The organism is Bacillus sp. FSL E2-8868, assembly GCF_038005505.1.
Taxonomy (GTDB): domain Bacteria; phylum Bacillota; class Bacilli; order Bacillales; family Bacillaceae_G; genus Bacillus_A; species Bacillus_A mycoides.
Genome location: NZ_JBBOTI010000002.1, coordinates 1,556,393 through 1,614,063 on the forward strand (window position 1 = coordinate 1,556,393; position 57,671 = coordinate 1,614,063).

The following is a 57,671-nucleotide window of genomic DNA, read 5'->3' on the forward strand; positions in this document are numbered from 1 at the left end:
TCAAACAAGATTATATCAGGTTCGATTGAACATATTATTTTTAGTATACCTCTATTTTTCACATTTCAACTTCCAACACTCTGTTACGCATACCCAGCAATAATTACTTATTCTTCAAATATGAATCAATAATCTTAGCAACAACTTCACTTAAAACACAACTCATATTTAAAAAACCCCAATTATTCCAGCTGTATTCGTAATAATCAAAATTATATTCAATCATAAATTGTTCTATATACTTTTAACCTTCTTCTCTAAACTTTCATAATCTGTATGCGCTATATAGTTCCTTATTTGTATTAGTAATCTAACTAAATCCATTTCTTTACCCTCAAATTCTTTTGGCACATATCTAATTAAGTTTTTTTAATATTCCCGAAACTTTTTTTGAATAAAACTATAATTTTACATGCATATGGCCATATGCACCTCTCATCTCTTATAAGACTCATATATAGATTCTGCATCTCGACAAATATCAAACTAATATAATATCGTAACGAGCATTCTATGGTATCTGAAGGATCTGAGCAGGGCCTCTTAACGACATCAGACAATAGTATAGGGGGTTGGAGAACCTTTTCTTTTATTACACAAGTATATACGGACAGCCTTATGCCAGACTATTCCCCCCCTCTGATAAAATATTGATAATTTACTAGTCAACTTTTTTAATAGATTACGTTTCATGCGCCACATATAATAAAAACTAGTTCTAGATAGTTATTTATGACGTTCAAAAGTTAATCTATTAAGATCTGTAAAAAGCATTTTCTCAATTGATTTATCTTTTTAAATATAGATAAAAACAGCTATTAGCTAGAATGAAGAAGAATTTGGATCCTTTGACTACAATTATACGAAACGACATGCTGAAACTTAAGCCAATAAAACACATTATAAAAACATACTAAATAAGACTTTGCCTAAACAACAAAGTCTTTTTAGTATGTTTAAAATTAGAATATGGAACTTCTCTACTAAATTAATATATGTACAATAACATTTCAAAAATACCTTTTGTACGATTAAAAAAACAAAAATATTAACTAAACACCTATACTCTAATTGCTATTGGGTAACATGCTCTTCAATCCTATATTGTCTGTAAAACCCCTCCGCTTTCTCCATAAATTTTTTAACATCTCTATTTAATTTTTTGACATTATTCGGTATCACATAGTGAACTGATGAATTATCATAAAATACTAACTCGTCAATATCGGTTCTGCACTCTTTAATCCTTGATGATAGCGAATCATGAATTACATACGCTTGAACAATTTCATCTTTTATCGTTTGTGTATCACCTGTTTTTTCTTGATAAAGACTAATTGCATCACTCAATGTACGAATTGCTTCACTTAGATACGCGTTAGAAGAAACCTGAACTTGAAGTACTTTTGCTATATCACTGATCGTGTCAACTTCTTTCATTGCATCGTTCAGTTCCTTTGAATCTAATATTTGTTTTATTTTTTCTTGTTCTATTTTTAACTGTTGTAAATTCCCTTCTGATATTACATGCACGTGCTGTGCCTGCTCAATTTTCTTTTCTGCTTCTTCTAATTTTTGAGTGGCCTCTTTCATCTTCTCTTTTACTTTTTTATTGGCAGATTGAACATAAACGATTGCAATGGCACTAATAATACTAAGTAAGGTAAAAATCCCTCCAAAAATGCCAACAATCCATGAGATAACATTATATAATGCTGTAACCTCATTATCTCTATCCAAAATTTTATTTATATTACTTTGTATCCCAGATACTGTTTGTTGCAACTGATTCAAATCGACGTTTGCCATCTAAATCCCCCCTAATTTAATTACTAGGGTATTTTAGCATAATTCCCCTTAATAACAATACCATTCATAAATGGATCGAATAATATTTGATTTATTAGCAATAAAAGATACTCCTTTAGGAATACCTTTTATTGTTTGCATATTATTAACTATTGTAAAAAAATCTAGAATAAGTTGAATAAACCCCACCTTTTTCTAAGTAGGCTCACCATTATTCTCACTTATATTGCTTCTATATCTACTCTTTCCTCATCTATTGACCACATAAATTTTTTAACCTCTTCAAAAGAAACTTTATGTATTTCCACTGATGGCAATAATAAATCAAACTCAACATTCGTAATTCCATCTGCTTTCGTTAAACGAGGAAAACCATCCGTTACATGGTAAAACCACTCATTCTTTATTTCAAAATAAATAGGATTCTCAAATCCACCAAGCGGATAACCGTATGCTAATAATTTATCATGAAACCTTCCAAGAATTTCAGGTTCAGTTTTCAACTTTGCTTCTATCCGTTCAATCATGTCAATTACACTCTCACCGCTCACCTCTGAAGACTTAACTGTGACCACATGCAAAAAAAGATTTTTGTTAGTTGGCGGAGTTAATTGTTCCAATCCATTAATTCTAATAGTAACTGGATCTTTTCTCGTTGTTACTTTGGAATCCATATGACAGGAAGGAAAATGAAAATCTTGGGATTCTTTGAAGGGCCCTTGCCACCCTACAATAATCTCGTCTAAAGAGAGCTTCTCTTGAGCTAATTCAATGGCTCTTAGTTCTCCATAAAGACCCTTTTGTTTTTCAGGAGAAAGTGCTTTATCCCCATGATTTTTAAAAAATTCTTGCCATAAGTTAATCCGATTTATAGCATAAACTATCATCTTCTGCTCATCATTTATATGTTGCAAATAATGAAGCAAATCATCAGCTACTCGCAAAAATAAATCATCATTTTTTACACAGACACACGATAAAACAAGTGATAGTTTTGATCCTTCTGTAAAAGGGATCGTTCCCCAATCCAAACTAAACCCTTTACAGTTCGGTAGATTTCCCTTTAAATTATTCGCATTTTGCAGTTCTACAGCGAAATAAATTTCTTTTTTTAATCGATGATAATATAAGTAAAAATGATGGTACTTCGACTGTAATTTTCTTGAAATAATAGTTTCTGTTGGAGGTAATTTACTCTCGACATCTAACATTTTTTTTAACAAGCGTTCCATATAACCACTCCTTTTAGATTTAAATTGCATACATTTACAGCAATCAGCAGAATACAACTACTGTCATACTACATTCCCACCTAGTACTTGATTAAGATAATAAATTTCATTAACAAGGGATTCTCGCTCCCCATATTCCTGACAATACGGTAGGTTAAAGTGAAACCCAATCGGTGATTCAGTAATATACTTACCGTATTTATTTAACTGTTTATTGATAGGCTCAATACAGAAAGAATAAAGTATTAATTGTCCTCTGTTTCCTCTAAATTCTCTAACCTCTTCATCCGTATGTATCTCATTACCTAATATCGGATACTTTTTTTCTAATTTTGTTTTCTCAATATCTGTCAAACCTAATTTTAAATGCCGTCCTGTAAGTGCACGTCCCTGTGAAAGAATATAGTGAAGTTCTTCTCCCGTTTGAATAACTTCACACGAACGTTTAGCTGTTTTGGTTGGATACCCACCAATATTCCCATCTTCTCCTCCCCTAGATAATTTAGGAATTGCTACATCAAACTTCAGTGTACTTCCATATTCATTCATTATTTCTAGAAGATACTTTTGAAGAAGAGTTGGCTCACAAAAACGAGCATGGTGACTATACTTATATTTCATTAAAAAATCTATGACTAATTGTGTATCAATAGCATGCCAACTCGTTTGCTCAACATTAGTAGGTTCTCCTAGGAGTTCAATAAATTGATTTGTTACTTTTCGATTCTGCTCAGTAATTTCATCATCTGCCAAAAAAGCGGCAACATCCTTTGATTTTCCTGAATAATTAGAATTAACAGTGTATGCAGCTTTTTGACGATTTTTAGCAGTGGGTTTGTATAATTTTTTCTTACATGTATCTATATATAACCCAAACTGTTCAGGTGTACTTTTCTCCTTAGCCATAGCTTCTAATTGATTAGATAATGAAAAAAGAGCTTTTGCTGATTCTTGCAAGTCATTATCAATTTCTTGTGTTGTATATACTCTCACTAGATCTCGATATCCTTTTCGATAACCGTAAAAACGTCCACACTGGAGCATAGTGTCGTAATGTAATGAATTTCTTGCAAAGTAGGAACAACTCAACCCCTCAATAGTATACCCTCTACCTAAGATAGCTCCTCCCACACAGATAATTTTCAAAGCGTTCTCCGCCCTATGGAAATCTAGTTTATCATCACTTTCCCCATTAATTTTTCGTACTTCTTGCAACTCAGCAATGAATTGTTTGACTGCTGCCATAATATCAGAAAAAGTAAAATTCATATCATATTTGACCTTGGTTTTAAAAAGAGCCGTATCCAAGTTTTCCATCTTTTCAGATGTTACTACATAATCATCGTTCCACAATTCCTCAATAATTTTCCAAAACTGCGGAGTTTGTGATTCTTTTATTTTATGAATGTAATTTTGAATAGCCTGTGTTACTACACCGTGCGAACTGACTCTTGTGCTGATATGCACCATCATTGAATGGTGCTTTTCACCCTGTCCTCTCAAAATTCTTATAGCACCAGACAAAATAAAAGAATTAATTGCCTCCACTAAAGAAGGGTTTACACCATTCACTTTATAGTCCCAATTGTAAAGAGTATCCCCTTCTACAAATTGAGAAGAATCTAGTTTTTTTGTATGACGAACCAGCGGCATTCTCGGTACACTCTCACCTTTATAATTGACACCAAAAAACTCAAAAGGTCCCATGTAAGTTGGCGGTGATTTTAATAAATACATAAAATCACTAGGGAATAAATCATCTTTTTGCTTTGAATCTGAATATATATCTGCAAATGGTGTAGCTGTATATCCACATACCACTCGTTTATTGAATAGACCTAAAATGTCACGTACTAGCCCATTAATAGAGCTTCTTTCTCCTTTATTTTTATGACTATTAATAGTAGCATTATCTGACTCATCATTTAGAAGCAATAGTGAAAGTTTTTCGAGTTTTCCAGTTTCTTGATTAATTAGCGGTAGGGTTTCTAACCATCTTTTAATAGCACTTAATACATGACTATGTTTTTTTGATACAATTACTATTTGTTTGTTCCCTCGATAAACCGGCAAATGGGATACCCGTATTAAATTAAAATCTCCCCCTACTTCTCGAAATTTATTTTCTAATGCATTATCATTATCAAATTCCCATTGCTCTTTGATAATGTCTTGTTTTGTGTACATTTCGATATTACTCGGCTTAGAAAAGCAATTACCAATACCAATAGTATGACCCGTTAAACTATCAACCCCTACTACGTCCATCTCCATTCTTCTTTGTGTTTGATTACGTAAACTAGCAGGAACTCCTGATAAAACAATTATTATGTCATATCCAATATCAATTACTTTATTTATAACTCCTGAGTAATTTAACGTTTTTCCTGATTGTACATTTCCTACTACCAACCCCTTAATAAAAAACTCTTTTTCTTCTTTTGGGACTGGTATATTCATTACAATATTGTCTGTTTCTCTATCTATATCTTCAACTACTTCCATCGTCATATCTTCCTTAGTTTTTAGAAGATGTTCTTTATATGCATCCCAGTTATTCCATTTTAAATTAGCTTTCAACTCACTCATTTTTTTTCTTTTTGTTTGAATTGTTTTTTCATCATCTTTTGTAAGAAGTTCTCCCTCTTGTTGAATAGTTAAAAATGTATTTTGATGTACATTCTCTAATAACTCTCGCTCTATAAACGGAAATTCCTGGATAAAAATAGATTTTTTTTTGCCAATCAGCATACAATACGCTTCTATTACATCTCCTACAATCTCAATGACATTTTGTTGTGGAGTCCAGTCATCTATCATTGATAATCGCAAATTAAGAGTAGAGCGTAAATAGTTTATATGTTGTATTTCTATCTTGTCTTGATTCATACAATCTTCTCCTTTGTTGTGAAAAAGATAATTTTCTAAAAACATATGGCCGAATATGCTTAGAACATTACCTTTCAACTCTATTTGATTTCGACCTTTATAATTGTAATGTTTGCTATTCACCACCAAAATATACCAGCATTTTAAAATTAATAAAAAATTTATGGATAAAGCTAAACTTTTTATTAAAGGAACAGCGATTATGAACAAGTATTCATCTAACAAACCCTCTAATAAAAAATGTCCAATGCATGTTTAACTTTCTTATACATTGGACGAATAATAATGAATCAAAATACTTTTTACTTTACCATTACAAAACAGTTAAGGACATAATTTTGTGGTCACAAATGGTCACATTTCCTACAAAATCTCTTTTATTTTATCAACTGCATCTTCTTGCATTATTAGTAATGCATGCAAATAAGTGTCTAGTGTTATTTTGATGTTACTGTTCCCTAATCCTTCAAAAATCACCTTCTTACTGCTACCTAACTTTTTTAATGTCTTTACAAAGGGGACAGATTAATATAACATTAACTTTTTTATTTTTGTGATATTAATCTGTCCAAGCCGTTGCTTAAGCAATCTAAGCCATGCTAAGTATCAAGTGCGCTAAATACCCCATGTAAGATATGACACTTAGGGGGAGCTAGGAGCTTAAGAATGATAAAAGGAAGAAAGAGATAAAAAGGAAGAAAGAGATAAAAAGGAAGAAAGAGATAAAAAGGAAGGCACAAAAGTAAAGATTGAGCGTTATGGTACTTGTACCTCACAAAATAGATTTTGTGATAGAGGTGGATTCAACGACGGAGCCTTTGATGCATTAAAAGTCGGAATGAATCCAGAAGAAGTAACACTAAAATTAAACAGAAATGCAAAGGGTGCGAGCATAGAATATATTAAAGATAGATCAGGTAATTATGTAGAAGTAATCCAATACCATTTTGAAAGTGCTTGGTATTTCGTAGATGCCTCTTTTAAAGATGGGAAGCTATACTATGCTGAGAGAAATGAGATAAAAGCAAGCAACGACAAAAAAGAGGAACACCGTATACTAGATGGAAGAGAATAAAAATAAGTTATAAAAAAGTGCGCATAATGGAAATTAATAGAGTATTTAGTAGTGTCGATTCTTCCATTAATGCCTAATGCCTGTGTAATAGTAAAAAACTATATTATTTTAAAGTGAGCCCCGAAAACGGGACACCTATCAAAATACTTAAACCACCTGTTCCCTAAATTCTTTAAGGGATAGGTGGTTTAATTTTTCTTAAATTCGCACATAACCCTATTTTTCGAAGAGTAGCGGTTACTCTTCGATTAGAAAGACTCGACCTGAGAAGCCACCTCTTTCTTCTGTTTTCTTTTTACGGATTCTATTAATTTATTCCAGCGTTGCACCTTCGTGTTCTGCTAGGGGGTTGATTAGTTCTAGTAAATCGGATAATTCTTCGAGTTTGTGTTTTTTGTTTTTACTTCGAGGTATTCTGTTAGTCCTTCTTGGGTTTTCTCGCAGAGTTCCTCTATGTATTCATCTTCGTTTAGGATTCTTGTTGTGGGGGTTTTTTATTATTTGTGAGATTTTATTTCCGATTAGTTTGTTGTAGGTTGGCATGTAGGTTCCTTCCGTTTTGTTTCTCTTTTTTGAAAGATCATTTGCTTTGAAAATCGATAAACCAATCAAATACCACTTAATACCTACTCCAGATAATCATGATAAAATATTCAAATCATAAATTACACATCTATTTTCATTTCCACGTTAACATTAATCATAAAAGCTGCATCCCCAATAATTAGAGATGCAGCTCATAAAATTTTCTATTATTAGAGACTCGATTGCAACTCATGCACCTTAATATTTTGATTTACTAAATCATAAATTAGATCAGCAATTTTAGATGAGCGATCTTTAATCGCATCTTTATCAAAATGTCCTTTTTTATTCGGAGTATACTTCGTTTCCTTTTCATTTACTAGAGTAACAAACTTTGTATTTCTCCCACCCTTTGTTGTTGAAAGCAAATCCTTAGCAATGCTTTGAGTGACTATAAAATCTTGATCTGAATATAATTTAATCTTATCCTCAAATTTTTTATTTCCCGCACTCGCGTTTTCATTATTAAACAATAGCGTTAAATTTCCGATAAGGTTTTTATGATTTTTAAAATCCTCTACTGAAAGAAAACCTGCATCAGAAATATCCTTATCAAAATTTACCTCTCTTGATAAAATATGCTCAACTGTAATTCTTTGTTTTTTTGGAGTCATAACTACCTTACTATTATTATGAAAATATAATTCAATAAACTTTAAAATTACAGACGCCTTGTTAGATAAAGCTCCATTTGCATTTTCAAGTTGTTTCAATGGTAATATTTGTTTAATATCTGTCGACTTACTTAAAATGATTTTTTTCGCTTCGACACCAAGGTCTTGATAAGCAATATCGATTTCCTTTCCTTGTTCAAGTCCTGAATAATACTTTTGTAAAATTGCTGGAAGAATACTTTCAATAAAATTCATTTGTGTAAATGTAAATAAAACAGAAGCTCCAAGCCTTACACCAAGGTCTAATACTTGTTCCTTCGTTTTTTGATCTGCTTGATAAAAAGGAATTAACAATGAATGTAATTGCTTGATATTAAAAAGTTTAAATATAATAAACATATTATAATCATTTAAAAAAGATTCGTACTTTCCTTCTTCTATTTCAGAATATATTTTAGAAACATATTTCAGATCCTTTACTAAATTAAATATTTCATTACTATTAAGATTTTTATTTTCAAAATAATCGTATACACGATCTTTTTTTATATTTTCTGCATACTTACCAATAATATAATGTTTCAAAAAAGTTGAGGAAGATATTTTCTTTTTAGGGCTTAATTGAAGATTAGAAATAAATTCATTCCAGTCATTATTAAACTCCTCTACGTCACCTTGTTTATTTGTACCTTTAGATATAATTTTAAGAAATAAATTTTTCACTAAATCTAGTGGCTCTAAACTTCTTCCTCTATCATTAAGAACCTCGAATAGTTGAAATGCTTTATTATAACTAGTTGATACCGTTACAATAAAATAGATGCGACTTTTAAAATAAGAAATAAAGTTTTTAAACTGTTCATCACTTAACTCTTCTAGATAGTCTTTAGCCGTGGTATAGACTTCCTCAATTTTGGAGTCTGACTCTAATCCTACTTCGTATGCTTTGTTATAAAGTATATTTTTATAGACTTTACCGAAGTTCAATGCCGGGTCATGTATTAATTTACAATCCTTAATTTCATCCTCGTTATCTAAAATCGCATAAGATTGGACAATATCATTTAATTTCATCTGCCATTTTGAAATTTCTTTCATATTTTGTGTTGTAGCCATTTGGGTAGCTATTTTATTCCCAATGATCTCTTCTAATGCTTTACAAATTAATGTTGTTGTTGTAAGACGTTGTTGTCCATCAACTACAAGATAACGGTCAGTGTCTCTTGGTTTTATTAAAACTATATTTCCCAATAAATATCCTTCTAAGTCATCTTCACTTAACATAAAACCATCGGTATCTTCTGAGAGATCTTCTAATAGTTGTTGCACTTCTTCTTTTCCCCATACAAAATCCCTTTGAAAATCAGGTATCAAAAACTTATACGAGTCATCCGATAAAAAAGATTTAATATTTAATAGTTCTGAACTAATACCATTTTTAATCATAATTATGTCCTCCAAATCGCTAGGGATTCCCCTAAAAAAGCTCATTAATGTATGTAACTGCTAATCTTAATTATATTCTATCTCTAGATTCAAGGAAGCCCCTTTTAGACCTAACCTCAACCATATTAATTTTAGGCTTTCCATTTTTATATTTCCTTATCAAAGAAAAAATAGTTGACTACTAACCACCTCACATATTCCTTTAAACATCATTTTATTAATATAAGTATCACTACAATACTATCAAACACTATTTGTTTAATAGAACTTTAAGTTCTTCAATGGTTAATACTTCATCTTTTTTTCTATGTACCATTCGATGACAGTTTGCACACAAAGGAACTAAATCTCTTTCTGGATCAATTAGAACTGCTTCTTCAAGCATGCTCAATGGTTTAATATGATGAATTTCTATAAAGCCTTCTCCTCGTTCTCCATATACTTCCTCAAAGTTGAAACCACAAGCACAGCAATTCAAGCCATGTATCTCAATGGCTTTCACTCTATTTTCACTGTTACGTTCATATTTATTCATGTGATATGGAACCTTTGTTCCTTCAAGCCTAGCTCCCTCTTCTACCTCTTGAGATTCAATATCAGATTTCACCTTCTCATATAATTCCCTTAAGTTTTCACTGTCTTTCATTTCATTTGAATAATGATTATACTCTCTAACTCTATTACTTGAATCCAATGGAGGTAAAACATAAGTATCTTCATTATTTCCCTCGTTATCTATAAATGATTGAGAAAAACTTAATTCAATCTGTTCGCGTTCTGATTCCAAAATATTTACCGCAAAGTCTTTTCTCGTCCTACCATTTAACTTTTGATGTACAAATTGTTTCAATAATTCATTATTAGTTGTAACAAAACCTAGCTTTCTTAACTCTTTTTCGGTGACTCTTCCATCAAGTCCAGCTATAGCAGGCTTATCAACATAAATATGCCCTTTCATCTCTTGATAGCCAATAAATTTACTCGGTGCTAAAAGCCCTTCGTTATGTAAATAGTACCACTGTTGAAATGACTTTAATTCTTTCTCTAGTTCTTCCATCTCAGTGAGATCTTTTTCGAATTGCTTCATATTCCCTTTAACTTGCTCTAACGATTCAATAAGAGGAAACCTTGTTGATATATCATCATTATTAACAGGGTATCTGTTATACCACATTTGCTTTAAATAACTCTTATGTTTTTCTTCCACAAGATAATTAGTATTTTGTTTTAATCGCAATATCTTTAAATCGTTTAACTTAGTATGGTTTATTAACTCCATTCTATTTATACCTTTTTTCACATCCACTTCTAGTACTTTAAGCTTAACAGCTTGTTTTAATTTATCACCCAGTTCTTCATACAAATGAGCGGCGGGTTCTCCATCATTTTTATAAATTTCCGGCAGCGTAATTACTACCGCTCGTGCTATAATACCCCCAGTTCCCTTACTTCCCCCATCTGAACGCCAAATAAATACCTCATCGTTTATTTGAACATGCTTAACTAAACTCTCTTGCCTAATAGACCACCAAATTATTTCATTTCCTAATACATAATCATCTACATTAAAACGTTTCGGATTACCTTGGAATATCCAGGTGTTCATATACTATCTCTCTCCTTATAATAAATCCTAACCAAAGAATTCTTCTTCATTTACTAAACTAAACAATAGAAAAAACAATCCTATATCCTTCAAATTCTAGACTCATAGCAATTTTATTTGTAAAATATTTATATTAATAACATTATATATTATAAATTTCAATTTAAGATATCTGTAACCCATATATTTTCGATTTATCATTTCGAAAATGTATAATTACATTATTTGTTCCTATCTACTTAAAAGTAATTCTAGAGCACTCACATAACCAAAAGGATGTGTACAATGAAAAAGAAGCCAATCCCAAAAACTATCGGAGACAACCACGTAAAATCAGTACAACAAGCTTTATTAGACTCATTAAACTCCTTATCTATCAATAATTATTCTCAGACAACAAAGGAAACAGTTACTTTTATTCAAGGTTTATATCCAAACATTGATTCAGTCACTTCAAAGTTCGATGATCCACATCCGGATCGTACCAATGATCTTACGCTATATTTAAAAGATGGATCGATCACCTATATAAATTTATTCTACATAAAAAAGGGTGGGAAAATTCAGCCTAAAAACCCTGGAGCAAAGAGCTTTTTAACAAAATACTTTTTATCCGAAGACATGCAAATTATTTTTAATAACAAATTTGAAAAATACTACTTAGAATTCTTAAAAGAATTAGTTGAACACAATGAGGGTACACATTACATTACGGATAAAAAGGAATTAAAAAAACTGGTTCAAGACTATTTTCCAAAATTCACAAACGACATTAATGAATACAGAGGACGCTTTCTCTTTAATTTACGGGAAACATGTTTCTCTCTACTTCAAAAGTTTCACAGTCAAGCAAATATAGGTTTTTCCCATGCATTTAACTTCTTCTTTATGGTTGATGCTGTCAATATTATTACGCGATATGGAAAAGAAGATGATGACGTTCAAGTTGAAGAATTCTGTCCACCACACCCTACTTTTAAAGATATTGAATTATATAAAATAGGAAAGGATTCAGTAGGTATTAAATTCGGTGAAGTAGCACTAACTTTACGTTTTAAATTCGAAAGCAAACCTAAATCATCTATAAAACTTGCGACTAGTTATCATGAGTTCCCAGAAAAACAAGATATAAGAGATACCAACAACGATACCATCAAAAAAATGGAAAAATTATTAAATAACCATGAGTATATCAAAACGTCAAATATTAGTAATGCAATAGGGAAATGTCACGAAGCTTGTTCATACTATTATTTTTTAAAGGCGTTTCCTGATATTATCCAAGTAGATTCAACTCAATGTACTGATTTAATGGATACATATTATTCTGCTATAGAACCAAAAACACTAAAAAAACTCTTTGATTCAACTTCAACAATAGTACAGGCTATTACAGAAAAGTTACGCCAAAAACATACCGATTACACTATAGAAAGCATCGAATTAATTCCAGATGCATATATCGGTGATAGACTTGATACCGGTGATCTTCAGTTAATTTTAAAAGTGAACAATGAAATTATTGTTGAAAATATTTCTCTAAAAGCTCTATCTAAAAAGAATAGCAAGATTACTACAAAAAACCCTGGGATCGGGACAATTTTAGGTCCTACATATTTTAACGTAGGAAGTATGGAATCTATTGTAAATGAGGTGAAATCTACCTTTAACACTGGAAGTTTAAATCATAGAGATAGTTTAGAAAAGCTTTCTTATGAACTAGGAAAGCAATTAGAAAAAGCCAATCAAGAACAACTCCGAACAGGTACTGGAAATTTATTAGGAAAAGCAATGATGGCTATTACAATTTACAACGAGGGAGTTAGTCTTTGCAAAGAACATTCAGAGATCAATAGTGCGATAAAAGTTAAAATCAACACGCCTACTACCATTCAAAACACCATATTATGGAGCAATGACCAAGAAACAATTAGCTTGCGCATGAAATTCAGTAAAGGACAACACTATGGATGGTCTTCTGTTAAATTAACTTCCGAATACCAATTAAACATTAAGTAGGTAAAAATTATTAAAACGCTAAATAAGTAAGACTTAAAAGTACACTTACATATCCAAGGCATTCTATGGTAAAAATATGATCATAATATTTTTACCATAGGATACACCTTTGAAATACAAACAAGTATTAAATATTCTTTATCAATTTCATAAAATCCATTCCTAAATTTCACAACATTGATAGAATATTACACCCTGCCCTACGGAAATATTACATAATAATCTGCATACTGGCCTTTTCCGGCTTAAAGTGTTAAAATAAACAAGTAATTATCGGAGGTGCTTGTATGAAAATCGAAGAACGAGGTAGGGCAAAATACCGTCCGTTAAAAGATTATGATATTGAACAAGTAAAAAATTTACTAATAGAGAAAATCCAAGAAGAGCAAGAAAATACGCATGGATTACCAGAAGAAGATACGGAAGCAAATATAAATTTCAACCCTAATAAGCTTAATCTTGTAAGTTTATTTTCAGGCTGTGGTGGTCTAGATCTCGGTGCTGAATTATCTGGCTTAGATGCGACGATAGGTAATATAAAAACAAATAACATATTATCCTCTCGTGAAGCTTTTGATAAAAACCGACATCAAAGTGTATTTCATACAATTTATTCTGTTGATATGTTTAAGGAAGCAAATCAAACATATAGATTAAATTTCCCACAAACAGTTATTCAGAATCAAAAAGATATTCGTAAAATTAAAACTTTCCCAAAATGCGATATCGTATTAGGTGGCTTTCCATGCCCAGGATTCAGTGAAGCTGGTCCAAGACTAATTGATGACGAAAGAAATTTTTTATATATCCATTTCATTCGATGTCTGCTACAAACAAAACCTGCTTTCTTTATTGCTGAGAATGTTAAAGGCATGTTAACCCTAGGAAAAGGTGAAGTCATTAAACAAATTATTCAAGACTTCGAATCCGCTGGCTACAATGTTAAGTTTCAGCTTGTCAATTCACGAGATTATGGTGTCCCACAACTTAGAGAACGAGTATTCATTGTCGGCGTAAGAAAAGGGCTTGATTTCGAATATAAATTCCCAGAGCCAACACATGGTATTGGAAAAGATAAAAAAACCTATATAACGTTAAAAGACGCTATCGGTGATTTAGAATCCAATCCTGGATCTTACTATGAAGGAAGCTTTTCATCGATATATCTGTCTCGAAATCGAAAAAAACAGTGGAACGAACAAAGTTTTACTATACAAGCTTCTGGAAGACAGGCTCCCTTACACCCTAGCGGCGAACCTATGCAAAAGATCGGAACGGATAAATGGGAATTACCAGGCGATGAAGGATCTCATAGAAGACTGTCTGTGAAAGAGATTGCACGCATACAAACATTCCCTGACTGGTTTGTATTTTCTGATGGCAACAATTTATCCATTAGTAAAAATGGAAAGTTAGACAAAATATATAAACAAATTGGGAATGCTGTACCTGTTGAACTCGCGAGAGTAATCGCACGTCCTATTGCTGAATGGAGCTTGAACAACATGGAAAAAATAAATAACAATAGATTAAACTCACAGCAATTGGAACTATTCGAGACACTTAATGTATAACTACTAGTGTAATACTCAAGCTAAGTTAAAACAAAATTAACTTTTTAAGAGAGTTGCAAATATACAAGGTGGAGAACTACTTTTATGAAATATAACCTAAAAGTAGTTCTCCACCTTTTTATTTGTCCATTCATTTTCCATTTATACTCCATCCCACTATAGGTAAATAAAATAATACTTAATTCCTTTTCACCATACCCCCATACCACCCATAACTCTCCTCAAAAAAACTCCTACTCTCCCCACTATCCTTATAAAAACCCTCCCAACCCCTCTCCCTCAAAACCCCCTTCCAACTATCACTCTCCACCATCCTCTTAATAATACTATCCCAATAAGCAACCTCTTCCTCCGTCATATCTTTCGGTCCCATAATACCTTTCCAGTGCTGAAATACAACATCAATCCCTTGTTCTTTCCAAGTCGGAATGTCCGGTAGTCGGTCTAGTCGTTTTTCTGAGGATACGGCTAGTATTTTTATTTTGCCGGCTTTGTATTGTTTTTCGGCTTCGGATAGGGTCATGGTTGCGGCGCCTATTTGTTTGTTCGTTAGGGCGTTTATGATTTTTTCTTTGTTTTCGTAGACGAAGAATTGTAGTTCGGCAGGGTTTATGCCGAATGCTTTACTTACTTGTACGAAGGATAGGTGATCGTCGTTTCCTAGGCCGGGGGCAACGCCGATTTTGAAGTTTTTCTTGTCTTGTTTTAGTTGTTCCATTAGTTCGTTTGCGTTTTCTATATTTGAGTCTTTTGATACGACAACGACTTCCCAATCTGATGCGAGTGTTGCGAGCGGTGTGAAGTCTTTATATGTTAGTTTACTGTGGCCTAGTAGGTTGTTCGTTATGAGTAAGCTTGAGTTAATCGCCAGTACGTGTCCGCCTTTTTGTTTCGTATATTTCCATCCGACATCACCGCTGCCACCAACTTTGTTTGTGACTGTGATTGGTTTTGTGAAGATTTTTTCTTCTGTCAGCGTTTTTTGCATCGCTCGTGCTGTTAAGTCCCATCCCGCTCCTTGAACGTTTGGCGCAACGATTTCTACTTCTTCTATGTTCACTTTATTCGTGTGCGTTTTTTCTACAGAACAACCAGCTATTACTCCTGTCATGATCCATATACATAGTAATAATCGTTTTTTCATAATCCTCGTCCTATTCGATACTTTCGCTCTGGTCGTCCGATAATGCCATATGTGTACTCTACTGTGCATTCATTTGTCGCTACTAAGTATTCTAAATATCTTCTTGCGGTTGTTCTGGAGGCTCCCATTTGTTCTCCCATTTCTTCTATTGTAATTCCCTCTTCGAATCCTTTTATAATCCCTTTCACTTTTTGCAATGTTAACGGATCCACACCTGTCGGTAAGTTTTTTATGTCTTGTGTTTGCGAAGTACCGAAGAAGTTATCGATTAGTGCTTGATTTACTTCATTGTTACTATGTAATAATTGCTTCTTTCTTTTATAGTCTTCAATTGTGCGGACAAATTTTTCTAACGTGACCGGTTTTATAAGGTAGTTGTTTACGCCGTTTCGAATTGCCTTTTCTAACATATGGTTTTCATTCGCCGCTGTAACCATAATGACGTCAACGTTTGGAAAGTCAGCATGAATTTTCGGCAATAAGTCTGTTCCGATTCCGTCTGGTAAATAGTTATCTAATAGAAGTAAATCGATTTCTTCCTTTTGTAGTAGTTCCATCGTTTCTTTTGCGTTCAATGCTTTTCCGATCACTTTTACGTCCTTTATTTTTGATAAAAACTCCTCTTGAATTTGCGCTACGCGGAAATCATCTTCTGCAATTGCAACCTTCAACATATGCCCATCCCCCTGTTTGTCATGTACTTTCTCTCAATGTTTTTGGAAGGTAAATTGTAAAAATAGCTCCCCCATTTTTCTCGTTTTGAATTTCAATTGTTCCTTGTAGTAGATCTACCATTTCTTTCACGTTTGCTAGCCCGTAACCACGATCATTTCCTTTCGTTGAAAACCCTTTTTGAAAAATGGTCGTGATTTTTTCTGCCGGTATCCCTGCTCCACTATCTATCACTTCAAACACAATATCGTGTCCAATATCCGTAACAAAGAAGGAAACATTCTTTTCCTCTTGCCCATTCACCGCTTCAAACGCATTATCAATAATGTTTCCAAGGATCGTAATAAGGTGCGAAACTTTTATATGGTCTGGTAACGGTTGAAGCGCACTATCGCCTTCAATATGAAAATCAATTTTCTTCTCAGATGCTGTTCCGATTTTTCCTAATAAAATAGCTTGTACTTTCGCATCGTGAATTTGATGAAATAAAATATGGTTTTGGCTTTGATGAATATTAGATTCTTGTTGAATAAATTCAATCGCTTCTTTGTAATGTCCTAACTGGAGTAATCCTGATAAGACGAAAAGTTTATTTGTAAATTCATGTGTTTGAGCACGTAAGTCCTCGGAATACTTTCTTACCTCAGATATCGTATTCACTAAGTTTTGTAGTTCTGTTTTATCTCTAAAACTACATACAACTCCAACTGTACTATTATTTTCAAGTATCGGTGTCATGTTTAAAATAAACACTTTATCTTGAAACGCGATTTCTTGATCGTTTTCTAGCACTCTTTCCATATTAAAGTCCGGTAAAACTTTTGAAATGTGCTGCTGCATATAGTCATCACTTACATGCAGCATCTCTTCTGCCGACGTGTTCATCATTGTAATAAAACCATTTTGATCAATAGCGATAATTCCTTCTTTTATAGATAGTAGTATTGCGCTTCGTTCCCGGTATAACGCTGCAATTTCATTCGGCTCTAAACCGAGTGTATCTTTACGAATGCTACGTGCTAAAAGAATGCCACCAACAATTCCAGCTAGTAATACAGCTAAGGAGAAGAGTATGATTTCTTTCGTTCTGCTCAGTATGTTAGATTCAATACCTTTTATTAAAAACTCTACTGTCACAACGCCTACAACTTGATCGTAGTCTCCGTTATGAACAATAATGGGTGCTTTCGCCATTAAAGCCGGACCACTTACTCCCTTTCCTTCGAGCGTATAATAGCCACCAAAAGTGAGTGCTTCATAGTTATATGGATTGTTACTTTTTGTTCCAATCAACTCAGAATTAGAATGGGAATACATAACCCCATAGCGATCTTCTATAATTACATAATCTGCACCAGCTTGCTCGCGAACTTGTTCCGCAATGGATTGAATAGTACTTTTATGCTCGTTATATTGAAAAGCATCTTTTATAGCTGGCATAAAAGAAAGTGACTTCGCCGTTTGCAGTGCTAACTGCTCCACTTGCCGCTTCGTATCAACGGACTGAATGTAAACAAATATTCCTGCTAACAGAAGAACGACAAATAAAATTAACGTAATAATTAAGCTTACTATTTTCGTTTGTAATGACACTTTACGTGATTTCTTCATGCTTCATATCCTTTGATAAAATATTCAAAACTATCAATCTCCTTTTTCTATTATTATGACAAAACTGAAAATGAATCAACTATTTAAAATACCCATGTACATAAAGTACAAAAAGAATAAAATTGTCATAATATTGAGATTTTAATTCAAAGACAGTACAATTCAACTACATTGAACACGCTTTCATATATACTTTTTATTTATAAGCAAGAGGAGGAATTATTATGGCTCAAGCAAAATCTAACCGAGTCGCCGGCAATATCTTCAAAGGTTCCGTCGGCAATTTAATTGAATGGTACGACTGGTACGTTTACTCTGCTTTCGCTGTTTACTTCTCAGCAGAGTTCTTTCCTAAAGGCGATCCAACGAGCCAATTACTGAACACAGCAGCTATTTTCGCAGTCGGATTTTTAATGCGCCCTATCGGAAGTTTATTAATGGGACGCTATGCAGATCGGCACGGTCGCCGGGCAGCATTAACGCTTTCCATTACAGTTATGGCCGGTGGTTCTTTAATTATCGCCTGTACACCTAGTTACGAAAGCATCGGTATTATGGCGCCAATTATTTTAGTTCTTGCTCGTTTACTTCAAGGGTTATCACTTGGCGGAGAGTATGGAACTTCCGCAACATATTTATCTGAGATGGCTAGTAGTGGACGCCGTGGTTTTTATTCAAGTTTTCAATATGTAACGCTCGTTGCTGGACAGATGGTTGCGTTAGGTGTTCAAATTGTTCTTCAGCAATTACTAAGCGAACCAGATATGAAAGCTTGGGGATGGCGTATTCCATTCATTATTGGTGCGATGGGAGCAGTAGCTGTATTATGGCTTCGACGTACAATGGATGAATCAGAGCAGTTCTCAAATATGGAATCGAAAAACCGCGAAAGCGCAGGAACCGTTCGCGCTCTTATGAAACACCCGAAAGCAGTATTAACAGTAGTCGGCCTAACACTAGGAGGCACTGTTGCATTCTATACGTACACAACATATTTACAAAAATTCATGGTAAACACAGTCGGTCTTCCGAAAGAAATTGTAAGCTGGATTAATTTTGTCGCACTTCTTATTTTCGTAGTACTTCAACCAATTGCTGGGCTATTATCCGATAAAATCGGACGACGCCCACTATTAATGGCTTTCGGTATTCTCGGAACTTTACTAACAGCGCCGATCTTCTTCTTTATGGAAAAAACGACAGAACCAATCGTAGCATTCTTACTCATGATGGTCGGCCTCATTATCGTTACTGGTTACACTTCCATTAACGCAATTGTAAAAGCCGAACTCTTCCCAACCGAAATTCGCGCACTTGGCGTAGGTTTACCATATGCACTAACCGTTGCGATATTTGGCGGAACAGCCGAGTTCATCGCATTATGGCTAAAGAGTATTGGAATGGAATCACTATTTTACTTCTACGTAGCTGGATGTATCGCAATAAGCTTTATTACGTATTGGCGTATGGATGAGTCATCGAAGACTTCGCAGATTGAGGCGGAGCTTAATGGTGGAGATAAACTAGCTAATAATAAATCTAGTTAAAATTATGTATTCTATGTTCTTCGTTTAACTGAACTCGATTTGCTTTATCTAAAAAAGCATAATTCATTAATATACAATTTAAAAACCTCTACTTATATGTAGAGGTTTTTGTATGACGAAAAAACACGTAGTTCCATCGTTATTTTACAAACCCCAAATTCTTCCTCATCTTAAAGTGGAACAAATTTATCCCTTAGAGTGTCTAATAAGTGTATTTCTAATATTAGTTGTCCAGATTGGATACAACATATCCCGTTTGCCATCTATTTTTATGTATTACAAAAAAAAGAAAGGACTTATTATCCCACAAAGTGAAAAATATGCATCGTAATACTACTGTTACGTATTACAAGTTTAATACTTTCACAGGTGAACCATTACAAGTGGAAACAAAAAAGAAACAGCCCAAACCGTGACTTATCAATCATATAAACGTTTTGGATGTCCTTTAACCTGTGAAATTTTAGCTGCAGTAGTATTGTTACCCTATGCCATCTTTAATTGCATTGGTATTTAGAATACCTAGACAAAATCCATATATTCTTGAAAGAGGTTGAAAATTTATGTTCGTTTTAAACAAGTTCTTTAACATTTTACATTACAAAAAGATTGTGCCTGTAGTATTACTTTCATGTGTATCACTTATAGGCTGTTCCAATAGTAACACTCAATCTGAACCAACTAAACAAACGAATCAGGCTAATCAAATTAAACAAGAAAATACAGGTAATCAATCTTTCGCTAAACTTGAAAAAGGATATGATGCTAAGCTTGGTATTTATGCACTGGACACAGGTACGAATCAAACTGTTGCTTATCATTCAGATGATCGTTTTGCATTTGCATCTACATCTAAATCATTAGCTGTGGGCGCTCTTTTACGTAAGAACTCATTAGAAGCTCTTGATCAAAGGATTACGTATACTCATGAAGATCTTTCTAATTATAATCCAATTACTGAAAAGCATGTTGATACGGGAATGACGTTAAAAGAACTTGCAGATGCTTCTGTTCGATATAGTGACAGCACAGCACATAATTTAATTCTTAAACAGTTAGGGGGGCCCTCTGAATTTGAAAAAATCTTGAGAGAAATGGGAGATACTGTTACTACTTCAGAACGATTTGAACCTGAATTAAATGAAGTGCATCCAGGAGAAACACATGATACCAGTACACCACAAGCGATAGCTAAGACACTTCAATCATTTACATTAGGAACTGCACTTCCAATAGAAAAACGTGAACTATTAGTAGATTGGATGAAGAGAAATACAACTGGAGATAAATTGATTCGCGCTGGCGTACCAAAAGGATGGGAAGTAGCTGATAAAACAGGCGCGGGATCTTACGGAACAAGAAATGATATCGCAATTATTTGGCCACCAAATAAAAAGCCGATTGTTCTTGCTATACTTTCTAATCATGATAAAGAAGATGCTAAATACGATGATAAACTTATTGCAGACGCAACCAAGGTCGTGTTAAATACCTTAAAAGCTACGGAATAAATGATAATAGGTTAAAAGTTTTCTATTTTAGGCGGGTGTTTTCATCAACTAAAAATTTAATAGTGTCCCAAAAACGAAATTTGCTGCTAACTTGTAATAAAAAGCTCATTTTTATTGTTTGGGGATAAATCGTTCTTTAAGCTTGATGGCGATTTGGTGCTATCCCTAAAACATCTGGACTTTAATAGCCAACTAAAAAATGCAAACAAAAAGACCTTTAATCAGTCGTTTTGTTTGCATTTCCTTTTTCTAAAACCACAGAAAAGATAAGTACTATAGTTAACACCATAATAAACCTTACTTCACTTCCATCACTTACAAAAAATGAATACAAAGTATAAATTAAAACTAATATTCCATAAATAACTTTGTGCAATGAACTTCCCCCTTTTTGCCGTATATATTTTAGTGTAAAAATTTAATTCAAGCCCTATATCAAAGTGAAAATAAAAAGCACCTGTGATATACACAAAGTGCTTTTCTCTTGTCAATTTATCTATTTTCTTTTTATAACTCAAATTTCTTCGAATCGTACTTTTCTAGAGTTTGCTGTAATTCATTTTTTTCATATGGAATATGTTTATCTGTCTGTACATCCTCAACATTTTCTCCACCTGTTAATAATCTCCTGTACTTAAAAGAGTGCCCTGTTAATACTGTTGTAATCATTTTGTATTGCCCTCCTTTTGTTTGATTACTTGTATCATAAAACAAGTATCTGAAGTTGATATGTAGTCTATCTAGAGTGTATGTAAATTTAAAAAATCTCTAATAAAATGTTTATGTTGTAACGTTACCACCAAAACTAGTGCTTCCAACACCATGATTTGAAGAGACAGTAACCCCTATTCTAGCCTCAATTCCTCCTATAGTTCTATATTGAGTAAAACTAGTTAATCCCTACAATATAAAAAGAGCACCCCTTTTTGATATGATCCCCTTATAGTAGACAGGAAAAAGAAAGCACATTAACCTGTTTACTATGGAGGGGATTTTTTCATGGGAAAAATTAGAGTCACTTACGATGTAGAATTTAAGAAACAAGCTATAGATTTATACTTAAAAGAAGGCATGAGCTATAAAACCATTGCGAAAGAATTAGGTATTCATCACTCGGTTGTAAGTCGTTGGGTGAAACACTTTGAAGCTGAAGGAATCAAAGGACTAGAAGAAAAACGCGGTAAAGCGAAAGGACCAGGTTTAGGTAGACCAAGGGTTAGACCCGAAGATCCTGAAGCTAAGATCAGACGATTAGAAGCGGAAAATGAAATGTTAAAAAAGCTCTTAGGGATGTAAAAGGAGGAATGAAAGTCGTATCCAAAATAAAAAAATTCGAAGTCATCCATGAAATGACAAAAACAGGTTATACAGTGACCATTCTATGCGATATTGCTGGTGTAACCAGAAGTGGATACTACAAATGGCTAAAACGGCATACGACGCCTTCTAAAAAACAATCAGAGGATATCGAAATTAAGAAAAAGATATTGGAGTGTCATAAAAAATTAAGAGGAATTTATGGATATAGAAGAATACAAGTGTGGCTGAAAGCCACATATAACCTTCATTTGAACCATAAGCACATCCAAAGATTGATGAGTGAACTAGGTATCAAAGCCGTAATTAGGAAAAAACGACCTTATTACGGAAAAAAAGAAGCTTATGTGATTTCAGAGAACCATCTAAATAGGGAGTTTCAGGCTTCAAAACCGAATGAGAAATGGGTAACCGATATTACCTATTTGATTTTCAATGGACAGCGCTTGTACTTATCCGCTATTAAGGATTTATACAATAATGAAATTGTTGCCTATGAAACCAGTCGTAGAAACGACTTAAAGCTTGTGTTAGATACGCTTAAAAAGGCAAAGAAAAAACGAAATGTGAAGGGAATCCTCTTACATAGTGATCAAGGATCCCAGTATACATCTCGTCAATATAATCAATTACTTAAAAAATATCAGATGAAGGCAAGTATGTCTCGAAGAGGCAACTGTTGGGATAATGCTTGTATGGAAAACTTCTTCAGTCACTTTAAGGCAGAGTGTTTTCATTTATACTCCTTCCGTAAAGCGAATGAGGTCAAACTTGCCGTGCGTAAATATATGCACTTTTATAATCATCAAAGATTTCAAAAGAAATTAAATAACCTGAGTCCATATAAATATAGAACTCAGGTTGCTTAGTTGCGCTTTTTAAATACTGTCTACTTGACAGGGGGCACTGCATTTGGATGCTCTTCGTTATAACTATATAGTATTTAATTTCCTTCTTTTGTTGGTACCATTTTTCCTTCTTGAGAGTCTGTGCCCTCTGTTCTTTCAACAGTTTTTGCATGCTCTGGTTTTTCAGGGGCTCCCATTTCAAATCCAGATTGAGAATCTGTACCTTCTTTTGTTGGTACCATTTTTCCTTCTTGAGAGTCTGTACCTTCTGTTCTTTCAACAGTTTTTGCATGTTCTGGTTTTTCAGGGGCTCCCATTTCAAATCCAGGTTGAGAATCTGTACCTTCTTTTGTTGGCACCATTTTTCCTTCTTGAGAACCTGTACCTTCTGTTCTTTCAACAGTTTTTGCGTCTCCTTTAGGAGTTGCTGGCACTGCATCTTTAGGTAAATCAAAGTTTTGTGAGAAAGATGTTGTTCCATCTGCACTTTGTGTAATTACTTGATTTGAACTATTTTCATTTGACTTTAAATTGTCCATTTTCGCATCATCTGCACCTACTGCGCCTCCCGCTACCAATCCTGTACTTAAAAGTGCTCCTGCTAATAATGTTTTAATCATTTTTCATTACCTCCTGTTTATTTGTAATATTCATCAAAAAAGTATCTAGAGTTAATGTTTTAGTCATTATCTTTATCTACTTGCTTTTTGATTACATTTAGCATAAGACAAGAATCTATAGTTGATATGGACTGTATCTGGAGATTATGTAAAGAAAAATAGATGATCAATTGTATATCCTAATGGATGCTTAGACAAGATTGAAACTTTATATGAGCTTGAACAATTGAGTTCCCCTTTGTTTTTGGGTGTGAGGTTTTTAACTGGAGTGAGGTGAGGGACTAACCTTTTCTAATATGAAAGCAAACTTTTTATTATTAGTTTACATTCAAAACACTGTAAATAAAGATATTAAAAATCCGTGAACAAAAAACAACATCTCATTGATGTCCAATCCATCCGTAGCAAAAAACAAATCGAAGATATGAAGTGGGCTCTTAAACGTCATTGCTCCAAACGAGATTATATTCTGTTCCTATCTACTCCCTCTCATAATTAAGTATGAGAATTATTCATTTTTAACCATTAAATTTTATAAAAAAATCCTCTATGAATGATAATTCATAGAGGGTAACATAACACACAATTATCAATATTTTTATTTATCTTCTATATTTTTAAGATAATTCGCTAAACGAATCTTGTCATTTTCATTATCGGGAGTAATACCAAGATATTTGTATTTCCATATTATCTCCCTTTCTGTAGGATTATGTTCAGGCGATAGCACATCTGTATAATCATATTCTATTTTGAATTTTCCTGAATCATGTAGAATTAATGTTAAGTTTGTCCATAATTCTTGTTCGTTTTTCTTAAATTCTTCACGTAATTTCTCTAATGCGTCGTATAGTTGGAATAATAAGTCATCATAAATTCCCTCATCTACATCATATACTTTTGGGATATTATTCGAATAAACAAATCCATCTTTTTTAGGGGAAGTAAAGAAGAAATACGCTTCTGTTGAATCTTCTAATAATTCAGCATATAGATAAATCTCGTTCCATTCCCCAGGTATAATTTCATCTATTTTTGTACCTATTTCTTGATAAATTATTTCCATTTTTTTAGTTTCCATACTTATCCTCCAGATTGATTTTTCATCCTAATTTTTTTAATTTCTCCATTAATCTCATAAGCTATTTTAAATTGAGAAGGTCTTATACTATCATCCGAATATATAGGTTCTATTTTTACTTTCACAGTTTTACCATCAGCTAAAGCTTTTGCCCACTCCTGTTCAAGACTATACCATTTACCACCAGAACGATTTATTTGTGAATTCATTGCCACCAAATTATCAATATCACCTGATCCCTCAAACATACTTGCGATTAAATGACCCCCATCATCATCTTTTAATCTATCATTTCTTCCATTTGGTCCATTTTGCCCAGCTTTTCGTTGTGCATAAGGATTTCTTTTTGCATCCCCTATTTTTAATTCTCCTTCTACACTGGTAATTCGCCTCTCACTATCAGTTTTATAAGTATGACCTGATGGTGATGTATACTCTACATCTGGTGCAAGTACTTTTCTGCGTTTAACTCTTTCATAATGATCTCCATCAACTTAAAAATTTAATAGTGTCCTCAGAACGAAATTTTGTGTTAACTTGTAACAAAAAAAGAGGAGCCATCTCCTCTTAATAAATAAACACTATTTAATTTGTTCCTTATACTCATGGTTAACAAGTACATACCATTTTCCTGTATCAAATTTTTCTTTATTAATCACGTAAACTTTATTTTGTCTCTTTACCTCCCCTGGTTTTAATTCCTTAGTAATAGTAGAGGTCTCGCCTTTTTCAACCTCATAACTACTAGTTGCCCACACATCACTTTGATAAGCATTATCATTTTCATCCACTAAATCCACTGATGGTAAAACAGCTAATTTCATCGATTCGTTTGTGATGTTTTTCCCTTCTACTTCTACAACAATAAAGACATGTCCATTTTCAGGTTCTTGGATTCCTATACTTTCTTTACCAACCTTATCTCTTTCTACAACTCTTTTTACAGTTACATCAAATTTAGGTGTATGAAAATCCTTGTTTACAGCATACTCTTTTTCTTTTACCTTTGATTTCTCTTTTGTTTGTTCTGTATTTTTCTGCTTTGCATTCTCTTTCGGTTTCGCCTCATCAGTTGTTTGCACTTTCTTTTCTTCTTGTTTAGAATTGGTTTCTTTAGATTCTGAAGAAGTTTTGTCGGATGTATTGCCGCAACCAGATAAATTGAATACTAAAGCGCCCCCTAAAATACATGTAGTAAATTTTTTCAACATCTCTTTTTATCCCCCAATAACACGATATATAAATTCCTTACTTATCATAGCAAAAAATATGATCTTAAATTGTTATATTTTGTCGAATGATTAAGAATAATCAATCGTTTTTATTGCATATAAAAAACATGATCTTGATGTAGTACCAAGATCATGTTTTACGTTGATGTTATTTATAAAATACTTTATCCACATTATACTTCGCTTGAAATTCGTTAATCATATATGTTTCGTAAATTTCTCTTTCCATCGGATCTTCTACAATACATACATCAATACAATACACTTCATCACGATGATTTTTAATTGGTGATACATTATCTTCAAAATGCTTTTTAATACGTTGTCTTACTTTACGTGCTTTCCCAACAAAAAGAAGTTCGTCATTAAAATCATAGTTAAAAAATAAGGGGAATTATATGATAGGAGATGCAAATATAGACAGTCGCTGACCATTAGTCTACAACTAATCCCACACCCCCACATAAAAGAAAAAAGCACCAGGTCCCCCCGGGTGCTTTTCCCCCCTAAAACAAATGACAAGCCACCTCATGCCCCTTCGCAATCTCAACCATCTTCGGTACTTCCTGTGCGCATTTTTCAGTGGCGAATTTGCACCTTGTTCTGAATTTGCAGCCGGATGGTGAGTTGAGTGGGCTTGGTACTTCCCCTTGCAGAATGATCCGTTCTTTACCTGTGTTTGTTGGATCTGGTTCTGGCATGGATGAGAGTAGTGCTTGTGTGTATGGATGTGCCGGTCTTGTGTATAGGTCTTCGCTGTCGGCAATTTCTACTATGTTTCCTAAGTACATGACTCCGATTCTATCTGATATGTGTCTTACCATGGATAGGTCATGTGCGATGAATAAGTATGTGACGCCTGTTTCTTCTTGAATATCCTGCAGCATGTTTACGACTTGTGCTTGGACTGATACATCTAGTGCTGAGATTGGTTCATCACATAGGATAAAGTCCGGTTTTACAGATAGTGCGCGCGCGATGCTTATGCGCTGTCTTTGGCCTCCGCTAAATTCGTGCGGGTAGCGATATAGGTGTTCTTCTTTTAGTCCTACTTTTTTGAGCAGGTCTAGAATGATTTCTTTTCTTTCTTCGGCTGTGTAAGAGCCATGAATGTTCATCGGTTCGCTAATAATTTGGAATACGTTCATTGTCGGGTTTAATGATGCGTATGGGTCTTGGAAAATGATTTGCATTCGTTTTCTGTATTCTTTTAGTTCACTTTCCTTTAGATCCGCGATATCTTTTCCGTCAAATAGAATGTTACCTGACGTTACATCATGTAAACGAATGATACTTCTTCCTGTCGTTGATTTTCCGCAGCCGGATTCCCCTACTAGTCCGAATGTTTCACCCTTTTTAATTGTGAAGCTTAAGTCATCTACTGCTTTTAATTGCTCTGTTTTTCTGCCGAATAGTCCTTTTTTAATAGGAAAATACTTTTTTAAGTTCCGAACTTCAATTAAGTTTTCTTCATGCATGGGAATCACCTACCGCCCTATCGTTTAACCAGCACATGGAGCGTCTTTCGTTTCCGATTTCAAAATATGGCGGACGTTCTTTTTCACAAATGTCCATTTTATGTGGGCAACGCTCTGCGAATGGGCACCCTTTCGGCGGGTGTAGTAAGTTTGGCGTTACACCTTGAATTGGCGCTAGTCTTTCTTTTACTCCGTTCGATATTTTTGGCAGAGAGTTTAATAAGCCTTTCGTGTATGGATGATTCGGCGATTGAAAAATATCAAGTACATGTCCTTCTTCCATAATAAGTCCGCCGTACATAACGATGACGCGTGTACAGTTTTGCGCAACAATTCCAAGATCATGTGTAATAAGAAGTAACGACATATTCGTTTCGTTTTTTAAGTTTTTCATTAAATCTAGTATTTGTGCTTGTATCGTTACATCAAGCGCAGTCGTCGGTTCATCCGCAATGAGAAGGTCTGGGTTACAAGACATTGCCATTGCGATCATAACCCGCTGCTTCATACCGCCGCTTAGTTCATGCGGATATTGTTTTACCCTTTCTTCCGGTGAAGAAAGACCGACTTGTTTTAGTAAGTTGACCGCGATATTTTGTGCTTCTTTCTTTTTCACTTTTTGATGCCGAATAATTACTTCCGTCATTTGCTTACCAATTTTCACAACTGGGTTTAATGCCGACATTGGATCTTGAGATATGAGTGAAATTTGATTTCCTCTAATAGAACGCAATTCTTTCTCCGATTTAGAAAGCACGTTTTCATTTTGAAAAAGAATCTCTCCTTCTTTCACTTTCCCTGGCGACGTAACGAGGGCCATAACGGATTTCGCCATAACGCTCTTTCCGCTTCCCGATTCGCCAACAATCCCAACGACTTCACCCTTTTTCAAGCTAAATGAAACGCCGCGAACAGCTTCTACTTCGCCGTCTTCTATGAAAAAAGAAGTCTTTAAGTTTTTCACTTCTAATAGTTTTTCAGACACGCTTTTCACTCCCCCTCACTTAAAACATTAGTTCTCATGATGAGCCCCTTTTGGTGCGAAAGCTTTTTTCAACGCTTCACCGATTACGTTAAAACTTAGTACAGTTAATAGAATAAGGAACCCTGGGAAGAGTGTTAAATACCAAGCTTCACCTATGTATCCTTGCGCATTATTTAGCATGCTGCCCCAAGAAGAATCTGGTTCTCTAATACCTAATCCTAAGAAGCTAAGTGATGATTCCATTAAAATCGATGTCGCAATTGTTAATGTCGCTGCGATTATAATGGTTGATAAAATGTTAGGAATGATGTGTCTTACAATACTCATCAATGATTTTTGTCCAGATACTTTTGCGTATAACACGTATTCACGCTCTTTTACAGATAACGTTTCTGCCCTTACGATACGCGCGGTGTCCATCCACGTTAATAATCCGATAATAAGAACAAGCGTTGTAATTCCTGGTTTTAAATACGCATTTAATAACAGCATTAAAAAGAATGATGGAATTGACATTAAAACTTCAACAATTCGCATTAAGAAGTTGTCTAACTTTCCGCCAAAATATCCGCTAATTGTTCCTACTGCGGTCCCGATTGTAATGGAAACAACCATCGCTAGAAAACCAACAGCAAGGGAAACTCGTCCGCCATATAACGCTCTCGTTAAGTAATCCCTTCCGTAATCATCTGTGCCGAACGGATGAATCATACTCGGTTCTTGTAAACGATCTGGAATCGACATTTTACTAGGATCGTACGGTGATACGAATGCGAAAAGAGACGCGATTGTTAAAACACCCAGTATAATAACTCCCATTACTACAAACTTATTTTTTGTAAAACTATTTTTTATCGTTTGAAATCTCCTATTGTTCATTCCAAATCACCCCCTCATTCGAATGCGCGGATCTACTACGCCATATAAAATATCAGCAATTAAATTACCGAGAATTAACATGAACGATGATAATAATGTGATTGCCATAATAATTGGATAATCAAATCTAAAAATAGCATTTACCCCGAGTGAACCAAGTCCCGGCCATGAGAATACTGTTTCCGTAATGAACGCTCCGCCTACTAAACTTGGAATGGATAATCCGAAAATTGTAATGATCGGTATTAATACGTTTCGAAGTACGTGATTAAATAAAACTGTTTTCTGTGAAGCACCGTACGCATATTGAATTTGTACGTAATCTTCCTCTAATTGCTGGATGGTACTTGAGCGAATATATCTCATATAGACAGAGATGTTTTGGAACGCTAGCACCATGCAAGGTAAAATACCGTGCTGGACAATATCCCAGAAGGAATCTTGACCGACTGTGCGCATACCCATACTCGGAAGCATGTTCAACTTTAAAGAGAATAAGTAGATTAATAGTAACGCGAACCAAAAGACTGGCATTGAGATTCCCACATAGGAGATGAAGTTCACAATGCGGTCAAAGAACGAGTTCTTTTTCACACCTGTAAATAATCCAAGCGGTATTGCGATTACAAATGAGACGAGTAAAGATGATCCCATTAACCCAATTGTTGCGGGTAATCTTTCTGTAATAAGTTCTAAAACAGGACGATGGTTTTGAAGTGAGTATCCAAAATTCCCTGTTAAAATATTTTTTAACCATAAAAAATATTGCACGTAAATCGGCTGATCTAGTCCTAAACTTTTGCGAATACGCTCGACATCAATCGGACTCATATTCGGCGTTACAAAGTTTCGAACAGGATCGCCCGGCGCTAGTTTTATTAATAGAAAAGAAATAATAGAAATAACAAATAAAAGCGGAATCGCATTTAAAAGCCTCTTTGCAATTACTTTATACACAAACTTCCCCCCTCAAGATAAAGTGAAACTTTAATCAGTGGGGGTTTTGTCCATCCCCACTGATTATTAGCCCGAACCAATCGGGCATTTACAGGCAGTTGATCTCCCACCTCACTTCTTTGCCTCAGTTGACTTTCGAGGTGGGAGTCTTACTGCCCGTTAATGCGGGATAAAGTGAAACTTTAATCAGCCCTACTCCCGCCTAACTTCCTCGCATTCGCCGGATTTTGAGGTGGGAGTCTTACTGCCCATTAAAGCGGGATAAAGAAGCTGATTTTCACCAGCTTCTTTACAGTTTCTTATTTCACTTCATAAATCTTCGATAGATCTTCAAACATTGTAACTGGAATTGCTTTTGCTTCTTTTAATCCATCAAACTTTTTATCTACTGCAATAACTGCTTTCGGATATGCGATTGGAAGATAAGGTAAGTCTTCTCTAGCTGTATCTTGGATTTTGTGGTATAGCTCTGCGCGTTTTGTTTTATCTGTTTCAACCGCAGCTTCTTCCCATAACTTATCGAAGTCAGCATTTTTATAACGTGCATAATTGTATTCCGCATTACTTAAGAATAAGCTCTTATATGAATCTGGCTCTGGTCCCATTATGTAACCACCAAATGTAATGTCATATTCTTTATTCTCTTTATCTAAGCCTTTTTCACTTGCTGCACTAGCATCTAATGCATTCAGTTCAACTTGTAAGCCAACTTCTTGTAATTTTTGCTGTGTATAAAGTGCTAGACTTTCCATGATTTTATTATTCGTTACATACATAACGCGGATTTTTTCTTTATCTTTCACACCAGCTTTTGCTAATAAATCTTTCGCTTCTTTTTGATCATACTTATACTCTTTAATATCTTTCGCATAATACATAGCGTCTGGCGTTAAGATTGAATTTGCCGGTTCTGCAAATTGACTAGAAACGAACGCTGAGTTAATCATTTCTTTCTTATCTAATGCATGCGCAATTGCTTGGCGCACTTCTTTTTTCTTCATAAGATCTGTATTAAAGTTATAAGCTAAGTAGAATAATCTACCTTCAGGGAATGTGACCATTGAGAAGTTCCCAGTGCTATCTAATTTCTTAAAGTCTTGCGGTTCGATCATCTTCATATTAATTTGACCATTTTGTAGTGAAACGTTTGCTGTATTACGGTCTTTTACAACGCGGTACACGACAGAATCTAATTTCGCTTTACCAGCAAAATAATCATCGAATCGCTCTAACGCAACATATTCATCTGATTTAAACTCTTTTAACTTAAATGGACCTGATCCTACAGGTTGTAGGTTTTTCTTACTCTTCACTAAATCTGCTTCACCTTCAAATACATGTTTCGGAATTGGGAAGAAATCGTTCATAACCCCTTCGAAAGATGCACTTACTTGTGGTAAAACGAATTGAGTCGTTAGCTCATCCACTTTTTTCACCTCAAGTGGCTTTCCTTTAAAAATAAAGTTTTCACGGCTTGAACTATTTTGCTTCTCATCTAGAATAGATTTGAATGTAAATACAATATCATCTGATGTAATTTTCTTACCATCATGCCATTTCAAATTATCCTTTAATTTTAAAGTCCATGTTAATTGATCCTCTGAAGGCGTAAAGCTCTCAGCAAGAACAAACTTTTTCTTACCGTCTTCCATATGATACAGCGGTGCATATAAAGCTTGCTGTATCGTTAATGACACTCGATCATTCGCATAAAGCGGGTTCATCGTATCTGGATTATCACTAACACCAACTGTTAACGTTCCTCCGTCTTTCGGAGTCCCTGATTTACTAGTTCCTGCTTGCTTCGAAGAATCTTTCTCCCCTGAGCAAGCCGCTAATGCAATAAGTAATAGTAGGACAAATGGTAATGCAAACAACTTCTTCTTCATATTTCGACCCCTCTCGACTATTTACACCTATAAGAAAACTCGGAATTAATACCGAGTTTTCTTATAGGTTTTAAATTACCACTACCCGTATGTATTGTCAAACTTTTTCGCAAAGATAGACAGTTTGAAATCTATTAATGAATTCTTGCGATAAAAGATATTTATGCGGGGGGTAAAATAAAAAGACCACGAATAGGTAGCCTCGTAAAATGAGTTGAATGACTAGCAGCCTACAGAAAGTTTTTCTGAAATGGTTGTTATATATAATTGAAAATGTAGAATGGGATTAAAGATAAAAAACACTTTTAGGAGGCTCTTATGACATTTGATGAATTGAAAAAAAACAAACCCACAACCCCATGGATTGAGAATGATGAAGATGGCGAGTTTTTCACTGAAGAAAATATAAGTGCAACAAATAAAGTTCTCGACACTTACATTAACAATTTAGAGCTATTGGGAGAGAATCCAACCGAAGTCAAAATAATGCAAGTCGTTAAAGAAGTAGTTGTTAATATAAATGAATTAAATGACGAACATGACTATTTTATCGAAACAATGGAAAGAGAAGATCTCTATGAATTTATCGATACAGCAGCACGAATAGCTGGCTTAGAATCCGAAGAAGATATAACAGAAGAATGGCGGGAATGGTAAAAAAATCTGCATACTTGATATCTAAATTTACTCCTTCATAAAACTTTGTCCCTTATTCTCCAATTGGAAAATAAGGGACAAACAAAGCTAATCAAATACTGATATACATTAAAATCTCCATTCATTTCCCATTACTTTAAAATACAGTTTTTCAAACCCACTAAAATACTTACTATAAATACTTAACATTTCAATATATGTATGAATAACTTGACTTAAATCAAAATGAACACCATCTTTAGCTAAGTCATAACTATCGTCTAGACTATACAATTCAAAGTATTCCGCCTCCCAATGCACCCCCCTGTTGACTAAAAGTCTAGTGGTGCATTTAATTGATTCTTCAATCGTCAGTTCATGTTTTTTTAGTTTTTCATGAATGACGGAAAGAGTTAACTTAACAGTGTATTCTTCATCAACTGTGCTACTAAACTCAAATAACTTCCCTTCAATATCATCTATCTTTGCTTTAGACATTAAGGATATCTCAATTATTTCATATGGCGGACTGTCACTTGCTTCAATCAATTTATCACACCATTGAATTACTTCAGCTTTACTCCACAACCCACAGCAAAGCCCTAAGCCATAAATACGAGTTAATTTTCGAACTAAATCCAAGGTTTCTCACCTGCAATTTCTTATATGCATTTTTGTTTAATTTTAACAGAATATATAATACATCACATAATTTCTTTGCAAACACTACACATTACAATTGAGATGCATACGCGCATTATAAACAAAAAGACCACCCAAAGGCAGCCTCACAACTGAATCGTAGTACCCATTCCACACTCCACCGCTTTCTCATACAAATACTTCGCAACGATAATATCCACTACCGCCAAACCAACCGATTTAAAAATAGTAATCTCTTCATCGTTCTCTCTACCAGCTTTTTCTCCGCTTATAATCTGACCAAGTTCGGCGTGGATGTCGCTCGCTTCAAATAATCCTTCTTTTATAGGAACTTGAAGGTCACCCGTTTCTTCTAGTGCTGCCTCTTTTGATTCGACTACTACTTTGTTTGCGTTCGCGATGGCGTGGGATGGTAGTTCTTGCATGCTCGGTCTAAATGAACCGACGGCGTTTATGTGGACGCCTTTTTGTAGTTTTTCTGAGAAGACTGGTGTGGATGCATTCGTTGTTGTGACGATGATGTCCGCTTCGCTTATTGCTTCATTTGGATCTCTGTAGACGTAAGCTGGTTTGTTGAATGTCTCCTGGATATATTGCGCGAATGCATACGCTTTTTCTTCCGTTCGGTTATATAAGGTGACTTTTTCGATGTCTCTAACTGCAAGTACAGCTTCTGCAATTCCTTTCGCTTGTTCACCAGTACCGATAATGCATAAGTTTTTTGCGTTATGACGAGCTAAATGTTTTGTCGCTACTCCTGATAAGGCTCCTGTTCGAATCATCGTTAAGTACGATCCTTCTAAAAGTGCGAGTGGTTCTCCCGTTTGAAAGTCTGATAGCATAACAATTCCGTTTATCGTTTTCTTTCCTATCTTTTTATTATGCGGAGCTACCGTTACTACTTTTAAACCGAGCGCTTCGAGTCCTTCCGCTACTGAAGGCATAATTAATGCGGTATTTTGCTCGTTCGCAAATGGTAATGAACCGCGAATTGGTGTGATCGTTCTTTCTGCTGAAAATTCTTTTAAAGCAAGCGCCGCGTATTCAATGACTTCCTTCATATTTACTAAGTTTCGTTGTTCGTTCGCGCTTATGACTAGCATATCTTTCCACCTCCTCCTTCTACTCTAACAAAAATCCCCGATTCAAATCATCTCTCGGGTCTACAACGAACTGATGAAATCCTGTAATAAATGCATTCCCCGTTACTTTCGGAACGACAGCTTCATATGTATCTACCGCTGTTACCGACAATACTTCTCCCTCAAATTGGCCGTCAGTAATGCATTCGTGGATGAACATCTCTCTTTTTTGTAAGGCATCTTTTTCAAAAAGAGTTGCGATTCTTGCGGATGTTCCTGTACCGCAAGGGGAACGGTCGACTTGCCCGTCAGCGAAGATCGTTACATTTCGTAAGCTAGCGTCTTTTCCTTTCGGTTCATCTGAGAAAATAACGCCGTATATTCCTTTTAAATCTTCTTCAAGTGGATGTTTTACTTCCATTTGACTTTCAATGTAGTGTTTAATTTTACCGCCCCACGTTTGAATTGCAGCTAAATCTTTAAAATCGACTTTCAAACCAAACTCTTTACTATCCACTACAGCGTAGAATGCTCCGCCAAACGCGATATCTACTTGAAATTCATAGTCATCTATTTTGATAGGAACGTCTTTCTTGTATACGAACGAAGGAACGTTTTCAAATGATACTGCCTCTACTTCGCTCCCGTTAAATGTTGCATACGCAATAACTTCCCCGGCAGGGCTATCAATAATGAATTTTTGTTTTTCTCCTGTCACTTCAAACATACCTGTTTCAATTCCAACTGTAATAACAGCGATAATTCCGTGACCACACATCGTACTCCAGCCTTCATTGTGCATAAATAATACGCCAAAATCAGAATGAGGACTTGCGGGCGGAGTAATGATACAACCGTACATGCCGTGATGTCCTCTCGGTTCATACATAAGAACCTCGCGAAGATGATCCAAATGTTCCATGCAGTATGCGCGTCTTTCTAGTTGCGTTTCTCCCTTTATCTCTGGCACTCCGCCCGTAATGATTCGAAGTGGTTCCCCAGCTACGTGAGCATCAATTGTTGTGTATATTTTACTAACCTTCATTTCTATCTCTCCCCTATATGTTAATACTATTTTCATTGCAAGTATCATGCCAACGCATAGAGTATAAAGTGAAACTTTAATCAGTCGGAGGGTCTTCATCCCCCACTGATTATTCGCCCACACCAATCGGGCTTTTACGGGCCGTTAATGCGGGATAAATCTGTATACATTTTTTGAAAAATAAATACTACTGTCTATTTTTTTATACAGTAGGTGATTATTAGCCCCAAAACAAAAAGATCCCCCCGAAAACTCAGGGGGTGATTTAAGCCATAGTTTTGCGGGATTTGAGTTAAAAATCAAATTTATTCTTCACTCTCCAAGCTTTCCCACTCACTCAAATACATGACGTCTTGTTTTACTTTTTTCTTTTCAGGAAGTAAACATAGAAATTCTAAAGAATTGCCGTCAGGATCGTAAAAATAAAGATTTGCACTAGGTGTCCAAGTTTGAACCATAGGCTCAGAAGGTTCAAGACCGAAAGCAGCCCTTGGGTTTATTCCTTTATTAAGAAGCCATTCTCTTGCATGAATGATTTCTTCATAGTTAACCTTGAATGCAAAGTGACTTGTATGGAATGCTTCTTCCGATACTTCCCAAATGCCCAGCATTTGTTCCTTCTTATTTTCTTTATCAAACCAAAAGAAAGCTACACGGCGTTCTTCAATAGTGCGAGCATGAAATAATCCAAGTTTAGTATAAAACTCTTTTGCCACTTCTAAATTTTTTGTTTTAACATGTGTTTCATATAAAGTACCTGGAAACAAAGCATATCCCTCCTTTATACTTTTAGAAATTCTTACTATAAATCCTATTTTAATAAACTAGAAATAGAAGTGATGTCGTATTTTCTTTAAATAGTTTTCAATTTCGTAGCCCTAATGCTGAGGAAAAACTACCACTGATTAAAGCTTCACTTTGTGAGAAGGGATTCTTCAAATTCATGATTCACGGTAATATTACGCTTCAAAGCGAGGCGGATTTATGACTCAAATCACCCTGACCCATCAAACCCTAACCGCCACCACATCCGGCACTTGCTTAGCAATCTCCTCACCAATCTTTATACTAGCCGTTGCGGCCGGGGATGGTGCATTGCAAATATGCAGAGAATTGATGCCAGGGATAATGCAGAAGTCATCAACCATATTTCCGTTTGATAAAATGGCTTGTGCCCTTACACCTGCATGGGTTGGCACGATATCTTTCTCTGTAAGTTCTGGTATTAAGCGCTGTAAGCTTTTTAGGAATGATTGTTTACTAAATGAGCGTACCATTTCTTTTATGCCTTCTTTCATATTTGGCATCGCCATTTTCCAAAAGCCTGTGTATGTCATTGTTTCCATGAAGTCTTTTATATCAAAGTCTGTTTTCGTATAGCCTTCTCGCTTAAAGCTTAATACTGCATTCGGTCCTGCATGTACGTCTCCGTTTATCATTCTTGTGAAATGAACGCCTAAAAATGGGAATTCTGGATTTGGAACTGGATAGATTAAATGTTTTACGAGATGGCGTTTTTCTGGGACAAGTTCGTAATATTCACCACGAAACGGAACAATTTTCATATCTGTTAATATCCCTGTTTTTTTCGCAATACGGTCACTATGTAAGCCGGCGCAGTTAATGAGAAATTTCGTTTTAAATATCCCTTGATTCGTCTCAATTGTTACAGCGTCTTTCTTCTCAGTAATACGCTCCGCTGTTGTTCCTAAATGTATTTCTCCGCCGCTTTCTTGAATTAAGCGAGCAAATGCATAACTTACTCCTCTATAATCAGCAATCCCGCAAGATGGAACACGGATTGCCCCAAGTCCCTTTACATGAGGTTCAATTTCAGCTAATTCTTCCTTACCTATCTTTTCAATATGTAAATCGTTTTGTAAGCCTCTTTCATATAAGTTATGTAAAAGAGGAAGTTCGTCCTTTTCTGTAGCGACAATTACTTTTCCGCACATGTCATAAGCGATGTCATTTTCTTCACAAAATTGAACCATAGCTGCATTTCCTTCTTTGGCAAACTTTGCTTTATAACTCCCTGGTTTATAGTAAATTCCAGAGTGAATTACTCCGCTATTATGTCCAGTTTGATGATGTGCAAGTTCCTTTTCTTTTTCAATGATCGCGATTTTCGCACTAGGGAATTTTTTCGTTAACGCCATTCCAGTTGAAAGGCCAACAATTCCTCCGCCAATAATTATAAAGTCATACATCCTACTTCCCCCTTAATATGATGAAAGGCAGGTCTTTTTTAAGACCCGCCGTACAAACTTATTTAGAAAAACAACCACGTTGACGCATTAGTTCTCTATATAAATCTTTATTTTTCTCAAACGCAGCTCTTCCGTGCATCCAAAATAAGTTGTTTAAAAGAACTAAGTCACCAATTGGTAATTTCAATGCATGTGTTGCTGGTGAGTTTTCAACAGAATATGATAAGTCTTTCAAATAGTTTGCTTGTTCAATATTATCTGGATAGGCAAACTGATCAATAAAACAAATACATGGTGCGTTATTCACATCAAAAAATGTTTCACGATAGACGATTTCTTGCGCATTTTTACTTGGTGGTGCTTTATACGTAACCTTAACAGATGCGAGCGAATGATTTCTAAATTTATGAAGGTCTTCCCAATCGTCTAAATGTAGTAAACGAGATTCTCCGCCTACTGCATTTTGCTCTTCAATTTTCATCATAAGAAGCCAATCTGTCGGCTCATCAACGAATGTACCGTCTGTATGCAGTGTAAACAATCGGTACGCTTGACGAAGGTAAGAATCACTACTATCCGTATCTTTCACATTAAATCTAGCATAATACGTTCCTGTCATTGCATCAAAGTTTGGCTCCCCGATTAAATGTGTTAATGCTGTTGCAAATTTCACGTAGTCTGCTGGATCTGCCGTTTCACCTTGCACTCCAATTGTAAATCCGCCCGTTTCACGGTCATGAACAATGCCGCGAATGTTATCCATAAATGATTGCCCAAAAATCTTTCTCATTCCATCCGCAAGATTAAACCGAGAATAAGGAATGTATTGTAATGACTGCTCTGAATGCTCTTTTACCCCTTCAAAAAACTGCTTAAGCAATTGCTGGTTTAGCGTAATGTGATATAAACGTTTATGCTCTGGATGAGGAGCAATTTCATACCCCTCATATTTCTTTGCAAATTTCATCTTTGCGTTTTGTTCTGTAATAATCGACATTTCAATTCCTCCCTAATTTAAATATGAAGAACTTATTGACGCTTTTTACAGACAGTTATCCTTATCTTCTTATGCTGAGATTCGGTCTTACTGTCCTAACAACGAAAAAGCCAGTTATACGCATACCACGACATAAAATCGTAGAAACGTACAACTGGCTCATAATTACGAGTGTTCTTTAATCTCTTAAAGTACAATAATAATAGACAGTTTGTATGAAAATATTTGTAAAACAGGAAAGCAAGATCGAATATAGAGAAGGCTAATTTCTCGTATGGATCTTATTAATTAAATAATAATTCAAAATTTTCTAACTGTCAATTCGTTTTTTATTATTTTCTCTACATACTTTATACGTTTTAAAAATCCCCTTACTTTCTACGCACCCTCTTTTTTTCATCTCTTTTTTTCATCTCTTGTTTTACAACTTACACTTCATTTAACTTTTTCATAGTTCTTGCCTCCTCAATAAAATAAGCCAGTCGTATCTCTTTAAAAGAAATACAACTGGCTCTCGTTTATGGTTGTAAACTAGATAGTTTTTATGGTGTTGTTTCCTCGTACTCTCCCCTGGGCTGTTCATCATTTAAATAACTTACATATTGGCGATGTAAATCTTTCACCGCACTGACGATAGCATTTTGCGCTTTTCCTTGATAATGGTCCGTAATATCTTGAACGATTTCCTCAATACCATCTTGCAAACTATGTCCTCTCAACATTTGAGCGACGAAGTCTCTACCATGCTCTGTCGCAAGCGTACATGAAGCTTCAATAATGACATGATATTTATGATCCGCCTCAATTGTAATTGTTAGTGTCTCGTACATACTGCGAACAGCCATCCCCTTCGGAAGTCTCGAATGTCCTGCCATAAAAAAAGTCCCTTTACGCATATTTCATCCTCCGTTACTATGTTAAGAGCCAGAAAAACAATGTACACATTTGCATTGAATTTTACTACCCTTATCCTTATAGCTCGTACTTCTGCTAAAGAAGCTCAAGTGGAAAGAAGTTACTTTCTTCATTTTCAAACATAAATCTGGGCTTACAGCGAGGCTAATCACTGTCATCCGATAATAAGTTAATCATAATAAAAATAAACTGAATATTCAATATTAAACTCCGCGAATTTCATGAATAAAAAAAGAAAATTCTCTCACCCAGGCACATATACTGTTCAAAAGAAAAAAGGAAGTGGTCTCATGTATTACGGAACAAAAGGCTGGTACGTAGCTGAGCTAAAAAAATTAGGTGTTCGCTATCATGAAGGACGAAAACTAGAAAGTTACCGCGCACACGTATTACGCAATTTATTAATCGCACAACAAGAGACAACGAAAGAAGAGTAATTCACTAACAAAACAACTCTCGAGATATATCGTCTATTCAACAAATCCCGTCAAATCTCCCATCTAAACTACCAACTAATCACACATTGATACAAACCAAAAAAGGTCACCTACACAGGCATGCCCATCAACTTAAGAATTCAGAATCACCACAAAATGAAAAAATAAGCTTTTTTGTCACAAGTGTAGCTTTGTAAAAAAGATTGATTAAAAACATCAAACCTCTATAGATTTCTTAGAGGTTTGATGTTTTCTTGTTGGATATTTATGTTAATCTAACGATAAACATTGTGAAGAAATGTACTTCAACTAACGGGGCAGGTTAATTGAAGATTGCTTTGACCTTTGTTCAACAATTGGGCCATTTAGTTGAAGATCTCATCAAATAAGTAATGATATTTAAAGGAATAATTCATTCTGATAAAGAACATTAAAAAACGTGATGATAAGGAGGCGATTGTATGGCAAATCATGTAGAAAATCTATATAACTATCATGTATGGGCAAATCAACGGATTATTGATCATCTTAAGACACTTTCTCCTGAGAAATATCAAAAGGAAATGAAAAGTGTCTTTTCTTCTGTTTCAAAGGTTTTATCTCATCTCTATTTGGTGGAATATGGATGGCTTCATACCCTTGAGGGTCAGAGTATGAATGAAGCAATGCAATCTTCATTTCAAATTCAAGAAAAGATTGAGAAACTGCCCATTGAAGACTTAGAAACGGAATTTCACACTTTAACATCCCGGTTTAAAACCTTTTTGAACAGACAGGAAGATATGGAAAAGAGAATAATGTTGGATAATCCATGGGCAGGATTAAGAGAAACAAGTATATCTGAAATGGTCTTACACGTTGTGAATCATGGAACCTATCATAGAGGGAATATTTCAGCTATGTTACATCAGTTGGGTGATTCTTCAGTTATGACTGATTATGCTTTTTATTGGTATTCTTGAAATGTTATTCATTAGGGCTCAGTAAAATAATCAAACTTTTTTATAAAAATCTCATACTTAGCTAAAAAGAGTAACTCCATTTTGATCAATCTTTATTCAAAATGGAGTTTTTGTATTTGTTGTTAAATAAAAAAGGATAATCAGCCTCATAATGGACTAACTATCCTGTAATTTATTAATTTAATAAACGGGTGACTTTTCCTATTCACAAACAAGAATTTGTCTAGAAAATGATCCTTTTCTTGTGATACAGCGGTCTGTAATTTCAAATCCCGCTTCATGAATCATGTCGTCCATTGTTTCCATCGTGACAACGACTACTTTTTTTGCAATGCGGCGCGCACTTGAAAGAATGGAGAACTGGTCTTCTGGTGTTGCATGCGTAAATAAGTCGTACGGCATATCGATAATTGCAACGTCGTAGTTCTCAGTAATTTCCTCGATTGGACCTTTTGTTACTGTTCCTTCAAACCCAAAATGTGCGATGTTTTTCCTCGTTCCAAGAACCACAAGTGGATTTATATCTCTACCAACAATGTTAATTCCCATAGAAAGTGCTTCTACTACTACTGTTCCAATGCCGCAGCACGGATCAATAGCTCGTACTCCCTCTGGATTTGGTACAGCGATATTTGCAACTGATCTCGCAACACGCGTGCTAAGAGATGTCGAATAACTATGCGGTTTTTTTATGTGATGATACCAAACTGGCTCACTTTCTACATAGTGTCCGAAGTACCAGCGTCCTCCAAGAGGAACAATCCCGAATACACGCTCTGGATTACGAACATCCGCTTCTCCTTCAATATGCATACCGAGGTCTCGTTCAATAAGGCGTCTTTCTCCATATTCAATTTTATTTTCTTTACCAAGATCATTGATTTTAACGAAGATAACTTTGAATGTCGCTCCCGCTAAATCAATTTGTTCCACTTGTTCTAAAATGCTTTCTAAGTCGTCCCCTTCATACATAACCTCGACGCGCTCTTTAATAAACGGACTTCTACTCGGAGCAATCTTGACTTCACTTTTTAAAATATTAACGTGAGACTCCATTCCAAAGAACGAGCGCATTTCCAAGTAACATAAAGCACGCTCCTCTTCGCGAAATGCATACGTATATATACATGCAGGTGTTTTACTATGATTACTCAATCTATTATCATCCTTTATCGTTTAAAATTGTTATGATCAAAATTACTCAAATACTTTTTCATATAAAATTAAATGATATCATATGCCCGAAATAAAGAGAAACCTTTATAATTTGTTTTATAAATAAAAAGAGACTGCCTCTCTGATATGATCCCCTTATAGTAGACAGGAAAAAGAAAGCACATTAACCTGTTTACTATGGAGGGGATTTTTTCATGGGAAAAATTAGAGTCACTTACGATGTAGAATTTAAGAAACAAGCTATAGATTTATACTTAAAAGAAGGCATGAGCTATAAAACCATTGCGAAAGAATTAGGTATTCATCACTCGGTTGTAAGTCGTTGGGTGAAACACTTTGAAGCTGAAGGAATCAAAGGACTAGAAGAAAAACGCGGTAAAGCGAAAGGACCAGGTTTAGGTAGACCAAGGGTTAGACCCGAAGATCCTGAAGCTAAGATCAGACGATTAGAAGCGGAAAATGAAATGTTAAAAAAGCTCTTAGGGATGTAAAAGGAGGAATGAAAGTCGTATCCAAAATAAAAAAATTCGAAGTCATCCATGAAATGACAAAAACAGGTTATACAGTGACCATTCTATGCGATATTGCTGGTGTAACCAGAAGTGGATACTACAAATGGCTAAAACGGCATACGACGCCTTCTAAAAAACAATCAGAGGATATCGAAATTAAGAAAAAGATATTGGAGTGTCATAAAAAATTAAGAGGAATTTATGGATATAGAAGAATACAAGTGTGGCTGAAAGCCACATATAACCTTCATTTGAACCATAAGCACATCCAAAGATTGATGAGTGAACTAGGTATCAAAGCCGTAATTAGGAAAAAACGACCTTATTACGGAAAAAAAGAAGCTTATGTGATTTCAGAGAACCATCTAAATAGGGAGTTTCAGGCTTCAAAACCGAATGAGAAATGGGTAACCGATATTACCTATTTGATTTTCAATGGACAGCGCTTGTACTTATCCGCTATTAAGGATTTATACAATAATGAAATTGTTGCCTATGAAACCAGTCGTAGAAACGACTTAAAGCTTGTGTTAGATACGCTTAAAAAGGCAAAGAAAAAACGAAATGTGAAGGGAATCCTCTTACATAGTGATCAAGGATCCCAGTATACATCTCGTCAATATAATCAATTACTTAAAAAATATCAGATGAAGGCAAGTATGTCTCGAAGAGGCAACTGTTGGGATAATGCTTGTATGGAAAACTTCTTCAGTCACTTTAAGGCAGAGTGTTTTCATTTATACTCCTTCCGTAAAGCGAATGAGGTCAAACTTGCCGTGCGTAAATATATGCACTTTTATAATCATCAAAGATTTCAAAAGAAATTAAATAACCTGAGTCCATATAAATATAGAACTCAGGTTGCTTAGTTGCGCTTTTTAAATACTGTCTACTTGACAGGGGTCACTGCACTCAGCAATCTCTTCTATCATTCTCTATATTTATTAACGGAAAGAAGATACGTTGTTACCCATTGCTTCATAGTAATCTAGAATACCTTGATAAATAGCTTCTGCTGCACTTTGTCTCTGTTCTGGTGTAGCAATTTTATCAGCATCGCTTTTATTATCTACAAATGCTAATTCTGCTAATACAGCTGGCATCGTATTTTCTCTAATTACATATAAATCGCCTTTCTTCACACCGCGATCTTTTGTTCCAAGTGCATCTACAAGACGCTCTTGAATTTTCTCTGCTAATAAACGACTTTCTGATACATTCGGGTTTGTCCCTCTTGCTGTCGCTGATTCATAGTAGAATGTTTCTGTACCTTGTCCTTGTTTACTATCCGTACCATTACCATGAATACTTACAAAAATATCACCTTTATTTGCCTGAGCAAATTCTACACGTTTTTGTAAAGACTCAGCTGCAGTGTTTCCTGGACGTGTATCATTCTCACGAGTTAACAACACAGTAAACGGTGTCTTTTTCTCAAATATTTTCTGTAATCGTAATGATACATCTAATACGGTTTTACTTTCTTTCTCATAATAACCAGGGTTCCCCGAATCAATTCCACCATGACCTGGATCAATAATAATCGCTTTACCTTCTAGGAAGTTACCTTGCTTCACTGGGTTTAATTGATTTTTATCCACCCATTGGAAACCAGCCCCCATACGGATACGAATCCAGCTATCTTTTTCTTCAATAACAGTTACTTGTTGTGCTTTATGTGTGCCTGCCACTGTAGACGTATGTAAAGCTTCTTGATATGTAGTGAATTCTTGATTAATAGACTCTGTTTTTTCTTGTAATGGTGTCCACTTCTCACCTTTACTCGTTACAACCTTCAACCAACCGTCCGTTCTTTGCTCTGTCACTTCAATCATTTGTGGCTTATGTTGAACGTCAGTAATACCTGATGATAACGATGCTTGATGATATGTAATAAAGTTTCTATTCATATACATTCTTTTCGATGTATTTGTTTTATTTTTATCTGCCATCGCGATGAACTGAGCTGCTTCAGCACGACTTACAGTACCATCAGGCTTCCAACCATTTCCTGTACCCATTGAAATCTCTAAAGCTACTAAAATATTAGCTTGTTTCTTACCCCAATGAGGTTCCAAATCTTTAAACTGTGTTGGAAGTTCTCCAATAATTTTCTTATCTAATGAATATGCTTGTACAAGCATAGATGCCATTGATGCACGGTTAATTTGGCTTGATGGATTGAATTTTCCAGTACCATCTCCATTAATTACACCTGCTTTTTCTACCGCAGCAATATATGGTGCTGCCCAATGATCTTGCGAATCTTTAAAAGATGGTTTCGCTTTTGGATCAATTGGTAAGCCAAGAACTGCTGCTAATATTTTTGCAGCTGATCCTTTATCTACTGCTTCCGATGGAGAAAACGTTCCGTCTGGTTTTCCATCAAGCGCTTTTTTCCCTACTAAATAGTCAACCGATTCCTGCGCCCATGTAGGAACATCCGAAAACTTTTTCCCTGCTGCGAAACTACTTACTGGAGATGATAATAAACTTGCGGCTAAAAGACCCGCCGCGACTGCACGATACTTCATAAAAAATAATACTCCTCTCAAAAATCATTTATAATAACGCGTAATCTTAATATGCAAATCATAATAAATCCAAACAAAAAAAATTAGTGCGCCTCTATCATTTTATAATACTAGAATTCTGTAGTAAACCTACTTTCTTAATATTGTAAAATAAAATACAATTTAAGTAGTTTTTATACACAAAAAAGTGGCTGATTCATAGAATCAACCACCCTCTCACTATTCTACTATCATTTCTGATAACACATATGCATAAACAAGCGCTTCTGTATGTGCAATCGAGCTTTCATGCGTACGCTCAAATGCGTGAGAAGAATCAATACCAGCTCCAATTAATGCATGTTTCACATCAAATCCAGCGCGAATCGCAGCTGATGCGTCTGATCCGTAGTATGGATAAATATCCACTTTATATTCAATAGCATTCGCTTTCGCCAGTTCAACTAAATGTTTACGTAAAGCATAATGGTATGGACCGCTAGAGTCTTTCGCACAAATGGATACTGTATATTCATCAGATGCTTGTCCATCACCTAACGCTCCCATATCAACTGCTAAATATTCTACCGTTTCCTCTGGAATATTTGAGTTTCCACCGTACCCAATTTCTTCATTATTAGAAATTAAAAAATGTGTTGTATACGGTAATGTTACCTTTTCATCTTGTAATCTTTTAATTAATTTTAATAGAATTGCAACACTTACTTTATCGTCTAAATGACGTGATTTTATGTATCCACTCTCTGTAATTTGAACGCGTGGATCAAATGAAACGAAGTCTCCTACTTCAATTCCTAACTCACGTACTTCATCTGCTGAAAAGACACGCTCATCAATACGCACTTCAATATTTTTCTCATCGCGCTTCGCTTCCCCTGCATCTTTGTACACATGGACAGAAGTTTGATGCATTAAAATTGTACCTGTATATTTCTTACCGCTTGACGTTTCAATTTCGCAATATTCTCCTTCTACAGAGTTCCAGCGAAATCCACCAATCATAGATAGACGAAGACGACCGTCAGGCTTAATTTCTTTCACCATCGCACCTAACGTATCAACGTGTGCAGTTAATAAACGATGCTGCTCATCATTCTTTCCTTTAACCGTTAAAATAAGAGCGCCTTTATTATTACGCTTCGTCTCTACATTCCACTCACTTACATAATTTTCAATAAAACTAATAATTTTCGCCGTGTTTCCAGATGGACTTGGAATAGAGACAAGCTCCTTAATAAGTTCCATCGTTTCTTTCGTATGATGTGCCATTTTCGTTTCCTCCTCATTTTCTCTACTATTTAGTATAGCGAAATTACGATAAAACCTCTACTCATATAGTTTAATTTTCTAAATTATAGTAAAATTTAGTTTAGTAAGTAAAAAGGAGATAACAAAAATGAATGTAACGAAAAAACATGTACATATTGCACTTATTTGGTTTTTATCATCATTACTATGTTTACAAGTTTCTTATGTCTTTCACACTACTACTTCTATTGCAATCGGCTGGACATTAACAGCTATCTTCTTAATCGTTAGCCTAATTGCAGGAAAAAAGCACAGTGCTACTGAGTAAGCTGTGCTTTTTCTATAAAACTACTCTTCCGAAACGTCCATCAAATAAATCCCTCTTGTAAATCCGCCGCGCTCTTCTTCTTTTTTCTTACGAATACGCTCTATATCTTCAATTGTTGCACCTTCTGCGCGAGCTAATGAAATAATAACTTCAAGTGCATCTGCAAGTGAATCTAGCGCATGTTCACGCTCTTTCATCGAAGCAAATTCACGAATTTCTTCTGTACCAATTTTCGCTAACGCTTGTATGTAAGCTTGCCCTGTTAATTTTTGTGCTGTATATGTTTTTCCAGACATCAAAATTTTCTCCGGGACACGATCTCTTACTAACCTGTTATAAGTTGACATCACTTTTCCTCCCACTTTTAATAACACCCAAGCTCTGCTTTATAGAAAAACCACTCTTTTTTCACACAAGCACTTAACATATCAATTCCTGATCCGTGCGCCTTTACTACCGGAAAGAAGTAATGCTCTGGTTCTTCTTTCTTATCGCCGTATAAGGTTTGATACTCATCAGGAATCGCCCCTTTTTTCACATCCCGTTCTTCCTTCACTTCACCAGAGAAAGCAACAGTTGGATGTCCCTCAAAGAATAATACAGTCCGTACCGCAAGAGATGGTGTACTATGCAAAGCATAATATTTGAGACTCCCACGACTAAAGTCGCAAGCCCGAATCCTTACGAAATTACGGGTGGGATTCTTGAATGACTAAGCGTTCGCAGTCCATTTCTGTTTTGAACAGCCTTCAAGATGAGGGCATCTCATTGCCCCTCCTAAACCAGACCATATAGGTGCTTAGGCTGATTGACTGTTACCATCAATCACAGTTGCGTAGCGAATATTCATCGCCCCAACGATATCACGATGTATCCCAAACCCACATGGACACTTGTACTTTCTGTCTTGTGCCCTGTTCTTTTTAGCACATTTCGGACAGCTTTGACTTGTATAAGCTGGATTCACATATTCAACCTGAATATCAGCTAATATCGCTTTATATTCAATAAATTTTGACAAACGATAGAATGACCAAGTGTGTAGGTTTTTTTCGTTTTTACGGCTTGTTCTTGCCGTCTGTCTTATATTCATTAATTGTTCTAATCGAATGACAGAAATATGATTTGCAATCGCAAAATTAATGATTTCACGACTTATTTTATGATCTTTATCTTGCATCCATCTTTGTTCTTTATCATCCATTCGCCGAATGGCATTTACTTTTTTGTCTTTTCCTAACTTTTTGCGAACACTACTAAACTTACGCTTCCTATATTTGTTGTTCCTACCATTTCCAAAGAAACGAACCTTATCATCATCAGTGATTGCTACCGCGGGGACTTTGAGACCTAAGTCTACTCCTAAAATTTTCGTTCCTGCCCTTTCATTTGTAGGAAGCGTGACAGATATTTGGGCCATCCACTTATTCGATTTCATTGTGATGCGAAGTGTACCTAATTTATGTTTTAACAGATTCAGATTACGATTGTTTTTATCGCTTAATAAAGCTCGGATTTTTACACGAGTGGACTTTCCATTTACTTTAAACGGGATTGAAATATGAGTGGCGTCAAACGAATAATTTTGATTGTTCCATATACAAACAGGCCTCTTTAAAATCGGAATGATTTTATACTTGCTTTTCTTTACTTTTGTAGTAAACAAACTTTTCGCGTCTTTGATTGCTTGATTTTTCACCGCACTTGGGATATTTGCTTCAATATTTTTCGTGCTTTTTTTCGTACTTTCTTTTGCTTCAACCATTTCTGATACAAGTGTATTTATGACTTTGATATATTCCTGACTACTTTGTTCTAATAAACGGATTTGTTCTTTTGTTGGAATCAATTTGACTTTCACTGTTAGGGTCTGTGACATACGTTTCATCCCCTTGTTTTTTGATTTTCAACATCGTTCATGTGATACATTCCTAGCAATAGAAACAAAATGAGAACGTGTCCATAGACTTTACAACTACATGAGGTGAGGAGATTTTCCTCTCAAACACTTTGAAACGCACTTCTATCATCATTGATTCTAGTTACAATGTATCATTTACTTTCGAAAAATTACAACAAAAAGACTCGAAGAAACTACCTATACTTTGGATACTTAAAGTACCACGAACCTTGCGATTTTCAGTGGCACTCCGTATCCAACCTCACTTTCATCCCATGCCTAAAGGCGATGGGCTTTCTCGTTCGGGAAGGGCTGTAAGCAAAATAATAGCGACAATACCAATCATTTTCTCCATTTATTACTCCTAAAAAAAGTGCTAACACAATTATACTAAAATGTGTTAGCACTTTCTTCCCTTTATCTCGAATTAACGGGCAGTAAGACTAATAATCCGCGGGGGATAAACAAATCCCCACGGATTAAAGTTTCACTTTATTCCCCTTTAAATGCTGGTAAACGTTTTTCTAGAAAAGCAGCAATACCTTCTTTATGGTCCGCTGTTTGTCTCATCGCATATTGACCACGCTTTTCGAGCTGAAGCGTTTGTTCTAAATTAGAACGATTTACTTCACATAAAATTTGTTTCGTTTGAATCATTGCCTTGATTGGTTTTTGTAACCATTCATTAATTTTTTGCTTCACAGCCGTTTGGAAATCCTCACCGATTACTTCGTCAATTAAACCGATATCTAGCGCTTCTGTCGCTGATAATTTCTTCCCTTCCCAAATGATTTTCTTCGTCATATTTTCACCGACACGCTTTTGAAGGAAGAAATGGCCGCCACCATCTGGAATTAAAGCGATTCCAATAAAGTTCATCGCAATAACTGATGATATATCTGCCATGACATAATCAGCTGTTAATGCAATACTTAATCCAAGTCCGGCAGTCGGCCCATGAATTGCACTAATAACAAGCTTCGGCATCGTATATAACGTCACAACGATTTCAGAAATTGTATTCATGATGCCTTCAAACTTACTTTCATCATTACTTGAAAGCATTGATTTAATATCTCCACCCGCAGAAAAACCACGGCCACTTCCACACAACACAACAACGTGAACAGAACTTTCCGCCACTTCTTTCAACTTTTGTAATAACTCTTTTAACGTTGGTTCATCTAATGCATTTAAAACCTCTGGACGATTAACCATAACCGTTGCTACGCGCCCTTCATATTTCACAACAACAGATTCTGTTTTACTTGTTACTTCCATTATATATACCCCTCTTTTCAACATAAAGATTATACTTATATAATTATAGAAAGCATGTTAAAAATCCTTCTTTTTTCTCAATTTTCTGTCTAATATCCTCGTAATTTGTATATATCTCCGTATAAAACATACAATTTCGTTAAAAAATATAGAAATTAAAGTCGGTTTATCCATGCATTTCATCTATTTACCATTACAATGAAATGGTGTATTCTTAAGTTTGATGCAAAAAAACAAATATTGAAATTCATTCACCTTACTATATTAATAAGGCTTTTATCCCCATCTCTTGGGTATTGAACTAAAGGAATGAAGAAATGGAGGAATATATGGTTAATAAGTTGAAACAAACGGATAACTACTTCCCGCATTTCCTATTGCTATTCATTGTGTTTCAACCAATTTTAGATTTATTAACGTCTTTTTCAATCTATGTATTACACATGAGCGCAACAGTTGGAATCGTAGTCCGTTTCGCCTTTATGCTTCTTGCATTAGGTTATCTACTTCTTCATAGAAATCAACATGGAGCGAAAAATTACATTCTCTATTTATGCCTACTCGGTATCGTACTAGCAATTGGTCTTGTAAATAATATGATGATTAAATCCCCAGTTTCATTTGGCGAAGAAGTGAAATTCATTTTAAAGAGCATATATCCAATTGTACTACTGTTTGGATATATTATCGTCTTTAAAGAGTTAAAAAATAAAGAATATGCATTTCATAAAATCATTACATATTTCTTATATGCAACTTTAATTTTAAGCATCACACTGATTGTTGCAATGCAAACTGGTACAGATTTCCCAAGCTACCCTCACTCAAAGATCGGTTCAAGAGGTTGGTTCTTTGCTGGAAATGATTTAAGTTCTATTTTTGCAATTATGTTCCCAATCGTAGTGCTCTATTCGATTCATAAAACAACTTCTTTCTCGAAAATCTATTACTGGATTCCAACAATACTTGCGATGTATGCAAGTATTATGATCGGAACTAAAGTAGGATATGGTGCAATTGTTCTAACGCTTGGCGTGGCACTTTTATTCTCATTCATTGAATATATGGTTCATCGCAAAAAAGAAGGAAAAGGATTCACATATCTCGTAAATACAGTTGTTGCCGCTATTATACTAGGAGGTTTAATTGCCCTTACACCGCATACTCCTATCGCAAAAAATATGGGCATCCACATGCAAATATACGAATACAAAAAATCAGTACAAGAAGAAAAGGATAGAAAAGAAGGAAAAATAATTAAAGAAGATCCTGACGCAGAGAAAAAACATGCAAAAGGTGAACTAACAGACTCTGAGGTCAAAAGTTTAATTTACAGTGATCGCGATAAGTTTTTAAAAGTATACAAACAATACTATAAAGACGCACCACTATCACAAAAATTATTCGGAATGGGCTATGCTGGTAACTATACGGTTAAAATTAAATTAATCGAAATGGACTTCCATGACATATTCTTTGCGTTCGGAATCATCGGTTCTCTTATTTACTTCATACCATTCCTTTACTTCGGTATTAAATTATTACTCAGCATCATAACAAACTTTAAGAAAATATTAACTGTGAAATATATGCTATTAGCTAGCACCGTTGTACTATCACTTGGAATCGGCTTTATGTCCGGCCACGTATTAACAGCGCCGTCCGTTAGTATTTTCTTCGTCGTAATACTCGCTTACTTAATTGTTGATTTAGAGGCGGAATAACGTGAAACCTTATTCAGTGGGGCTTTTGCTCCTCCCCCACCATCGGGATAAATGAATAAAAAAATGCTTAGAGAAATAATTCTCTAAGCGTTTTTTTGTCCTAACACTCCCTTACCGCCTCTAGTATTCAAAGTACTAATTCTTTCTGCTCCAGTAATAAGTGGTTTTGCTCGTTTAATTAAATTTTGCGTAGACTCTAAAGTTAAAGATGCCTGGTGCGCATCTTCGCTATCCCATACCTCAAAAACATATACAGCATTCGGTTCATCATCAGAAGTACTTACACTATACACTTCACAAGTATCCCTAATGACTGCATTGATTCCTTCACCTCTAACAAAATGTCTGCTAATATATCTCGATTACTTTCTTCCACGATAAATTATTTGCCATACAATCCGAATTTACTCCCTATTCTCCTCCTTAGTTATGTCACTTCTCTTATCTCAAAATTAATAATCCCCATAAATCACTCAAATACCTTCTTTTCCATTTAAAAAAACACTGAATTGCCCACCTTTCTTATGTATTAAATTAGAATCTATTTATATAGAATAATTATTTTAATTGAATTATTAACATGCTAAAATATTAAGGCACTATTATATAAAAGAATATATAATAGATATGTCGGTTTTTTTTGCACGAAATGTATTTTGAAAAAAGTGAGGAGAGTCCTTTGGTATTTAGTAGTTCTGTTTTCTTATTTATCTTTTTACCTCTCGTATTATTTTTCTATTTTATAGTGCGTGCCGAGCTACGTAATTTCGTATTACTTGCATTTAGTTTAATTTTCTATGCATGGGGAGAACCTCGATTCGTCCTCTTAATGCTCTTTTCTATTCTTTTAAACTACTGCTTCGGCCTACTCGTGCATCATTATGATAAACGAAAAAATATGAAAGTCACATTTTTAATTATGGCTGTGGTCGGAAATATTTTATTACTTTCTTATTTTAAATATATTTCCTTTTTCACAGACATTTTAAATCAAACTTTGCATTTATCTATTCATGTGGAACCTATTCCACTTCCGATTGGAATTTCATTCTATACGTTCCAAGCGATGTCATACGTCATCGATATATACCGTAAAGATGGCGCAGTTCAAAAGAATCCACTTAACTTAGCACTATATATATCAATTTTCCCGCAGCTTATTGCCGGACCAATCGTTCGTTACAATATCGTTGCTGATCAAATTAAAACGCGCATCCATTCTTTTGAACGATTTACAGAAGGTATCCAAATTTTCGTTTTAGGGTTAGCGAAAAAAATGTTAATCGCCAATCAAGTTGGATTTGTCGCAGATAAAATCTTTACCTTACCACCGTCTGAAATGAGCGCTGGAACGGCTTGGATTGGTATTATCGCCTATACACTTCAAATCTATTTCGATTTCTCAGGATACTCTGATATGGCAATTGGACTCGGAAAAATGTTCGGATTTGATTTCCCGAAAAACTTCAATTATCCGTACATCTCAAAATCCATTTCAGAATTTTGGAGAAGATGGCATATTACACTAGGCTCTTGGTTCCGCGACTATATATACATTCCGCTCGGTGGAAACCGTGTATCCAAACTAGCAAATTACCGTAACCTCTTCATCGTATGGGGATTAACCGGTTTATGGCACGGGGCAAGCTGGACATTTATCGCCTGGGGATTATATTACGGCTTTATTATCTCGATTGAAAAAGCTGGATTCGAGAAAATATTAAATAAGCTATGGAAGCCGCTGCAACATGCATATGTACTAATCATCGTTATGATTGGTTGGGTCTTCTTCCGAGCTGATAACTTCGCATACTCGTTCCAATATTTAAAAGCGATGTTTGGCATAGGGAGGCAATCTTTCATCGATGACAACACAATGCTCTATATACATGAATACATTGTCATATTTATCATCGCCTTTATCGCAGCGACACCAATTTTGAAACGTGTTAAAAACATATTAGAACTTGCACCCAAAACGTATATATTCACGATGCAAGTTGTACGTCCTATATTATTACTAACATTATTTATGGTTTCAATTATGTATTTAATTAATTCGACGTATAATCCATTTATTTACTTCAGGTTTTAACTTATCCCGCTATTTTCCGGGCAGTAAGACCCCCACCTCAAAATTCAGCGAAAGCAAAGAAGTTAGGTGGGGGCGGGCTGCCCGGAAAAGCCCGATTGGTTAAGGCTGATAATCAGTGGTGGATGAACAAGCCCCCCACTGATTAAAGTTTCACTTTATGTAGGAAGGAAAAGTTATTATGAAAAAATTGGGGAACCTCATCCTGTTTATCGGTTTTCTCACCATTATCTTTTCATTTGGCATATTATCGCTTCTCAAAACTGACCGAGCAGTTTCACCCGTTGAAAATCGTCCGCTCGCTCAAAAACCAGCTCTTACAAAAGAAGTTGCCTTAAATGGTAGTTTCTTTAAAGACTTTGAGACATATACAAACGATCAATTAATCGGAAGAGATGATCTCATAAAAAACTATACACTTACCCAAATTAAAATGGGTAAGTCTCTCATTAACGATATTATTCTAACAGATGATAAATGGCTTCTAAAAAACCCTGCTTGGGCTACAAAATATAATGAGATTGACCAAGCTATGCCAGCTGTAAACGACTTATCTCAGTTTTTAAAAGAACAAAATATTGAGTTTTACTTTGCTTTACCACCGTCCAAAACGAATGCTTTATCATTTAAATTACCTTCTCATATTCACACATATGCACAGGAAAATTTAAATTACTTTCTAAATAAACTTCCTGCGGACGTAAAGCCAATTAAACTCATGGATTATTTTAAGAAAAACTATACAAATGAAGAAATACAAAGTATGTACTTTAAAACAGACCATCACTGGAATATGGATGGTGCCTTCTTAGGCTATCAATATATAATGAACACAATCGCGCAACAATCTTCTATATATAAAGGAAAAGAAATAAAAAAAGAAGATTACACTCGTACGTGTGCTCCAAATACACATCTAGTCGGAAGCTTCAACAACCAACTATACCAACTCATCGATGCAACTGGTGAAAAATTGTGCTACTACACACCGAAAGGCGGTTTCAACTTTACGAGCGTAGCCGCAAAAGATGTAAATGGCACAGTATATCGCACATTAGATGAACTATACGGCGTAGAAAAACAAAATGATACAACATCATACGCAGGTTATTATGCAAATGACTATCCAGAAATCGTCATCGAAAATAACAATGCACCAAATGATGTACGAACTTTAGTCCTAAAAGACTCATTCGCAAACGCAATCGTGCCTCACTTAGCACAAAGCTTTAAGCATACATCCATCCTCGATCTACGTCACTATCACGAAAAGGATGTATATCAATACATTAAAGACAACAATATTAACATGGTATTGTTCGTGTATAGTGATTCGAATTTGAGTGGGGATATGTTTAAGGTTAAACAATAAAAGAAGCCTCTTGTAAAAATTACAAGAGGCTTCTTTTCGATATTTACGAAAAAAAATCAGTGGGGATAAATCCCCACTGATTTTTCACTCTATCTATAATCAACTTATAGATTTGGGTTGTTAAGCACGTTCACGTGTACAGCTTGTGAACCAATTTCGCTTGTTAGAACATCTTTCTCACCTAATACTTTGAATACTAATGTACCTTTGTCAGTGTACTTAGTAGTTAAAGTATTGTAAATGTCTGGATTGAAGTTTGGAAGTACAGAATCACTTGTTTGAGATACTGTTACATGACCAAGGTCTTGATCGAATAAATCGAAGTGAGCATTACCATTTGTATCAAGATAAAGTTTACCTTGGTTGTCACCAGATTTTACAACACGTACTTTATGTTGTGTTTCTTTCGTTAAGTTAATACCTTTAACGATATCATCAAGGTTACTGCCTTCAAGTTCTAACACAGTACCGATGTTAATTTTCTTCTCAACGAAGTTTTCTGTTTGAACTGGTTTGAAGTTTACAGATTTAATAGCGATTTTCTCTTGAACGATTTCGATTGTCGCTTTACCAGCAGTTGCACCATTTTTCGTTAAGTGGATATCAACTTTACCTGGTTTTAAACCTTTAACAACAACTTTATTTCCAACAATTTTAGCTTCAGCTACAGCTGGATTTTTAGATTCAACTACATAACCTTCTAAGTTTTCAGGATCAGAATATACGCGATCTGAAGTGTACTTAGATAATTGATATGCAACTGTGTTAGAAACATTTAGGTCAAGTTTTGTATCAGGTGATTGGCCATATTGACCTACTTTAGATACAAGCTCAAAGTTTTTGAATGCAACGTTACCTTCTGTTACGTTCACATATAATGAACCTAAAGTATCGCCGTTACCGTTTTGGAAGTGAACTGTACCTTCTCCTACTTCGCTACCTGTAATACCGATTGTTTTCGTACCAACTGAACCAGCATCAGTTGTTACTACATCTAATCCACCTTCAGCAACTACACCTGTTTTTGGAAGAACTTCTTTAATTACATCTGTTTTAGCACCAAATGGATCGCCATATTGGTCAGTTGTTACGAATGTAACAGGTAATGTTTTGTTTTGAACAACTTGTAATTTGTCTGGATTTGCTTTTACTGATTTTAATGTACGAGAATCAGTAGTTACTTTAAATTTAACATCTTTCGTTACGTCACCTACTTTAATAGTAAGTGTAGCTTCACCAGCAGCCTCAGCAGTAATGTAGTTGTTTACTACAGAAATAATACCGTGGTTTGAAGATTTAATGCTAATTGAGTTTGGATCAACAACTTTATCTTCTCCAGCAATTGTAGCAACTACGTTATGGATTTGTGCTTTTTCACCAACAACTAACGTTTGGCTGTTTAGCTTAAAGTCTTTTCCAGTAAGTTTATTACCGTATACTACACCGTTTTTATCTGCATCTACCGCAAATACAGTGTTTTTAATTGCAGAAGCTGGTGTATCAAGGTTTTTCACTGTAATGATACCTGTGTTAGAAACTGTTAAACCACCACGTTTTGTAACTTGTACTTCTACTTTATAGTCACCGTGTGAAAGACCAACACCAAGTTTACCTGTAGAAGAAGTTGACTTTCCATCCTCAAAGATGTTTGCTGGTGAACCATCTAAGTTATTTGCTACAAATTTGACGTCATGGTTTGCTAAGTTTAAGTACTCAACATCAGCATTACCTTTTTCATCGTTTAATTTGAAAGCAACTGCTTGACCAGCACGATCATCATCAAATGTAAGTTTTTCTACTGCTAATTTTTTAACTTCGTATACGAATTTCGTTACGAATGATTGATTTTTCACTTTTACAGTAAGATCTTTATTTGGAGCTACTTTACCACCAAGTGTTACAACTGCAGAAGTACCGTCAGCACTTGCTTCAATCGC

General features: G+C 35.1%; 50 protein-coding genes and 4 pseudogenes (1 of these 54 cut by a window edge). 17 read left to right on the forward strand and 37 right to left on the reverse strand.

Features of this window, described 5'->3' with window-relative positions; all coding sequences use genetic code 11:
* Positions 1-1,074: 1,074 nt before the first annotated feature.
* The 3 genes from NSS74_RS18985 to NSS74_RS18995 form a co-directional block, all read right to left on the reverse strand.
* Positions 1,075-1,809: a hypothetical protein gene (locus NSS74_RS18985; protein WP_340814074.1), complete on the reverse strand. Its 735-nt coding sequence runs from the start codon at positions 1,807-1,809 to the stop codon at positions 1,075-1,077.
* A 221-nt stretch (positions 1,810-2,030) separates the two neighbouring features.
* Positions 2,031-3,041 (reverse strand): PD-(D/E)XK motif protein, encoded by a 1,011-nt coding sequence (locus NSS74_RS18990; RefSeq protein WP_340814075.1) that lies wholly within the window; start codon positions 3,039-3,041, stop codon positions 2,031-2,033.
* A 63-nt stretch (positions 3,042-3,104) separates the two neighbouring features.
* Entirely contained in the window at positions 3,105-5,930 is a 2,826-nt protein-coding gene (locus NSS74_RS18995; protein WP_340814076.1) for a Z1 domain-containing protein, read from the reverse strand.
* 838 nt (positions 5,931-6,768) lie between these two features.
* Between NSS74_RS18995 and NSS74_RS19000 the strand changes: the two genes are divergently transcribed.
* Complete coding sequence (locus NSS74_RS19000; protein WP_340814077.1) at positions 6,769-7,005, forward strand: hypothetical protein; 237 nt, start codon at positions 6,769-6,771, stop codon at positions 7,003-7,005.
* A 237-nt stretch (positions 7,006-7,242) separates the two neighbouring features.
* Here NSS74_RS19000 and NSS74_RS19005 read toward each other — a convergent pair.
* The 3 genes and pseudogenes from NSS74_RS19005 to NSS74_RS19015 all read right to left on the reverse strand — a co-directional run bounded on the left by NSS74_RS19005 (position 7,243) and on the right by NSS74_RS19015 (position 11,256).
* A pseudogene (locus NSS74_RS19005) lies at positions 7,243-7,548 on the reverse strand (nucleoside triphosphate pyrophosphohydrolase).
* A gap of 212 nt (positions 7,549-7,760) precedes the next feature.
* The gene (locus tag NSS74_RS19010; protein ID WP_340814078.1) at positions 7,761-9,650 is read right to left on the reverse strand and encodes a DUF262 domain-containing protein; all 1,890 of its coding nucleotides are present in this window, start codon (positions 9,648-9,650) and stop codon (positions 7,761-7,763) included.
* 250 nt (positions 9,651-9,900) lie between these two features.
* The gene (locus tag NSS74_RS19015; RefSeq protein ID WP_340814079.1) at positions 9,901-11,256 is read right to left on the reverse strand and encodes an EVE domain-containing protein; all 1,356 of its coding nucleotides are present in this window, start codon (positions 11,254-11,256) and stop codon (positions 9,901-9,903) included.
* Positions 11,257-11,541: 285 nt separating this feature from the next.
* Between NSS74_RS19015 and NSS74_RS19020 the strand changes: the two genes are divergently transcribed.
* Together NSS74_RS19020 and NSS74_RS19025 are read left to right on the forward strand one after the other, a co-directional pair.
* The gene (locus NSS74_RS19020) at positions 11,542-13,275 is read left to right on the forward strand and encodes a hypothetical protein (RefSeq protein WP_340814081.1); all 1,734 of its coding nucleotides are present in this window, start codon (positions 11,542-11,544) and stop codon (positions 13,273-13,275) included.
* A 287-nt stretch (positions 13,276-13,562) separates the two neighbouring features.
* Positions 13,563-14,849, forward strand: a complete 1,287-nt coding sequence (locus tag NSS74_RS19025; RefSeq protein ID WP_340814082.1) for a DNA cytosine methyltransferase — start codon at positions 13,563-13,565, stop codon at positions 14,847-14,849.
* Positions 14,850-15,027: 178 nt separating this feature from the next.
* Here NSS74_RS19025 and NSS74_RS19030 read toward each other — a convergent pair whose 3' ends face one another.
* The 3 genes from NSS74_RS19030 to NSS74_RS19040 are packed head-to-tail and all read right to left on the reverse strand — an operon-like array spanning position 15,028 to position 18,276.
* Positions 15,028-15,993: a tripartite tricarboxylate transporter substrate binding protein gene (locus tag NSS74_RS19030; protein WP_340814237.1), complete on the reverse strand. Its 966-nt coding sequence runs from the start codon at positions 15,991-15,993 to the stop codon at positions 15,028-15,030.
* Positions 15,990-16,667, reverse strand: a complete 678-nt coding sequence (locus NSS74_RS19035) for a response regulator (protein WP_340814083.1) — start codon at positions 16,665-16,667, stop codon at positions 15,990-15,992. Before NSS74_RS19035 ends, NSS74_RS19030 begins: the two co-directional genes overlap by 4 nt.
* A gap of 19 nt (positions 16,668-16,686) precedes the next feature.
* A complete protein-coding gene (locus tag NSS74_RS19040) occupies positions 16,687-18,276 on the reverse strand; it encodes a sensor histidine kinase (RefSeq protein ID WP_340814085.1) in 1,590 nt (529 codons plus the stop codon).
* Positions 18,277-18,500: 224 nt separating this feature from the next.
* On the opposite strand from NSS74_RS19040, the gene NSS74_RS19045 reads away from it, so the two are divergent.
* Positions 18,501-19,823 carry an MFS transporter gene (locus NSS74_RS19045; protein ID WP_002064028.1) on the forward strand — a complete coding sequence of 441 codons (1,323 nt, stop codon included), beginning with the start codon at positions 18,501-18,503 and terminating at the stop codon, positions 19,821-19,823.
* A gap of 563 nt (positions 19,824-20,386) precedes the next feature.
* The gene (gene blaIII / locus NSS74_RS19050) at positions 20,387-21,334 is read left to right on the forward strand and encodes a class A beta-lactamase BlaIII (RefSeq protein WP_340814086.1); all 948 of its coding nucleotides are present in this window, start codon (positions 20,387-20,389) and stop codon (positions 21,332-21,334) included.
* Between the two features lie 217 nt (positions 21,335-21,551).
* Here blaIII and NSS74_RS19055 read toward each other — a convergent pair whose 3' ends face one another.
* Both NSS74_RS19055 and NSS74_RS19060 read right to left on the reverse strand, forming a co-directional pair.
* On the reverse strand, positions 21,552-21,710 hold the full coding sequence (locus NSS74_RS19055; protein WP_240380624.1) for a hypothetical protein: 159 nt from the start codon (positions 21,708-21,710) through the stop codon (positions 21,552-21,554).
* Positions 21,711-21,841: 131 nt separating this feature from the next.
* Positions 21,842-22,003, reverse strand: coding sequence for a hypothetical protein (locus NSS74_RS19060; RefSeq protein WP_215584597.1), 162 nt, complete (start codon positions 22,001-22,003; stop codon positions 21,842-21,844).
* 330 nt (positions 22,004-22,333) lie between these two features.
* Here NSS74_RS19060 and NSS74_RS19065 point away from each other — a divergent pair, with 330 nt between their 5' ends.
* Both NSS74_RS19065 and NSS74_RS19070 read left to right on the forward strand, forming a co-directional pair.
* Positions 22,334-22,630, forward strand: a complete 297-nt coding sequence (locus tag NSS74_RS19065; protein ID WP_002135468.1) for a transposase — start codon at positions 22,334-22,336, stop codon at positions 22,628-22,630.
* Positions 22,631-22,638: 8 nt separating this feature from the next.
* A complete protein-coding gene (locus tag NSS74_RS19070) occupies positions 22,639-23,520 on the forward strand; it encodes an IS3 family transposase (RefSeq protein WP_002140633.1) in 882 nt (293 codons plus the stop codon).
* Positions 23,521-23,594: 74 nt separating this feature from the next.
* On the opposite strand, the gene NSS74_RS19075 is transcribed toward NSS74_RS19070, so the two are convergent.
* Positions 23,595-24,119 (reverse strand): hypothetical protein, encoded by a 525-nt coding sequence (locus NSS74_RS19075; RefSeq protein ID WP_061689535.1) that lies wholly within the window; start codon positions 24,117-24,119, stop codon positions 23,595-23,597.
* Positions 24,120-24,480: 361 nt separating this feature from the next.
* Here NSS74_RS19075 and NSS74_RS19080 point away from each other — a divergent pair.
* Positions 24,481-24,597, forward strand: a pseudogene (locus NSS74_RS19080) (tyrosine-type recombinase/integrase); the annotation flags it as partial.
* A 120-nt stretch (positions 24,598-24,717) separates the two neighbouring features.
* Here the strand turns inward: NSS74_RS19080 and NSS74_RS19085 are convergent.
* The 9 genes and pseudogenes from NSS74_RS19085 to NSS74_RS19125 form a co-directional block, all read right to left on the reverse strand.
* On the reverse strand, positions 24,718-25,200 hold the full coding sequence (locus NSS74_RS19085) for an antitoxin YezG family protein (RefSeq protein ID WP_340814088.1): 483 nt from the start codon (positions 25,198-25,200) through the stop codon (positions 24,718-24,720).
* A gap of 2 nt (positions 25,201-25,202) precedes the next feature.
* Positions 25,203-25,631, reverse strand: a pseudogene (locus NSS74_RS19090) (DNA/RNA non-specific endonuclease); the annotation flags it as partial.
* Between the two features lie 150 nt (positions 25,632-25,781).
* Complete coding sequence (locus NSS74_RS19095; protein WP_002188507.1) at positions 25,782-26,411, reverse strand: DUF4352 domain-containing protein; 630 nt, start codon at positions 26,409-26,411, stop codon at positions 25,782-25,784.
* Positions 26,412-26,580: 169 nt separating this feature from the next.
* Positions 26,581-26,802, reverse strand: a pseudogene (locus NSS74_RS19100) (nucleotide excision repair endonuclease); the annotation flags it as partial.
* Between the two features lie 136 nt (positions 26,803-26,938).
* Entirely contained in the window at positions 26,939-27,910 is a 972-nt protein-coding gene (locus tag NSS74_RS19105) for an ABC transporter ATP-binding protein (RefSeq protein WP_142274088.1), read from the reverse strand.
* Entirely contained in the window at positions 27,903-28,895 is a 993-nt protein-coding gene (locus tag NSS74_RS19110) for an ABC transporter ATP-binding protein (RefSeq protein ID WP_289403180.1), read from the reverse strand. Before NSS74_RS19110 ends, NSS74_RS19105 begins: the two co-directional genes overlap by 8 nt.
* A gap of 27 nt (positions 28,896-28,922) precedes the next feature.
* Positions 28,923-29,774 carry an ABC transporter permease gene (locus tag NSS74_RS19115; protein ID WP_340814093.1) on the reverse strand — a complete coding sequence of 284 codons (852 nt, stop codon included), beginning with the start codon at positions 29,772-29,774 and terminating at the stop codon, positions 28,923-28,925.
* 6 nt (positions 29,775-29,780) lie between these two features.
* Positions 29,781-30,731 (reverse strand): ABC transporter permease, encoded by a 951-nt coding sequence (locus tag NSS74_RS19120; protein ID WP_002035186.1) that lies wholly within the window; start codon positions 30,729-30,731, stop codon positions 29,781-29,783.
* A gap of 299 nt (positions 30,732-31,030) precedes the next feature.
* Positions 31,031-32,620 carry an ABC transporter substrate-binding protein gene (locus NSS74_RS19125; protein ID WP_016101720.1) on the reverse strand — a complete coding sequence of 530 codons (1,590 nt, stop codon included), beginning with the start codon at positions 32,618-32,620 and terminating at the stop codon, positions 31,031-31,033.
* 318 nt (positions 32,621-32,938) lie between these two features.
* Here NSS74_RS19125 and NSS74_RS19130 point away from each other — a divergent pair, with 318 nt between their 5' ends.
* Entirely contained in the window at positions 32,939-33,277 is a 339-nt protein-coding gene (locus tag NSS74_RS19130) for a hypothetical protein (RefSeq protein ID WP_002125589.1), read from the forward strand.
* Positions 33,278-33,385: 108 nt separating this feature from the next.
* Here the strand turns inward: NSS74_RS19130 and NSS74_RS19135 are convergent, their stop codons facing one another.
* From NSS74_RS19135 to NSS74_RS19165, 7 genes are all read right to left on the reverse strand, one after another.
* On the reverse strand, positions 33,386-33,898 hold the full coding sequence (locus NSS74_RS19135; protein WP_002030070.1) for a hypothetical protein: 513 nt from the start codon (positions 33,896-33,898) through the stop codon (positions 33,386-33,388).
* Between the two features lie 146 nt (positions 33,899-34,044).
* Positions 34,045-35,022 (reverse strand): ornithine cyclodeaminase family protein, encoded by a 978-nt coding sequence (locus NSS74_RS19140; protein ID WP_340814095.1) that lies wholly within the window; start codon positions 35,020-35,022, stop codon positions 34,045-34,047.
* 19 nt (positions 35,023-35,041) lie between these two features.
* A complete protein-coding gene (locus tag NSS74_RS19145; RefSeq protein ID WP_340814239.1) occupies positions 35,042-36,094 on the reverse strand; it encodes a proline racemase family protein in 1,053 nt (350 codons plus the stop codon).
* 257 nt (positions 36,095-36,351) lie between these two features.
* Positions 36,352-36,813: a VOC family protein gene (locus NSS74_RS19150; RefSeq protein ID WP_002125581.1), complete on the reverse strand. Its 462-nt coding sequence runs from the start codon at positions 36,811-36,813 to the stop codon at positions 36,352-36,354.
* Positions 36,814-37,053: 240 nt separating this feature from the next.
* Positions 37,054-38,256 carry an L-2-hydroxyglutarate oxidase gene (lhgO, locus tag NSS74_RS19155; RefSeq protein ID WP_340814096.1) on the reverse strand — a complete coding sequence of 401 codons (1,203 nt, stop codon included), beginning with the start codon at positions 38,254-38,256 and terminating at the stop codon, positions 37,054-37,056.
* Between the two features lie 58 nt (positions 38,257-38,314).
* Positions 38,315-39,253, reverse strand: a complete 939-nt coding sequence (glaH, locus tag NSS74_RS19160; RefSeq protein ID WP_340814097.1) for a glutarate dioxygenase GlaH — start codon at positions 39,251-39,253, stop codon at positions 38,315-38,317.
* 542 nt (positions 39,254-39,795) lie between these two features.
* The gene (locus tag NSS74_RS19165) at positions 39,796-40,149 is read right to left on the reverse strand and encodes a DUF3870 domain-containing protein (protein ID WP_001225455.1); all 354 of its coding nucleotides are present in this window, start codon (positions 40,147-40,149) and stop codon (positions 39,796-39,798) included.
* Positions 40,150-40,389: 240 nt separating this feature from the next.
* Between NSS74_RS19165 and NSS74_RS19170 the strand changes: the two genes are divergently transcribed.
* Complete coding sequence (locus NSS74_RS19170) at positions 40,390-40,605, forward strand: YflJ family protein (RefSeq protein ID WP_002030060.1); 216 nt, start codon at positions 40,390-40,392, stop codon at positions 40,603-40,605.
* 461 nt (positions 40,606-41,066) lie between these two features.
* A complete protein-coding gene (locus tag NSS74_RS19175) occupies positions 41,067-41,567 on the forward strand; it encodes a DinB family protein (protein ID WP_001273686.1) in 501 nt (166 codons plus the stop codon).
* A 201-nt stretch (positions 41,568-41,768) separates the two neighbouring features.
* Here the strand turns inward: NSS74_RS19175 and NSS74_RS19180 are convergent, their stop codons facing one another.
* Complete coding sequence (locus NSS74_RS19180) at positions 41,769-42,722, reverse strand: TRM11 family SAM-dependent methyltransferase (protein ID WP_340814099.1); 954 nt, start codon at positions 42,720-42,722, stop codon at positions 41,769-41,771.
* Between the two features lie 215 nt (positions 42,723-42,937).
* Here NSS74_RS19180 and NSS74_RS19185 point away from each other — a divergent pair, with 215 nt between their 5' ends.
* Together NSS74_RS19185 and NSS74_RS19190 are read left to right on the forward strand one after the other, a co-directional pair.
* Entirely contained in the window at positions 42,938-43,234 is a 297-nt protein-coding gene (locus NSS74_RS19185) for a transposase (protein ID WP_002135468.1), read from the forward strand.
* 8 nt (positions 43,235-43,242) lie between these two features.
* A complete protein-coding gene (locus NSS74_RS19190) occupies positions 43,243-44,124 on the forward strand; it encodes an IS3 family transposase (protein WP_002140633.1) in 882 nt (293 codons plus the stop codon).
* A 75-nt stretch (positions 44,125-44,199) separates the two neighbouring features.
* Here the strand turns inward: NSS74_RS19190 and NSS74_RS19195 are convergent, their stop codons facing one another.
* Positions 44,200-45,789, reverse strand: coding sequence for an N-acetylmuramoyl-L-alanine amidase (locus NSS74_RS19195; RefSeq protein WP_159146281.1), 1,590 nt, complete (start codon positions 45,787-45,789; stop codon positions 44,200-44,202).
* A 219-nt stretch (positions 45,790-46,008) separates the two neighbouring features.
* The gene (locus NSS74_RS19200; RefSeq protein WP_002125567.1) at positions 46,009-47,058 is read right to left on the reverse strand and encodes a M42 family metallopeptidase; all 1,050 of its coding nucleotides are present in this window, start codon (positions 47,056-47,058) and stop codon (positions 46,009-46,011) included.
* A 127-nt stretch (positions 47,059-47,185) separates the two neighbouring features.
* Here NSS74_RS19200 and NSS74_RS19205 point away from each other — a divergent pair, with 127 nt between their 5' ends.
* The gene (locus NSS74_RS19205) at positions 47,186-47,365 is read left to right on the forward strand and encodes a hypothetical protein (RefSeq protein WP_001103322.1); all 180 of its coding nucleotides are present in this window, start codon (positions 47,186-47,188) and stop codon (positions 47,363-47,365) included.
* Between the two features lie 20 nt (positions 47,366-47,385).
* Here the strand turns inward: NSS74_RS19205 and NSS74_RS19210 are convergent, their stop codons facing one another.
* The 4 genes from NSS74_RS19210 to NSS74_RS19225 all read right to left on the reverse strand — a co-directional run bounded on the left by NSS74_RS19210 (position 47,386) and on the right by NSS74_RS19225 (position 50,546).
* Entirely contained in the window at positions 47,386-47,712 is a 327-nt protein-coding gene (locus NSS74_RS19210; RefSeq protein ID WP_340814101.1) for a nucleoside triphosphate pyrophosphohydrolase, read from the reverse strand.
* 17 nt (positions 47,713-47,729) lie between these two features.
* Positions 47,730-48,044 (reverse strand): hypothetical protein, encoded by a 315-nt coding sequence (locus tag NSS74_RS19215; protein ID WP_159147424.1) that lies wholly within the window; start codon positions 48,042-48,044, stop codon positions 47,730-47,732.
* Between the two features lie 120 nt (positions 48,045-48,164).
* On the reverse strand, positions 48,165-49,244 hold the full coding sequence (locus NSS74_RS19220; protein WP_340814102.1) for an RNA-guided endonuclease InsQ/TnpB family protein: 1,080 nt from the start codon (positions 49,242-49,244) through the stop codon (positions 48,165-48,167).
* 513 nt (positions 49,245-49,757) lie between these two features.
* A complete protein-coding gene (locus NSS74_RS19225) occupies positions 49,758-50,546 on the reverse strand; it encodes an enoyl-CoA hydratase (RefSeq protein WP_002010905.1) in 789 nt (262 codons plus the stop codon).
* 329 nt (positions 50,547-50,875) lie between these two features.
* Between NSS74_RS19225 and NSS74_RS19230 the strand changes: the two genes are divergently transcribed.
* A complete protein-coding gene (locus tag NSS74_RS19230; RefSeq protein ID WP_340814103.1) occupies positions 50,876-52,270 on the forward strand; it encodes an O-antigen ligase family protein in 1,395 nt (464 codons plus the stop codon).
* Positions 52,271-52,353: 83 nt separating this feature from the next.
* On the opposite strand, the gene NSS74_RS19235 is transcribed toward NSS74_RS19230, so the two are convergent.
* Positions 52,354-52,563 carry a putative quinol monooxygenase gene (locus tag NSS74_RS19235; protein ID WP_002035192.1) on the reverse strand — a complete coding sequence of 70 codons (210 nt, stop codon included), beginning with the start codon at positions 52,561-52,563 and terminating at the stop codon, positions 52,354-52,356.
* Positions 52,564-52,949: 386 nt separating this feature from the next.
* Here NSS74_RS19235 and NSS74_RS19240 point away from each other — a divergent pair, with 386 nt between their 5' ends.
* The gene (locus NSS74_RS19240; protein ID WP_340814104.1) at positions 52,950-54,365 is read left to right on the forward strand and encodes an MBOAT family O-acyltransferase; all 1,416 of its coding nucleotides are present in this window, start codon (positions 52,950-52,952) and stop codon (positions 54,363-54,365) included.
* 178 nt (positions 54,366-54,543) lie between these two features.
* On the forward strand, positions 54,544-55,734 hold the full coding sequence (patB1, locus tag NSS74_RS19245; RefSeq protein ID WP_159146278.1) for a secondary cell wall polysaccharide O-acetyltransferase PatB1: 1,191 nt from the start codon (positions 54,544-54,546) through the stop codon (positions 55,732-55,734).
* A 104-nt stretch (positions 55,735-55,838) separates the two neighbouring features.
* Here patB1 and NSS74_RS19250 read toward each other — a convergent pair whose 3' ends face one another.
* On the reverse strand, positions 55,839-57,671 hold the 3' portion of the coding sequence (locus tag NSS74_RS19250) for an S-layer homology domain-containing protein (RefSeq protein ID WP_340814106.1). It continues 756 nt past the right edge of the window; only the last 1,833 of its 2,589 coding nucleotides appear in the window; its start codon lies beyond the right edge, outside the window — the gene reads right to left on this strand; its stop codon occupies positions 55,839-55,841.

What these genes read in the sequence shown, in the direction of transcription:
- NSS74_RS18985 (WP_340814074.1), bottom strand. Translation starts at nt 1,809, where the DNA reads ATGGCAAACGTCGATTTGAATCAGTTGCAACAAACAGTATCTGGGATA.
- NSS74_RS18990 (WP_340814075.1), bottom strand. Translation starts at nt 3,041, where the DNA reads ATGGAACGCTTGTTAAAAAAAATGTTAGATGTCGAGAGTAAATTACCT.
- NSS74_RS18995 (WP_340814076.1), bottom strand. Translation starts at nt 5,930, where the DNA reads ATGAATCAAGACAAGATAGAAATACAACATATAAACTATTTACGCTCT.
- NSS74_RS19000 (WP_340814077.1), top strand. Translation starts at nt 6,769, where the DNA reads ATGAATCCAGAAGAAGTAACACTAAAATTAAACAGAAATGCAAAGGGT.
- NSS74_RS19010 (WP_340814078.1), bottom strand. Translation starts at nt 9,650, where the DNA reads ATGATTAAAAATGGTATTAGTTCAGAACTATTAAATATTAAATCTTTT.
- NSS74_RS19015 (WP_340814079.1), bottom strand. Translation starts at nt 11,256, where the DNA reads ATGAACACCTGGATATTCCAAGGTAATCCGAAACGTTTTAATGTAGAT.
- NSS74_RS19020 (WP_340814081.1), top strand. Translation starts at nt 11,542, where the DNA reads ATGAAAAAGAAGCCAATCCCAAAAACTATCGGAGACAACCACGTAAAA.
- NSS74_RS19025 (WP_340814082.1), top strand. Translation starts at nt 13,563, where the DNA reads ATGAAAATCGAAGAACGAGGTAGGGCAAAATACCGTCCGTTAAAAGAT.
- NSS74_RS19030 (WP_340814237.1), bottom strand. Translation starts at nt 15,993, where the DNA reads ATGAAAAAACGATTATTACTATGTATATGGATCATGACAGGAGTAATA.
- NSS74_RS19035 (WP_340814083.1), bottom strand. Translation starts at nt 16,667, where the DNA reads ATGTTGAAGGTTGCAATTGCAGAAGATGATTTCCGCGTAGCGCAAATT.
- NSS74_RS19040 (WP_340814085.1), bottom strand. Translation starts at nt 18,276, where the DNA reads ATGAAGAAATCACGTAAAGTGTCATTACAAACGAAAATAGTAAGCTTA.
- NSS74_RS19045 (WP_002064028.1), top strand. Translation starts at nt 18,501, where the DNA reads ATGGCTCAAGCAAAATCTAACCGAGTCGCCGGCAATATCTTCAAAGGT.
- blaIII (WP_340814086.1), top strand. Translation starts at nt 20,387, where the DNA reads ATGTTCGTTTTAAACAAGTTCTTTAACATTTTACATTACAAAAAGATT.
- NSS74_RS19060 (WP_215584597.1), bottom strand. Translation starts at nt 22,003, where the DNA reads ATGATTACAACAGTATTAACAGGGCACTCTTTTAAGTACAGGAGATTA.
- NSS74_RS19065 (WP_002135468.1), top strand. Translation starts at nt 22,334, where the DNA reads ATGGGAAAAATTAGAGTCACTTACGATGTAGAATTTAAGAAACAAGCT.
- NSS74_RS19070 (WP_002140633.1), top strand. Translation starts at nt 22,639, where the DNA reads ATGAAAGTCGTATCCAAAATAAAAAAATTCGAAGTCATCCATGAAATG.
- NSS74_RS19075 (WP_061689535.1), bottom strand. Translation starts at nt 24,119, where the DNA reads ATGATTAAAACATTATTAGCAGGAGCACTTTTAAGTACAGGATTGGTA.
- NSS74_RS19085 (WP_340814088.1), bottom strand. Translation starts at nt 25,200, where the DNA reads ATGGAAACTAAAAAAATGGAAATAATTTATCAAGAAATAGGTACAAAA.
- NSS74_RS19095 (WP_002188507.1), bottom strand. Translation starts at nt 26,411, where the DNA reads ATGTTGAAAAAATTTACTACATGTATTTTAGGGGGCGCTTTAGTATTC.
- NSS74_RS19105 (WP_142274088.1), bottom strand. Translation starts at nt 27,910, where the DNA reads ATGCATGAAGAAAACTTAATTGAAGTTCGGAACTTAAAAAAGTATTTT.
- NSS74_RS19115 (WP_340814093.1), bottom strand. Translation starts at nt 29,774, where the DNA reads ATGAACAATAGGAGATTTCAAACGATAAAAAATAGTTTTACAAAAAAT.
- NSS74_RS19125 (WP_016101720.1), bottom strand. Translation starts at nt 32,620, where the DNA reads ATGAAGAAGAAGTTGTTTGCATTACCATTTGTCCTACTATTACTTATT.
- NSS74_RS19130 (WP_002125589.1), top strand. Translation starts at nt 32,939, where the DNA reads ATGACATTTGATGAATTGAAAAAAAACAAACCCACAACCCCATGGATT.
- NSS74_RS19140 (WP_340814095.1), bottom strand. Translation starts at nt 35,022, where the DNA reads ATGCTAGTCATAAGCGCGAACGAACAACGAAACTTAGTAAATATGAAG.
- NSS74_RS19145 (WP_340814239.1), bottom strand. Translation starts at nt 36,094, where the DNA reads ATGATACTTGCAATGAAAATAGTATTAACATATAGGGGAGAGATAGAA.
- lhgO (WP_340814096.1), bottom strand. Translation starts at nt 38,256, where the DNA reads ATGTATGACTTTATAATTATTGGCGGAGGAATTGTTGGCCTTTCAACT.
- glaH (WP_340814097.1), bottom strand. Translation starts at nt 39,253, where the DNA reads ATGTCGATTATTACAGAACAAAACGCAAAGATGAAATTTGCAAAGAAA.
- NSS74_RS19165 (WP_001225455.1), bottom strand. Translation starts at nt 40,149, where the DNA reads ATGCGTAAAGGGACTTTTTTTATGGCAGGACATTCGAGACTTCCGAAG.
- NSS74_RS19170 (WP_002030060.1), top strand. Translation starts at nt 40,390, where the DNA reads ATGAATAAAAAAAGAAAATTCTCTCACCCAGGCACATATACTGTTCAA.
- NSS74_RS19175 (WP_001273686.1), top strand. Translation starts at nt 41,067, where the DNA reads ATGGCAAATCATGTAGAAAATCTATATAACTATCATGTATGGGCAAAT.
- NSS74_RS19185 (WP_002135468.1), top strand. Translation starts at nt 42,938, where the DNA reads ATGGGAAAAATTAGAGTCACTTACGATGTAGAATTTAAGAAACAAGCT.
- NSS74_RS19190 (WP_002140633.1), top strand. Translation starts at nt 43,243, where the DNA reads ATGAAAGTCGTATCCAAAATAAAAAAATTCGAAGTCATCCATGAAATG.
- NSS74_RS19195 (WP_159146281.1), bottom strand. Translation starts at nt 45,789, where the DNA reads ATGAAGTATCGTGCAGTCGCGGCGGGTCTTTTAGCCGCAAGTTTATTA.
- NSS74_RS19200 (WP_002125567.1), bottom strand. Translation starts at nt 47,058, where the DNA reads ATGGCACATCATACGAAAGAAACGATGGAACTTATTAAGGAGCTTGTC.
- NSS74_RS19205 (WP_001103322.1), top strand. Translation starts at nt 47,186, where the DNA reads ATGAATGTAACGAAAAAACATGTACATATTGCACTTATTTGGTTTTTA.
- NSS74_RS19210 (WP_340814101.1), bottom strand. Translation starts at nt 47,712, where the DNA reads ATGTCAACTTATAACAGGTTAGTAAGAGATCGTGTCCCGGAGAAAATT.
- NSS74_RS19220 (WP_340814102.1), bottom strand. Translation starts at nt 49,244, where the DNA reads ATGTCACAGACCCTAACAGTGAAAGTCAAATTGATTCCAACAAAAGAA.
- NSS74_RS19225 (WP_002010905.1), bottom strand. Translation starts at nt 50,546, where the DNA reads ATGGAAGTAACAAGTAAAACAGAATCTGTTGTTGTGAAATATGAAGGG.
- NSS74_RS19230 (WP_340814103.1), top strand. Translation starts at nt 50,876, where the DNA reads ATGGTTAATAAGTTGAAACAAACGGATAACTACTTCCCGCATTTCCTA.
- patB1 (WP_159146278.1), top strand. Translation starts at nt 54,544, where the DNA reads ATGAAAAAATTGGGGAACCTCATCCTGTTTATCGGTTTTCTCACCATT.